Genomic DNA, 57,671 nt, shown 5'->3' with positions numbered 1-57,671 from the left:
TCAGCAGCGGCGAAGTGCGCGGTATCTGCCGCCCGCTGCATCTTGGCGCGCGTAATCAATGCTGGCAGATTGAGATTCGCAATGGACGCGATCAGTTGTGCTGTAGTACCCGCCTGACAGTGGCGGTGCTGGGTTAGAATATCGGTGAGCACCCTGGTGCTCACCTTTCATTATTTACCCGTGGCGGCAAACGACTTCTTCTTATATTTTGCTTTGCCTCTGAGCGTCAGCTTGCCAGTAAAACCGATATAGCGCACCAGCCGTCTTACCTGTATTCCCACTTGATCACAATATTCGGTGAACGCTTGCTGATTATATTCTTTGGTCGATTTTTTATATCCGTCAATGATATCCGTCGTAATCCTTTTAAAAGAATAGGGTTTTTCAGGTGCCCCACTCTGAGCAATTAAGGCATTAATTTCCTCTTTGGTTATCCCGCGCCCCAGTAAGAAAATCTTCCCATCATCTTTAAACACGTTTTTGACCATCACCTTTTGCCGGAAAGGTTCATAGCTTACTTTGTATTTACGGCTGAATTTTTCAATAGAGTTTCTTTCATTACGCTCTTCCTGGGTGAGTGCCGCCCACTTCCGCATTGCCGCTATCATCTCTTCGTTTTGTTGTTCGATTTTCATAATTTTTTCACCTGGTTTTTTTAGACCATTTGTGGTGGCATAAACCTGCAACGTATAACGGCTGATATTGTTTTTTTCACAAAAAGTGGTGGCCGTACCATAATTTTTTCGAACATTCCCCATATCTATCCACTCCCTGATAAGATCGGCGGTTATCCTGTCATCCTGACCAGGCTGCCGGTTAAGCACCATTCTGCCACGGGCGGTAAATTTATTATCGGCAAAAAAATAATGGAGCTTACTCTCGTCGAGATTATTTTTTAAGCAAAATGCCAGCAAGTTTTCCTGAGAGAGTTCAGAATTATTTTTCACTAACAGTTCTTTCAACGCCTTCATATGTTCGGGTTTAAAATAATTTTGTCCCTCTATCTGATTGCGGGCGTAATTTTCTATTCTTTGCAGACTTTTCATGCCACGAGCGTTAATCCCTGGTTTACGAAGTACAGAATCAAGCGTTTCAAAAAGGACATTATATTTTTTTGCTAACGCTTCTCTTGCTCCAGGTTTCGCGCGTTCTTCATCCGTTTTGCTCAGCCAATCATTAATGGCTTCTTTGGGGTTGGCGAACTTATGCCCTTCAGACAACTGAATGCGTTGTTGCGCGCGTAAGGTCAACTTACCGCCAAAGGTAATGTATTTCATGGCGGTAGCAGGCACCAGACGATGTTGTTTAATAAATTTATTTCTGCTTCTCTGTGATACGGGTATTTTTTTGAATTCCCTTAAAATATCAGCCGTGATTACACCTTTTTGTTGCGGGGGAAGCTGTGCCGTTACTGATGCATCTTCATTAGATTCTGTTTCTTTTTCAAAAGACTTTATACTTTGGATCCTTTTTTCTAAATCTTCCGCTAACTGTCTGTTGTTGTGTGGCAGGTTTTGAATAAGTTTTCTTATATCTTCCCGTAAATCATGACCATAAATACCCGTTATCATCGTATCCGTCAGCGGTTTACCCTGGAGGTTTTTATCCTTGCGTCCTTTGAATAACGCAAAAGCTGCAGCATCCGTCATACAAAAACCGGTTTTACCAATGAGTTGTACCCGGCTTTTTTTCGTATCCAGCCGGTAAACATCATCTGCCAGGGTAAAACGTACATTGCCCACGGGGGACCAAAGCGCATTATAATGATTTTCATACGGGACATATTGAATAACGGCCAGATTACGGCCTGAATGAATGATTTCTTTATGATCCACAACCTCACCATTTGAGGAATCAATAACCGAAACCACCATATCACCCTGACATTTTTCATCATCCTCTGGATCTCTTTTGGTAATAACCAGCAGGGCATTGAGTTTACGAAAACTGTCTGATAACGCGATCAACTGCGGTAACACTTCAAAGCTGGCATCGACCCAGCTGTCTGCATTGCCAATATTTTCCGCCAGCCATGATAATCCACGGGGAAGCTCCTCTGGTCGTCCTTCTCCAGCAGAGAAGTCCTCTGCTTCTGTCTTAATTACAGGTGGGTGGTGTTTGATTATTTTGTATCTGGGGCCATAATTGATCAGTAATGGTTCCTCTTTTTCGATATCACGAATGGCCATATAAACAATAATATTTTTTCCCGCCCGCATCGCCATCAGGTTATTTTTATCAGAAGGAATGACTCTATCATCCTGGACCTGGGCCGTATTCACAAAGGCCAGACTTGTGTTTTTCAGATGCCCTGCAATGCCACTAAATACATTTACCGGCTTTCGTCGAAAGCCACTTTTAGATCTGGGTCTGTGGCCCTGAGTCTCAAAAAAATACGTTGGACAATGGCTGTCGCCGCTGGCATACATTTCACCACATTGCGCGCTATTCCTGAGAATAAATCCACCATACAAATCCGGTAAAACCTCACCTAACCTGATAGTTCTGGCAGCCTTTAAGCCGAAACCCAATTCAGGGTGTTGTTCATCACTAAATAGATGGTAACAACCCGCACCAGCCTTTCCTGCCCTCCCTTCCTGAATATCCTTAACGAGGCTACGTATCTGCCGTGTCGCGGAAGCTATGATTTTTTTCGACAGGAGTTTTTTATCAGCAACATTAATTTCTAAATTGTCTGCATCAATATGTATTAATTCCTCCCGCAATGGCCCCTGCCTGATCCCTAATGCTTCCAGCTCATCATCTTTATGTAACAAGACTGGCATTTCTCCGGGACGAGGCTGATGGTAAAGATTCACAGCATCCTCTTCACCGGGCTCCTGTTTTATATTGAGGGGGTTATTCATATCCGGAACGTCGGATATATTCGCCTGGTCAACAAAAGATATTTTTTTAGCTAGCGTTGATGTGAATGCTGGCATATTCGCGGGTGCAGAAATTGAAGAAGGAGCGGAAGGCGTTAATCTTTCGACAGGTTGCATTTAGGTTCCTTTTAAATACACGGGCGTGATTGCCGAAGCGTCCTTATCCTGGTCGCTGGTGCTGGCTGTGCTGATCAATGGCGATCCTGGCACAATACCTCGTTGCGAAACGGTGCCTGATGCACAAAATGCAAATGAAGGGAAAGGTGGAGCAGCGCGACTGGATATCTTGCCTGCTGGCACTCACATCCGACGCAAAAAAAATCTGGCAGTGACCGAAGTCACTGCCAGATCAGATCTTAACTTATACCGCTGAGATAACGCAGATTAACGCTGATAGATGATTTCGACGCCTTCGTCGTCATCCTCGTCCCAGTCATCATCCCAGTCGTCGTCTTCTTCCACTTCCTGGGCGTTTTCCATGGCTTCACGGTGATAATCATCCCACATGAAGGCCACTTTCTCCGGCTGCTTCTCTTCTGTTTCCGCTTCTTTCGGATTGGCGATGATGAAGCTCATCACGTCCCAGCACAGCTCATTGACACCATCACGGCTGGCAGCAGAAATCAGATAGTATTTCTCTTCCCAACCTAACGCGTCTGCAATGGCTTTAGCGCGGCTTTCCGCTTCTTCACGGCTCAGCAGGTCAGTTTTGTTAAACACCAGCCAGCGCGGCTTCTGATACAGTTTATCGCTGTATTTTTCCAGCTCGCCAAGGATAATGCGCGCGTTTTCAACCGGATCCGACTCATCAATCGGTGCGATGTCGATCAGGTGCAGCAGGACGCGGCAGCGTTCAAGGTGTTTCAGGAAGCGAATACCGAGGCCCGCACCTTCCGCAGCACCTTCAATCAGGCCTGGGATGTCGGCAACCACGAAGCTTTTTTCGCTATCCATACGCACCACGCCAAGGCTCGGCACCAGGGTGGTAAACGGATAATCTGCGACTTTCGGCTTAGCTGCAGAAACCGCGCGAATAAAGGTCGATTTACCGGCATTCGGCAAGCCAAGCATGCCGACGTCAGCCAGCAGCATCAGCTCCAGCTGCAGGTCACGTTTTTCACCTGGTGTACCCATGGTTTTCTGGCGTGGTGAACGGTTAACCGAAGATTTAAAACGGCTGTTACCCAGGCCATGCCAGCCACCTTTGGCAACCATCAGTTGCTGTTCGTGGCGGGTCATATCGCCCAGCGTTTCGCCGGTGCCCTGGTCAATAACACGCGTACCTACCGGGACTTTAACGATGATATCTTTACCGCGTTTGCCGGTGCAGTCACGGCTCTGGCCATTCTGACCACGTTCAGCACGGAAAGATTTTTCGAAACGATAATCGATCAGGGTATTGAGGTTTTCATCCGCCAGCAGGTAGACATCGCCGCCATCGCCGCCATCGCCGCCGTCCGGGCCGCCTTTCGGAATGTATTTTTCGCGGCGGAAGCTAACGCAACCATTACCGCCATCACCCGCGACCACCAGGATCGTCGCTTCATCAACAAACTTCATTTTCTATCTCCGTCACACTGTCGTTCGCGGCAGATCTCTGACGACGAACGGGTCCGCCAGGGTCTTCTGCGCTGACCGGCGGCGGATAATACAGGATTGGCAATGCCATGTGTACATAAATTGTACAGCAATCTGCGCGAGGATGCAGGGCTTACACGCACTCCGCAACAGAATGTAAAAAGCCCCGCAAAGCTGCGGGGCCTTTCATTCGTTCGTTCAGACGTTAACCGTCTGCGTCACGACAACCTTACTCAGCAACGATGCTGATGTATTTACGGTTGTTCGGACCTTTAACTTCGAATTTCACTTTGCCGTCTGCGGTAGCAAACAGGGTGTGGTCACGACCACAGCCTACGTTGGTACCGGCGTGGAATTTAGTACCACGCTGACGAACGATGATGCTACCTGCCAGAACAGATTCACCACCGAAACGTTTTACACCCAGACGTTTTGCATTGGAGTCACGACCGTTACGAGTCGAGCCACCAGCCTTTTTATGTGCCATTTGTCAGATCTCCTCTTAGGCGCTGATGCCAGTGATTTTCACATCAGTGAACCACTGACGGTGGCCTTGCTGCTTACGGTAGTGCTTACGACGACGAAACTTAACGATCTTAATTTTCTCGCCACGACCGTGAGCAACCACTTCTGCTTTGATCACACCGCCTGAAACCAGTGGCGCGCCGATTTTCACGTCTTCGCCATTTGCAATCATCAGAACCTGGTCAAACTCGATGGTTTCACCGGTTGCGATGTCCAGCTTTTCCAGGCGAACGGTCTGACCTTCGCTTACTCGGTGTTGTTTACCACCACTTTGGAAAACCGCGTACATATAAAACTCCGCTTCTGCGCATGCCTTTCTGTTAATCAGGCGGCGCTATAAATATTCACAATAGGGCGCGAATTCTACGCAAATCTCCGGCAGAAGACAAGTGCACTTTGCACTCTCTTGCAGAAAAAAAGCGCAGGATGAATGCAAACGTTTATCAACCCGATTTTTCAAGTACAATCAGTAACAGATTACCTGAACTCACGCTGGGTAAAAGCGCTTACCATGCCGAAAACGAGTCATAGCTGAACAGACGAATGAACTTAGAACAGATTAACGAATTAACCGCGCAGGACATGGCGGCCGTCAACCAGACCATCCTCGACCAGCTGAATTCAGATGTCTCGCTGATTAACCAGTTGGGCCATTACATCATTGGCGGCGGTGGAAAACGCATTCGCCCGATGATAGCCGTGTTGTCTGCACGTGCACTGAATTACCAGGGTTCGCAACATATCACCAATGCGGCGCTGATCGAATTTATCCACACCGCCACGCTGCTGCATGACGATGTCGTGGATGAATCCGATATGCGCCGTGGTAAAGCCACGGCCAATGCGGCATTTGGCAATGCCGCCAGTGTGCTGGTAGGTGATTTTATCTACACCCGTGCTTTCCAGATGATGACCAGCATGGGATCCCTGAAGATCCTCGCGCTGATGTCTGAAGCGGTGAATGTCATCTCCGAAGGCGAAGTGTTGCAGTTGATGAACGTCAACGATCCGGACATCACTGAAGAAAATTACATGCGGGTGATCTACAGCAAAACCGCACGCCTGTTTGAAGCCGCTTCACAGGCATCGGCGGTGCTGGCCGAGGCCACCCCAGCGCAGGAAAAAGCCTTGCAGGATTATGGACGTTATATTGGCACCGCTTTCCAGTTAATTGACGATTTACTGGATTACGGTGCTGATGGCGAGACGCTGGGCAAAAACACCGGCGATGACCTGAGCGAAGGCAAACCCACCCTGCCCCTGCTGCATGCGATGCGTAACGGTTCACCCGAACAGGCACAGATGATCCGCCATGCGATTGAAGAAGGTAACGGTCGCCATTTACTGGAGCCGGTACTGGAAACCATGCGGCAATGTGGTTCGCTGGAATGGACGCGTCAGCGCGCGGAAGAAGAAGCCGACAAAGCGATTGCTGCCCTGAAAGTGCTGCCAGAAACCCCATGGCGTAGTGCACTTGAAGCTTTAGCCCACATGTCTGTACAACGCGATTATTAATCCCTGTGGGGCCAACCCTGGCCCCTTGCCTGCCTGCTCCCACTTCCCTCGTTCGCCATTTGCATCGTTTGCAGTTCTTTTGCGAAACACTTCTCAGCTACAAGCAATAGTTACGATTTTACTGGAAACTTATGGAATGTATTTGCTATATAGTTCCATATCTTTCCAGATGTACCTGCCCTGGGAAGAATCATTCATCCACAGGATGAGAAGATGACATGGACATGGAGAAGAACGTTTATGCATGCATGGAAACAAGACTGGCACCCGGCAGACATCATTGCACAGCTGCGTAAGAAAGGAACCACAATGGCGGCGTTATCACGTAAGTCAGGCCTGAGTTCATCGACGCTGGCGAATGCTATTTCCCGTTCCTGGCCCAAGGGAGAATGGTTGATCGCCAACGCGTTGAATGTCCACCCTGCGGAGATCTGGCCAAGCCGTTATTTTGATCCTAAGACTCAGCGTCTGCGGAAACGCAAAGGACGTCCGAAGCAAAAAAAAGCGCCCAAATACGCAGAATGATGCTCGTGTAGCCCAAAAAAAACCAGCCGCAGGATGGGCTGGTTTTCTTATTGGAGCCGGGAAGAAGAGGATTATTCGCCGCTGATACGCTCGATATTTGCGCCCATGGCTTTCAGCTTATCTTCAATGTGCTCGTAACCACGATCGATGTGGTAAATACGATCGACCAGCGTGGTGCCTTCCGCAATACAACCCGCCAGAACCAGGCTGGCTGATGCGCGTAAATCGGTCGCCATGACCTGCGCTCCCGATAACTTGTCCACACCGTGACAAATTGCGGTGTTGCTTTCGATCTCCGCATGCGCTCCCATACGAATCAGCTCAGGGATATGCATAAAGCGGTTTTCGAAGATAGTTTCGGTGATGACGCCAGTGCCTTCGGCCACCAGGTTAAGCAGCGTGAATTGCGCCTGCATATCGGTCGGGAAGCCCGGATGCGGAGCCGTGCGCACGTTGACCGCTTTTGGCCGCTTGCCGTGCATATCAAGGCTAATCCAGTCTTCACCGGTTTCAATATCTGCACCCGCATCACGCAGTTTCGCCAGTACCGCATCCAGGGTATCAGGCTGAGTATTGCGGCAGACCACTTTGCCACGCGAAATCGCGGCAGCAACGAGGAAAGTACCGGTTTCGATACGGTCTGGCAGGACACGATAGACACCGCCACCCAGACGTTCTACGCCTTCGATGGTGATTTTGTCGGTACCGGCACCGCTGATTTTTGCACCCAGGGTGTTGAGGAAGTTCGCTGTATCAACGATTTCCGGCTCACGCGCTGCGTTTTCAATAATGGTGGTGCCGGTCGCCAGCGTTGCCGCACTCATGATGGTCACCGTGGCACCTACGCTCACTTTGTCCATCACGATATGCGCGCCTTTCAGACGGCCATCAACCGAGGCTTTGACATAACCCTCTTCCAGTTTGATCTCCGCACCCAGCTGCTCAAGGCCGGTGATGTGCAGATCAACCGGACGCGCGCCAATGGCACAACCACCCGGCAGCGAAACCTGCCCCTGACCAAAACGCGCAACCAGTGGCCCCAGCGCCCAGATCGAAGCACGCATGGTTTTCACCAGGTCATAAGGCGCGCAGAAGACATTAACTTCGCGCGCATCAACATGCACCGAACCATTACGCTCAACCTGCGCACCCAGCTGGCTCAGCAGCTTCATGGTGGTGTCGATGTCACGCAGTTTCGGCACATTCTGAATCTCTACCGGCTCTTCTGCCAGCAATGCTGCAAACAGAATAGGCAGCGCAGCGTTCTTCGCCCCGGAAATGGTCACTTCACCACTTAAACGGGTGGGGCCTTGCACACGAAATTTGTCCATTAACACGGTTCTCAATTATCAATCAAACAAGCCCGCCTGCGCGGGAGCACCACAGCAGTGCGCTTAGAAACCGTTAAGTTTACGATCGCGCGCCCACTCGGCAGGAGTATAAGTCTTTATGGAAACCGCATGAATGCGATTATCCGCAATGTATTCCATCAGTGGCGCATACACAGCCTGCTGCTTTTTAACCCGGCTCAGCTCACCGAACATCTCACCGACCGCAATCACCTGAAAGTGGCTACCGTCGTTGCTGAGAACATGCACTTCTTCTAATGGCAACGCCTGCATCAGCACCGCCTGAACTTCACTATTTTCCATCGCTCTTTGCTTCAAGTTGATAATAATAAGGCAGACATCTTAGAGGAAAGCGCCTGACTCTTAAATACGCAAAAGCCCCTGAATAAATCAGGGGCTTTATCATTAAGGGCAATGATCAGGCTATTTTTTCCGCAGAAACAATAATCTGCTGCAGGTTATACAGCGTAATCAGTGACTGAAGTTTATCCGTGATGCCGCTAAAGAGCGGCGTGCTGCCCTGCGCCCGGGCAATCTCACGCAAATGAACCAGCAACGCCAGTCCTGCCGAGTCCACCCTGTCGAGGGCTGCCACATCAATGGTATCAATATCAACCATTGCCGTTTCCCGCTCATGCCACAAGGACAACAAGGTATCACGGTCCAGCTTGCCGCTCAGGGCCAGCGTGCTGGCAGTACGCTGCCAGCGTAACGGTTCGCTCATTATTGCTGCTTATCCAGAGAGATTGGCTGAGCCGCTGATGCTTTCAGCTGAGCAGTCAGACCATCGATACCTTTGGTGCGCAGCAAATCGCCCCACTCATTCTGTTTGGTGGTGATCATGCTGATGCCTTCGGCCACCATGTCGTAGGCTTGCCAGTTACCGGTACGGCTGTTTTTACGCCACTGGAAATCAAGGCGCACCGGCGGGCGACCGTTCGGATCGAGGATGGTGACACGGATGGCCACAATATCGGCATCGCCGATCGGCTGTTCGGGCTGAATTTGATAAGTCTGACCGTGGTAAAGAGCCAGCGCCTGGCCGTATGCCTGGGCCAGATAATCGCCAAATGCCGCGAAGTAAGCATCACGCTGTGCCGGTGTCGCATCACGGTAGTAGCGACCTAACACCAGCGCACCCGCATATTTGATCTGCACGTAGGGCAGCAGTTCCTGACGCACGATATCGCGCAAATAGTCAGGATTCTGCTTGATCTTAGGTTGCTCGTTCTTCAGTCGGGTGAAGGTTTTTGCCGCGGCTTCATCCATCAGTTTATAAGGATTGCTCTGGTCCGCTGCCGTAGCGGCCAGTGGAACGATGGCCAGCATGGCAATCATCAGTAAACGTTTAAACATCGTGTTTTACCTCTGGGGTTATTCAGTTGCTGCAGGCGCGCTCTCCGCACCCTGTTGTTTGTTATCGTTTTTGTTGTCGCCGCTCTTGTAAAGGAACTGGCCAATCAAATCTTCCAGCACCATCGCTGATTTGGTATCACGCAGCGTACCGCCATCTTTCAGCATAGACGAACCCAAATCCGGGTCATCAAAGCCAAGATTGAGCGCCAGGAACTGTTCACCCAGTAATCCCTGGGTACGAATCGCCAGTGAGCTGGTGTCCGGTATTTTGTTTGCGTATTGGTCGCTGATGTCCATGGTGACACGTGGCGACAGGGTTTTGTCATCCAGCGAAATATCGGTCACCCGGCCAATCACTACGCCGCCAATCTTGACCGGCGAGCTCACTTTCAGGCCGCCGATGTTATCGAAAGTGGCATACAGCTTCCATGTGGGTTCAGTACCCAGCGATTTCAGGTCAGCAACACGCAGGCTGAGAAACAGCAGCGCCAGCAGAGCCAGCAGCATGAAGACGCCTACCCAAATTTCGTTTTTCTTGCTTTGCATTGCATCATTTCCCAAACATCAGTGCTGTCAGCACAAAATCCAAACCGAGTACCGCCAGTGAAGCATGTACCACGGTACGCGTCGTCGCCCGGCTGATCCCCTCCGACGTGGGGATAGCATCATAACCGTTGAACAGCGCAATCCATGTCACCGTAATGGCGAAGACTGCGCTTTTGATAATGCAGTTGAGGACATCAGTACGGAAATCCACCGCGTTCTGCATCGCTGACCAGAAGAAGCCAGGATCGATGCCTTTCCAGCTCACCCCAACCAGCGCGCCACCGGCAATCCCCACCGCTGTAAAAATCAGCGCCAGCAGCGGCATACTGATGAAACCGGCCCAGAAGCGTGGTGACACCACGCGTCGCAAGGGGTCAACCGCCATCATTTCCATGCTGGAAAGTTGCTCTGTGGCTTTCATCAGGCCAATTTCTGCGGTCAGCGCCGAACCGGCACGCCCGGCAAACAACAGCGCGGTGACCACCGGGCCAAGTTCGCGCAGCAGTGACAGCGCCACTAACATGCCGAGGCTGGTTTCCGCGCTGTAGGTGGTCAGGACCAGATAGCCCTGCAACCCAAGCACCATACCGATAAACAACCCGGAGACCATAATGATCAGCAGGGACATCACGCCCACGCTGTAGAGTTGCTTGATCAGCAACGGCGCATGTTTGCGAAACGCCGGTTTACCCACCAGCGCATGAAACAGCATCATCCCTGCCCGGCCAAATGCCGCACAGGTGTTAATCCCCTGACGTCCAAGTGACGCCAGCGCCTTTAACAACATCAGCTTAGGTTCTCCCTGCGTGGGTCAGATCGGCCAGATAATCCCCGGCCGGAAAGCGGAACGGCACCGGGCCATCCGCATGACCCTCAATAAACTGGCGCACGCGTGGATCGGGGTTAGTCCGCAATTCAGGCGCGCTACCCTGAGCAATAATTTTTTGCCCGGCAACAATATAGGCATGATCGGCAATGCTCAAGACCTCTGGCACATCGTGCGAAACCACGATGCAGGTGACCCCCAGCGCGTGATTCAACTCGTCGATCAATTTTACCAGCACGCCCATGGTAATCGGATCCTGGCCGACAAAGGGTTCGTCAAACATGATCAGGTCTGGTTCCAGCGCGATGGCACGCGCCAGCGCCGCACGGCGCGCCATACCACCGGAGAGTTCCGCAGGTTTGAGTTGTGCAGCACCACGCAACCCAACCGCTTCCAGCTTCATCATCACCGTACTGTGCAACAGCGCTGGCGGGAGTTGCGTATGTTCCCGTAGCGGCCAGGCCACGTTATCAAAGACGCTAAGATCGGTAAAAAGTGCACCGGACTGGAACAACATGCTCATTTTTTTACGCACTTCATACAATCTGCGGCGCGAAAGTGAGGGAATATTTTCGTCCCGGAACCAGATTTCACCTTTATCGGGTTGCAGCTGGCCGCCAATCAGGCGCAATAACGTGGTTTTACCAATGCCAGAAGGCCCCATAATGGCGGTCACTTTACCGGCAGGCACAGTTAATGAAATGTCGTCGAAGATGGTGCGATCTCCGCGCGAAAAGCTTACGCCACGAACCTCAACCAGATTCGTTTGCTGCTGGATCATCTTTACCTCTTAATGGGGATCGGGCGTTATCGTATCCCGGGATGGTAGCCTGTAAGTCCACGATGCACGAGAGTTTTACAGAAACTTACCCACCTGGTTTGGCGAAAATAGCCTTAAAATTTACTTTTGCCTCTCAGACAGTCAAAATCAGCGCCTGTTTCAATGCGCTAATGTTTATACCCGTCGGGCAAGGCGTGCCGACACATCTGGCCATCAAGGATTTTTCATGTTCGTAGCCACTGCCCTGCTGTTCATTGGATTGATTTTACTGGCTTACGGCGCTGACCGATTAGTATTCAGTGCCGCGATCCTCAGTCGATCCTTTGGCATACCGCCATTAATCATTGGCATGACTGTGGTCAGCATCGGCACTTCGCTTCCTGAATTGATCGTTTCTTTCTCAGCAGCGCAGCACGGACAGATGGACCTGGCAGTCGGCACCGCGCTGGGTTCGAACATCACCAATATTCTGTTAATCCTCGGCGGAGCGGCCCTGCTGCATCCTTTAACCGTCCATTCCAGGCTGATTCGCCGCGAACTCCCGTTAATGCTGCTGGTCTCATTGCTGAGCGGTATTATGTTGTTTGATAATTATCTCAGTCGCCTCGATGGCGTGGCATGGCTGCTGATTGCACTGGGCTATCTGCTGATAGCGATCCGCATCGCACGCCGGGCCGAGCGTGAAAATAACGACACCTTAACGCGCGAACAATTGGCGGAACTGCCACGTGACGAGAGCGGCAACACCGTGGCCTTCCTGTGGCTCGCCGTTGCACTGCTGATCCTGCCGATGTCGACCCGCATGGTGATTGATAACGCGACCGTATTTGCCGATTACTTCGGCGTGAGTGAACTGGTGATGGGGCTGACGTTAATCGCCGTAGGCACCAGCCTGCCAGAATTGGCCACCGTTATCGCTGGCGCGATGAAAGGCGAGGATGATATCGCCATCGGCAATCTGATCGGTGCCAATATTTTTAACCTGGCCATTGTGCTGGGCCTGCCCGCGTTAGTTCATCCGGGCAGCATTGATCCCCATGCTTTTGCCCGTGATTACTGGGTGATGTTGGGGGTTAGCGTGCTGTTCGCCCTGTTGTGCCTGCAACGCAGACGCCGAATTGGCCGGGCGGCGGGTACGTTGTTGTTAGCAGGATTTATCGTGTGGGTGTGCTGGCTGTGGCTTAGCCCCATGTTTATCACAGGTTAATAAAGGACAGACTGAGTATGTCACATCAGCAACCGGATTTTGACTTTCAACAGGCAGGCAGAGCGGTGCTGCGTATTGAGCGTGAAGGCCTGGAACAACTCGATCAATATATTAATGACGACTTCTCACGCGCCTGCAAAATGATCTTTGCCTGTCGGGGTAAAGTCGTGGTGATGGGGATGGGCAAGTCAGGCCATATTGGCAAAAAGATGGCCGCGACCTTCGCCAGCACCGGGACACCCGCATTCTTTGTTCATCCTGCTGAAGCCAGCCACGGTGACCTCGGCATGGTCAGCACCAACGATGTGGTGATTGCCATTTCGAACAGCGGTGAATCCAACGAGATCCTCGCGCTGGTACCGGTGCTGAAACGCCAGAAAGTTCAGCTGATTTGCATCACCAGCCGTGCCGACAGCGCGATGGGCCGGGCCGCCGATGTACATCTTTGCGTGAAGGTCCCTCAGGAAGCCTGCCCGCTCGGTCTGGCACCCACCACCAGCACCACAGCCACTCTGGTGATGGGGGATGCGCTGGCAGTGGCGCTACTGGAAGCGCGCGGCTTTACGCCGGAAGATTTTGCGTTGTCCCATCCAGGTGGCGCATTGGGACGTAAACTGTTACTGCATGTCAGTGACATCATGCACAGCGGCGACGAGATCCCTCATGTCACACGGGATGCCTCTTTACGCGATGCGTTACTGGAGATCACGCGGAAAAATCTCGGTCTGACGGTGATCGTCGATGACCTGATGAAAATTGAAGGTATCTTCACCGACGGTGACTTACGTCGGGTGTTTGATATGGGTATCGATTTCCAGTCAGCCCGCATTCAGGATGTGATGACCCGTGGTGGTATCCGTGTTCGCCCCAATCTGCTGGCGGTGGATGCCCTTAACCTGATGCAAAACAAAAACATCACTGCATTGCTGGTGGCCGATGACGATCGCCTGCTCGGTGTGGTACATATGCATGACATGCTGCGCGCCGGCGTGGTCTGAACAGGAAAAGAACATGAGTGTTGAAACACCCGCAGTGGAAACCTGCTATGGTCCGGTGAGCGCAGAAGTCATGGCGCGGGCGGCGCAAATCCGCCTGCTGATTTGTGACGTTGATGGTGTGATGTCAGACGGCCTGATTTACATGGGCAACAGCGGCGAAGAATTGAAAGCCTTTAATGTACGCGATGGTTATGGCATTCGTTGCCTGCTGACCTCAGGCATCGAAGTGGCTATTATTACCGGCCGCAATGCCAGACTGATGGCAGATCGCTGCAAAACCCTCGGCATTACGCATCTTTACCAGGGACAATCGGATAAGCTTTTGGCCTGGCGCGAACTCCTGGATAAACTGTCATTATCTGCCGAACAGGTTGCGTATATCGGTGATGACCTGATCGACTGGCCGGTTATGGCGCGAGTCGGTCTCAGTGTCGCTGTCGCCGATGCGCACCCGATTCTGCTGCCGCGCGCGCATTACGTCACCCGCATTGCCGGTGGCCGCGGTGCAGTACGTGAACTTTGCGATCTGATCTTAATGGCGCAGAATAAATTTGAGGATGCCAAAGGGCAATCAGTATGAGTAAAAGCAGGCGTTGGATAACGCTGATTCTGGCCTTAATCGCTCTGGTGCTGATCGGCTGGAATCTTACCAACCAGGATGAGAGCAAAACACCGGTTGCCACCAACGATCAGGAGCCGACCTATACCAGTTCGACTTCCCACACCGTGGTATACAATCCCGATGGTGCGCTGGCCTACAAGCTGATTTCGGATAAAGTTACCTACTTTGATGCCGATCAACTGAGCTGGTTCGATAATCCGGTGATGACCACCTATGACGTGAACAAAATTCCAACCTGGTCTGTTCGCTCGGATAAGGCAAAGCTCACCAAAGATCGTATGCTTTATCTATACGGCCACGTTGAAGTCAACACCCTGACGCAGGATTCCGAGTTACAGCGCATCAAAACGGATAATGCGGTAGTCAATCTGGTTACCCAGGATGTTACTTCGGACGATCAGGTCACCCTTTATGGCCGCAGTTTTAACTCTACTGGCATGAAGATGCGCGGCAACTTACGGACAAAAAATGCCGAGTTGATTGAAAAGGTCAAATCCTCCTATGAAATCCAAAATGAACAAAAACAGCCTTAAGTTACTGTTGGTCAGCGCTCTGTTAGCCACCAGTCTGCCCGCTCTGGCATTAACAGGAGACTCGGACAAGCCCGTTAATATCGTTTCAGAAAACCAGGCGCTGGATCTGCAAGGCAATGTCGCCACCTTCACCGGCAATGTGATCGTGACCCAGGGGTCGATTAAAATCACCGCTGATAAAGTGGTGGTAACGCGTCCGGGCGGCGACAGCAAAAAAACCATCGTTGATGCCTGGGGCAATCCCGCCACTTTCTATCAAATGCAGGATAGCGGTAAGCCGGTACAAGGCCATGCTGCCAAGCTGCACTACGAACTGGCCAATGACTTTGTTGAGCTGACCGGCAATGCTTACATTGAGCAGCTGGATAGCAACATCAAAGGCGATCGCATCACCTATCTGGTGAAAGAGCAGAAAATGCAGGCCTTCAGTCAGGGCCAGAGCAAACGCGTGACCACCGTGCTGGTGCCGTCGCAGTTGCAGGATAAAAACGGTTCATCTCAGAGCCAAAAGAAGAGTAACTAATTTCTATGGCCACACTGATCGCTGAAAACCTGGCGAAAGCCTATAAAGGCCGCCGCGTGGTAGAAGACGTTAGCCTGCAGGTGAAATCCGGCGAAATCGTCGGTCTGCTGGGTCCCAACGGAGCGGGTAAAACCACCACCTTCTACATGGTGGTGGGTATTGTCCCACGTGATGCCGGTCGCATCGTGATTGATGATGAAGACATCAGTCTCCTGCCACTGCATGCACGTGCACGCCGTGGCATTGGTTATCTGCCGCAGGAAGCATCGATTTTCCGTCGCCTGAGCGTTTACGACAATCTGATGGCGGTATTGCAGGTCCGTGAAGATCTCAGCGAAGAACAGCGCCAGGATCGTGCTAATGAATTGATGGAAGAGTTCCACATTGAGCATCTGCGTGACAGCATGGGCCAGGCACTCTCCGGTGGTGAACGCCGCCGTGTGGAGATTGCCCGAGCGCTGGCCGCCAACCCTAAATTCATTCTGCTGGATGAACCTTTTGCCGGTGTCGATCCCATTTCCGTTATTGATATCAAGAAGATCATTGAACATTTGCGCGATAGCGGGCTGGGCGTGTTGATCACCGACCACAACGTGCGCGAAACCCTTGCCGTTTGTGAACGCGCTTACATCGTCAGCCAGGGGCATTTGATTGCCCACGGTACTCCCGATGAAATACTTGCAGATGAGCAGGTTAAGCGTGTTTATTTGGGCGAAGAGTTCAGACTCTGATAAGGTGTCGTAACCTCCGACGTTTGCTTAGGAAATTCAATCCGGATTATGAAGCAAGGTTTGCAACTCAGGCTCAGCCAACAGCTGGCGATGACACCACAGTTGCAGCAGGCAATTCGCTTGCTGCAACTCTCTACGCTTGAACTCCAGCAGGAATTACAACTGGCGCTGGAAAGCAATCCATTGCTTGAACAATCAGAAGTCCATGAAGAAGTAGACGCGCGCGAATATCAGGAGAGCGAAGCGCTCGACACACGCGAAGCGCTTGAGCAGAAGGACATGCCGGAAGAGTTGCCGCTCGATGCCACCTGGGATGAGATCTACACCGCCGGTACACCTTCAGGCACCGGGACCGATTATCAGGATGATGAATTGCCGGTGTACCAGGGGGAGACGACGCAGTCATTGCAGGACTACCTGATGTGGCAGGTCGAGCTAACGCCTTTCACCGATACCGATCGCGCCATTGCTACCTCGATTGTCGATGCCATTGACGATACCGGTTATCTCACCGTGACGTTGCAGGATATCTGCGACAGCATTGGCGATGATGAGCTGACGCTGGACGAAGTGGAAGCGGTGCTGAAACGCGTGCAGCGTTTTGACCCGGTTGGTGTCGGTGCACGCGATTTACGTGATTGTTTGCTGGTCCAGCTGTCACAATATGCCAGCGACACACCGATGCTGGCAGAAGCGCGGCTTATCGTTAGCGAACATCTCGACCTGCTGGCCAATCATGATTTCCGCAGTCTGATGCGGGTGACGCGTCTGAAAGAAGATGTGCTGAAAGACGCCATGGTATTGATTCAGTCGCTCGATCCGCGTCCGGGCCAGTCAGTGAACACCAGCGAACCGGAGTATGTCATCCCTGATGTGCTGGTGCGCAAAACCGGCACACGCTGGACGGTCGAGCTGAATGCCGACAGCGTGCCGCGTCTTAAAATCAACCAGCATTATGCCGCGATGGGCGGCGCCGCGCGTAACGACAGCGACAGCCAGTTTATCCGCAGCAACTTACAGGAAGCCAGGTGGCTGATTAAGAGCCTGGAGAGCCGAAATGACACGCTGCTGAAAGTAACGCGTTGTATTGTCGAGCAGCAGCAAGCGTTCTTTGAGCAAGGCGAGGAGTATATGCGCCCGATGGTGCTGGCGGATATCGCCCAGGCCGTTGATATGCATGAATCGACAATCTCCCGCGTGACCACGCAGAAGTATTTACATAGCCCGCGTGGCATCTTTGAACTTAAATATTTTTTCTCCAGCCATGTGAACACCGAAGGCGGTGGCGAAGCCTCTTCCACGGCGATACGTGCACTGGTGAAAAAATTGATCTCTGCGGAAAACCCCGCAAAACCCTTGAGCGACAGCAAACTGACCTCCATGTTATCTGAACAGGGCATCATGGTGGCCCGCCGTACGGTTGCTAAGTATCGCGAGTCTTTGTCCATCCCGCCCTCGAACCAGCGTAAGCAGCTGGTTTGAATGTATTGAGAAGGAAGACCTATGCAGATAAACCTTACCGGACTGAATGTAGAGATTACCGAACCGCTGCGCGAGTTTGTAAATAGCAAATTTGCCAAACTGGAACACTATTTTGATCGTATCAATCAGGTCTATATTGTTCTGAAAGTGGAGAAGGTAACGCAGATTGCTGATGCGACCTTGCATGTGAACGGCGGGGAGTTGCACGCGACATCGGAAGCGGAAGATATGTACGCGGCCATTGACGGATTGATCGACAAGCTTTCCCGTCAGTTGACCAAACATAAAGACAAACTGAAAAAACACTAACCTTCACGCTTGCAGAGTGCTGGCTGGTTCAGCACTCAGAGCACAGAATGGGGCGGGCTGACCGCCCCGTTTTGTCATCTGCGCAAGCGCCAACAGGAGAACCTGCATTTTCCCCGTTAACGGGTTAAAGTGGGTACTCGTCGCGGCTATGTGAACTCGCAAGTGAAACGATGATGAACAACGATCTGACACTGGAATTGAGCTCGGTCCTCACGCTGGACTGCACCCGCAGCGGCGTACACTGCCAGAGTAAAAAACGTGCGCTGGAAATTATCAGCGAGCTGGCAGCTAAGCAGCTCAATCTGCCTCACCAGACGCTTTTCGAAGCAATCCTCACCCGTGAACGTATGGGGAGTACCGGTATTGGCAACGGCATTGCTATTCCACATGGCAAGCTGGAGGAGGACACCCTGCGCGCTGTAGGCGTGTTTATCAGCCTCGATCAGCCGATCGCCTTTGATGCCGTCGACAATCAGCCGGTAGACCTGCTGTTTGCGCTACTGGTGCCGGCAGACCAGTGTAAAACCCATCTGCATACGCTGTCGCTGGTCGCAAAACGCCTGGCAGATAAAACCGTCTGTCGTCGCCTGCGCGCGGCACAAAGCGATGAAGAACTCTATGCCATTATCACAGAAGCGCAGGACGACCATCCTTAAGCGACAGACACTTTTACCGGCCAGGGTGCCGGTTTAAAACGGGAGAAATGTGATGGTGCTGATGATCGTTAGCGGTCGGTCAGGCTCAGGAAAATCAGTCGCGTTACGTGCACTTGAGGACATGGGGTTTTACTGTGTCGATAATCTGCCGGTGGTGCTGCTACCCGAACTGGCAAATACGTTAACCGAACGCAATATCTCAGCCGCCGTCAGTATTGACGTGCGGAACATGCCCGAATCGCCGGAAATTTTTGAAACAGCCCTCAATAATCTGCCGGACTCCTTTGCGCCGCAGCTGTTGTTTCTCGACGCCGATCGCAACACGCTGATTCGTCGCTACAGCGATACCCGCCGCCTGCATCCGCTTTCCAGTAAGAACCTGTCACTGGAGAGCGCCATTGATGAGGAGAGCGATCTGCTGGAGCCGCTGCGTTCACGCGCCGATCTGATCATCGACACCTCAGAGATGTCGGTGCATGAGCTGGCAGAGATGCTGCGTACCCGTCTGCTGGGTAAACGTGAACGCGAACTGACCATGGTGTTTGAGTCCTTTGGCTTCAAACATGGCATTCCAATCGATGCCGATTATGTCTTTGATGTGCGTTTTCTGCCTAACCCGCACTGGGATCCGAAACTGCGTCCGATGACCGGCCTGGATCGCCCGGTGGCAGCGTTTCTCGATCGCCATACTGAAGTGCATAACTTTATCTACCAAACGCGCAGCTACCTTGAGCTGTGGCTGCCGATGCTGGAAACCAATAATCGCAGTTACCTCACCGTCGCCATTGGCTGTACCGGTGGTAAGCATCGCTCGGTCTACATTGCCGAACAGCTGGCCGATTATTTCCGCTCGCGTGGTAAAAATGTGCAGTCCCGTCATCGCACCCTGGAAAAACGCAAATCATGACCGTGAAGCAGACCGTTGAGATTCGTAATAAGCTGGGAATGCACGCCCGCCCGGCCATGAAGTTGTTCGAGCTGGTGCAGAGTTTCGACGCTGAAGTGTTGCTACGCAATGAGGCCGGAACGGAAGCCGAAGCCAGCAGTGTCATCGCGCTGCTGATGCTGGATTCCGCCAAAGGGGGTCATATTGAGATCGAAGCCAGCGGCCCGGAAGAGACTCAGGCACTGGCTGCGGTGATCGAATTGTTCGAAGCGGGTTTCGACGAAGATTAATCGCCTTAGTGCAATTTGTAGCGATTAAGAAAACCTTCCCCACCCAGCTGGCGCATCTGTCGCATAATCCATTGCTGGCGCTGACGAATATAACCTGAGGGCGCGTCGGCGCGGAAACGAATCGGATTGGGCAGAACGGCGGCCAGCAGGGCAGCTTCCGACATCGTCAGACGGCTGGCCGGTTTGTGAAAATAACGCTGTGACGCCTCCTCCACACCGAATACCCCATTGCCCAACTCGGCGATATTCAGATAGACCGTCAGAATACGGCGCTTGGTCCATACGGTTTCAATCCCCACCGTTAGCCCGGCTTCCAGACCTTTTCGCACCCAGCTGCGCCCATCCCACAGGAACAGGTTTTTTGCCGTCTGCTGTGAAAGTGTAGATGCCCCTCGCATGCGTTCATCCCCTTCGTTATCGAGTACCGACTGGATCGCTTGCACATCAAATCCCCAGTGAACCGGGAATTTTTGGTCTTCAGAGGCAATAACCGCCAGCGCCATCCACGGAGAGATCTCATCCATGCTGACCCAATCAGAATGCGCCACATAGTCAAAATTGCCGCTCAGCCAGGCGCCGATCTGTCGTTGCACCATCACAGCGGAGAAAGGTACCGGCAAAAAGGAAAACAACAAAATGGCCGCCAGCCAAATACCTAACCAGGCGAGCAGGAATTTTGCCATTATCACTTTAATACGTTGCCAAAGTTTCCCTTGATTCTTACTCATCAAATTTACTCTTACCTGTTCCCTGTATTAATCAATCACTCAGGTCTTGATGACACTCAGCGACACACGGGTGCTAAAAATTACTCAGTGGCCAGTTGATTTATCAAACAAAGTCATTACTTGCGTGACCATCGTTCCTTTAATAGAGCCAAATACATCAATCACTTCCGCTATTAAGGAATCGGTTCCATGCGTAAAATCTTATCGGAAGAGTTCGTTATGGACAATTAACCGAATGTGATACAAGTCACGCCGAATGATTCAACCTTCTTAACATTAGGCTTTCATAGCGTTTGAACATGTGCATTGATTAACGAAAGCATTATGCGAAAAATGTGTAAATTCGCAGCAGATACCCTGTGACTTCCACTCTTTGTGGTAAAGCATTCTGTGTGACATTTGGTTTACATTCATCGCTAAATCCATAAACCGGAACTTTCTGTTGATGGTTTCCAAAACGTTTTGGATAACCCGGTCACTCTTCCCACATTTGGACCATATTTCAGTTGGTTAACCTTAAAAAAAGCAAATTTTTTGCTACCAGCTGACTTTCGCTGCGCTTACGAGGTTTTTCTGCCGCTTCAGCACGTTAAAACCACAGCAAAAATAGAACATTTGGTCAAAAATAACACAATAAGGCAAAGAAATTGATTCCTTGCTTGACTGTGTCACCAAATTAATGTTTTCTGTATTTAAACGCTGCTCAACATCACACAATTTAATGAATCTTGTCACAACTGATGATGAATTTGCTAAGGTGATTTGGAAGCGTTAACCAATACCACGCTGTTGCTCAGGATAGACCTCAAATAATAGCAGCAGCGACAATTTCCCTGGTGTTGGCGCAGTATTCGCGCACCCCAGTTTCGACTGGGGTCATTTTTTTCTACGGTTTGTCACTTTCCCGCGATGCCACCCATTCACGTAATACGTTAACGTCGTGCCGCCATTCCTGTTTTAACTCATCAATCCATTCCTGCACATTATCCCACCATGCCGGCAGTTCCGGTGACTGAATTTGCTTCGCCAGTTTTTGCAGATGTAACAAACCCACTGACCCCGCAGCCCCTTTGATTTTGTGCCCTTCTTCAGCAATGCCTTTCTGATCACGCGCCATCATGTTGGAATCCAGCACATCAAGATAACCTGGCATCATCTTTTCAAACATCGTCAGACTTTGGGTGATCAATCCAGGTCCAACCAGCTCGATATATTGCTCCAGCATGGGGACATCGAGCAGCGCACGGGTTTTCTCTTCCACCTGAGGTGCGACTACCGGCGTATCTGCTTCAGCCTGATAATCCCAGAACTTCTTAATCATCGCTGTCAGCGCAGGCACTGCCAGCGGTTTGCTCAGCACCTCATCCATGCCAGCATCCAGATACTCTTTCTTGTCTTTCAGCACATTGGCGGTCAGCGCCACCAGTGGCGGCAATATCTCACCAGCATGTCGCTGATGAATGGCGCGCGACACGTCAAGGCCGGTCATGTCCGGCAGCTGAATATCCAGCAGCACCAGATCGAACTCCTGCGGATCGAACATCTCCAGAGCCGCAGTGCCGGTCATCGCCACTTCAACACTGCAACCCAGTTTCTCCAGCACCGAACGCGCCACGATCACGTTCAGTTCAATATCTTCCACCAACAGGACATGCAGCGCGGGCAACGGCATGCTGTCGTCGAGGTTGTCATCCTCAACCTCTTCAGCGACGCGTGGTGCCTTGATCTCGACAATAAAGCAGGAACCCTGTCCCTGCACGCTACGCACGCTGATATCGCCGCCCATCGCCTGTGCCAGGCGGCGGGACACCGCCAGCCCGATACCGGTGCCCGTGGCCGGTTTACCGCCATGCTGGTCTTTCACCTGATAATACATGGCGAAGATCTTGTCCTGCTCCTCCTGCGGGATACCCATACCGGAGTCTTCCACCTCAAACCGCAGGGTTTCATCCTGGTGATAAGCGACACGCACCACGATTTCACCCTGCTGGGTGAATTTCACCGCATTACCAATCAGGTTCCACAGGATCTGTCGCAGGCGCGTGCCATCAGCACAGATTTTGTGCGGCAGCGGCAGTTCAGGTGACATCACGAACTTCAGCCCTTTCGGCTGTGCCAGCAGGCCGGAGAGGTTTTCCAGATCGGACAGGAAACCGGTGAAATCGAGCGGCTGGTTATCCAGCTGCACTTTACGTCGCTCAATCTTGTCCACCTCGATCACATCATTGAAAATGTTACCGAGGGTGATGGCCGACACATGGATGGTTTTCAGATACTTAAGCTGCTCCTGATTAAGATCGGTATCCAGCAGAATGCGGCTCAGCCCCACAATCCCGTTCAGCGGGGTACGCAGCTCGTGGCTGATGGTAGAAATAAAGGTGGTCTTTTCACGGCTGGCATTCTCCAGCGCGTCCTGATAACGCTTACGCTCGGTAATATCGCGGCCAAAGCCCATCAGGCCACTGCGTTTACCAACACGATCGTAATAAGGGACTTTACGGATTTCGAAGCAGGCTTTGCGTCCATCGGGATATTGCAGCCATTGTTCGTAAGTCAGCGACACATTATGGCGGAACACCTTCTCATCCGTTTCCAGTACCTTGGTAGCGGCATCTTCATCATAAATATCACGCGGCGTCAGACCAATTAACTGCTTTTCACTCAATCCAGTGAGCAGCTCCATCGCGCGGTTACAGCCAGAGAATTGCTTATCGATATTGCGGTAAAACACCAGATCCGGCGAAGCATCAAGGAAAGAGCGCAGGAAGGAGGATTGCTGCTCAAGTTCAATTTGTGCCTGCTCGCGGCGAGCCATTTCTTCACGCAGCTTATCCATCACCTGCTCACGCGCCTGCTCGGCTTTAATACGGTCGGCAATTTCCTGGTTGAGCTGCGTAATGGTTTCTTTCATCTGCTGATTCAGCTCAAGATCGCGCGTTCGCATCTCTTCCAGCTTATCCACCAGCCGTGAGAGGCGCTGACGTGACTCTTCCAGTTGATCAACCACCACCGAGAGAAAGTAGACTGCCCAGGGGGTAATCAGCAGACCAAAGAAAATCGACCGCACCACATCGATGCTCTCAACGTGGCCACGCAGCACCATAGTGACGGCCATCTGTACCACCATCGCCAGCACCACCAGCGCCGAAGCCAGCAGCAGCGAAAAGCGCACCAGCCCCAGTTTGACCATCAAATCAACGTAGTATTGCGCTAAAAGACGAATCTGTTTCATTACCCACTCCCTGAACGAAATCTGGCTCATGATAGCGCAATTATCGGGGAGGCGCGCTTACTGGCCGCGCCGTATCGCTGTGGTTATGCCCCGTTATGGTGCATTGCAGCATGATTTCGCCGACGTTCCCGTGTTTATGCGTAAAGCGCTTGACTAATTCTGCCAACTGAATAATCTGGAGGGCCGCGCTTTTGCGGCCATTTCTCAGCACGCCGTGCTAATCAGTACTCTGGCAGCCATATTGTCCAATGGTTGCTGTTCCTTTTTGCATATCCATTCAACTTAAGCGATGTTTTAATCACGCGCAGCATGATTAATTTTACTAATGACACCCCCCTTCCTGATTCAAATATGACGCCATAAGAAAAACAGATACATGCTGTGCACGAAGTGGCCTGAACAGCATTTTATGCTGAAAACACCCCAGGCCCCAGCATGGTGCACAGATTTGGAGGCTGCACCACAGTGAGACGGCTCACACTTCTTACGGGATTGCCAACAGGCACATTGACAACTTTTTCATTAATTTAATGATTAAAATCATCATCTTAAATCACAAAAAAGCATATTACCCTCAATAAGACTGGCTATTTGACCTGAGTACGCTTTCCCGATAAGTTGGAACTCCGCTGGATGCTTTCCTGTCGGGCCAGTGTCTCGGCATATCTATGCAGCAAGAAGACTCCCTCTAGATGCAAGTTATCTCCAGTTAAGAGACCCGGATTTAAGAGCAACTCATCAAGGACGTCCATACTATGTCTTGAGAGGAATTGTTCGGTGTTGCGACGCCCGCTCATTGCCGGGCGGGGTAGAAATTGATACAGCGCCTGTGAGCTGACTCAGCAGTGCTCTGTGCTTGAAATAATGCAGGTAATGTCACAGCAGTTTGTTTAAGGAGACCCTCAATGTCCACTCAAAAACCTTATCCCTATGGCTTGTATGATCCAACAGCGGGCAGTGATAGCTGTGGTGTAGGTTTCATTACCCGTAAGGACGGCGAGCAGACTCATGAGATCCTGCAAATGGCGCACAGCGCACTATGCACAGTGCCGCACCGTGGCGGGATGTCGGCAGAAGGCGTGGGCGATGGTGCTGGCGTAAACGTCGACCTTTCTCTGCACTTCTTCCGTAAAGTCACTGGTCAGCCGCTGGAAACTGGCCGCTTTGGCGTAGGCAACTTCTTTGTCCCTAAAGATGCCGAACTGCGCGCCAATGCCGAACGCCTGGTGGAAGAAACCCTGGCAGCCTATAACTTGCCGGTGCTGGTGAAACGCGACATGCCGCTGGACGGCAGCGTAACGCGCCCGGCTGCCCTGCAATTCCAGCTGCCGATTGTGCAGTGGGTGTTTGCTGCTCCGCAGGACATCGCCAGCCAGAACGAATTTGAGCAACGCATTTATCGTGCGTTGCTGGACATTGAAGCGCAGGCCTTTACTGAGAGCGAATTTGGTGGTCTCTACCCCCTGTCGCTTTCCTCGCGCACCCAGGTATTCAAAGCGCGCCTGAACTCCAATGAAGTGATTCCGTACTTTAAAGATTTGACCGACCCGGACCACCATGTTCGCGGTCTGTTTTTCCATACCCGTTTTTCGACCAACACCGACCCGCACACCACCATGGCGCAGCCGTTCCGCCTGATGGCCCATAACGGGGAACTGAACACTGACCGTAAAAACCGCATCGCCGAATCTGCACTGGCGCTGGCGCGTGGTAAAAAGATTGTGCGTCCGAACGGCCAGTCAGACAGCTCACGTCTGGACCAGAGCATCCATAGCCGCCTGATGGAAGACAATCTTGATCTGATCAACGCCGTGGTCTCGATGATGCCGCCAGCCTGGGAGAACGACACGTCGCTCTCAACCGAAGTGCGCGCCATGCTGGAATATTTCTCTCTGTATGAAGAGAAAAACGATGGTCCGGCAGCGCTGATTTTTGGTAACGGCGAAGTGATTGGTGCGCGTCTGGACCGTCTCGGTCTGCGCCCACTGCGTTCCGTCGAGACCGCAGAATATATCGGTGCCATGTCTGAAGCGGGCCAGATTGCCTTCCCGCCAGAAAGCGTCCTGCGCCGTGGCCGTATCGAAGCGGGCGGTATGCTGTATTACGATCACCGTGAAAAACGCTCCTTCACCACCGTTGAAGCGCTGGAAAAACTGGCTGCTGAAAAAGATTACCCAGCCCTGCTGAGTGCGGCCCGTATTGACCTGCAAGATCTGCCGGAGATCCCGGCGGAGAAACTCGGCTCGCCGTTGCGTTATAGTGGTGACCTCAAAACCTATCAGCGTTTTGTCGCCTACTACTACAACCAGGAAAGCTTCAAATTCATGATGGACCCGATGCTGCAAACCGGCGCTGAGAAAATTTCAGCGATGGGTTACGGCAACGCCATCAATGGTTTGTCCGATCATGAAGGCGGCATGGCGCACTACTTCTCACAGCGCTTTGCCCAGGTCACTAACCCGCCGCTCGACTCCATCCGTGAAGCGGACGGTATGACGCTGCGCGTAGCGCTGGGTGCCAAGCCGCATCTGGGCCGCAGCAAAGGTCAGCAGATTGTGGTACCAACCCCGATCCTGACCCACCTTGATATGCTGCGTCTGCGCGAGCAGAAAGTGGCTCCATACCAGCGCTTTGAGATGCTGTATCAGCCGGTAATCGGCAAAGATATCGTCAGCCGTGCGGCCAATGCTGCTGCACTGGAAAAAGCCATTGATGACCTGGCGCAGCAGGTGGTGGATTTCGCTCGCCAGCAGGGTGGTATCGCGGTCCTGACTGACCGCCATATCTCCTCTACCCATGCCGCAATTCCGATGCTGCTGATGGTCTCTGCCATCAACCAGCGTCTGGTGCAGGAAGGTCTGCGTCTCGATGTCTCACTGGTCGTGGAAAGCGGCCAGAGCATCTCTTCACACCATATCGCCGCTACGCTGGGCTTCGGTGCCTCTGCGGTTTATCCGCTGGGCGTGCAGATGCGTGCCGAGGAGAAATTTGGTGAGGGCGAAGAAGGCAACAAAGCCTTTAAACGCTATGCCAAAGCCGCAGAAAAAGCACTGATGAAAACCATGGGTAAAGTGGGTCTGTGTACGGTGGAAAGCTACAGCTGCGGTGAGTTCTTCGAACCGAACTTCCTCGATACCAATGACCCGGTACTGAAAAAATACTTCCCGAATATCAAAACGCCGGTCGGTGGCGCGGGCTTCCCGGCTATCGCCCAGATGGCGGTTGACTGGCATCAAAGCTCGCTGAAAATTCAGGGTGAGGCAGAAGTGCCGTTGCTCGGCCTGTTTAAAGAACGTGCCGAAGGCGCTGGTCACTCTTACGGCACCATCGCCGTGCGTACCTTTATTGATATGACGGAGCAGCCGATTCGCTTTGCTGACAAAGCACGCGAAGAGGATAACTTTATTCGCCTGATGACGCTGGCGAAGCTGGATAATGCCTTCAACATCAAAGCTGAGTCCTTTAAAGACAGCAGCTTCGAACGCATCCCGAACGATGTCATCGATAACTTTGCCATCACGCCGGATTATCGTCAGTTCTCCAGCCTGATGTATGCCGAACGTAAACGTCGTCCGGCGGCACTGCGCGATATCCTTGCGCTGCCATGCGACCTGACCCACGTTGATAGCGAAGCCGAATTTGGCCGCAAGCTGGGTCGCTACTCGCTGGTGAACAATGGCTTCGCGACGCGTGGCCTGCAATGTGAAGCGGTTAACGGCAGCCTGAACCAGTTTACTCTGCGTCTGGTTGACGCCATCGCTGGCCTGAAACCGGAAAGCGAGCGTCTGGCAGCACTGGCGCGTGCGCTGAAAACCCGTTTCTCCGACGAGATCGAAAGCAGCGAAGTGGTGAATGGCGCATTGCACATCACCGCTTACGGTAAAGCCGCTGACTACCTGTCACGCTTGTTTACTGCCCTGCCTTCGCTGCCGCTGGAAGAAATTCAGCCTGCACACGAAATCACCCGTACCTTTGCCTCTGGTGCGATGAGCCACGGTGCGCTGGTGGCACCGGCCCATGAAGCGGTGGCCCACGGCACCAACATGGTCGGCGGCATGAGTAACTGTGGTGAAGGTGGCGAACACTATTCGCGCCACGGCACCATCCGTGCCTCGCGCATCAAACAGCTGGCATCCGGTCGCTTTGGCGTCTGGGCCGCCTACCTTGCCGATCCGATGCTGGAAGAGCTGGAAATTAAAATCGGTCAGGGAGCGAAACCGGGCGAAGGCGGCCAGTTACCGGCACCGAAAGTGACGGTAGAAATCGCGGCCGCCCGTGGCGGTACACCGGGTGTGGAGCTGGTTTCACCACCGCCACATCACGATACCTATTCCATCGAAGACCTGGCGCAGCTGATTCACGACTGTAAAGCAGCACGCGTGCGCGTCATCGTGAAGCTGGTGTCCTCCGAAGGTATCGGCACCATCGCGGTTGGCGTTGCCAAAGCGGGTGCGGATGTCATCAACGTCGCCGGTAACACCGGTGGTACGGGTGCAGCATCCGTTACCAGCCTGAAATACACCGGTCGTGTGGCTGAAATCGGCATCGCGGAAGTCCATCAGGCGCTGTGTGCCAATGGCCTGCGCGATAAAGTTCAGCTGCGTTGCTCCGGCGCACAGCAGACCGGTAGCGACGTGATCAAATCCGCCCTGCTCGGCGGCGACAGCTTCGAGTTTGGTACCACAGCGCTGATGATGCTGAAATGCGTGATGGCGAAAAACTGTAACGTCAAATGCCCGGCCGGTCTGACCACCAATGCCGAAGCCTTTGACGGTGACCCGCGCCAGCTGGCGCAGTACTTCATCAACGTGGCACAGGAAGTGCGTGAGTTCCTCGCACGCCTGGGTCTGCGCTCACTGCGTGAAGCACGTGGCCGTTCTGACCTGCTGCACCTGATGGATCATCCGCTGGAAGTGGGCAAGCTGGACCTGCGCGCCATGCTGACCGTGGTGCCAGAGCAGAAGATCGCCAAGCCGGTCTACCTGGAAAAAGATTTCACCCTGGATGATGGCTGGGTGGCAGAACTGCAAGACCAGCTGGTTGCCAAAGGTAGCCGTGCTATCGAACTGGGCGCAGGCATCACCCTCAACAACCGTAACAAGAGCGTGGGCGGCCAGCTGGCGATCGATATCGAGCGCATGCTGAACCATGAACTGTCAGCGCAACAATTAGCAGCCATCCCGGCGGTGTTCAAAGATGACCGTGGTCGTCATTATCTGGCACCGGCCACGGTACAGATCCATACCTCCGGTTCTGCCGGTCAGTCATTTGGTGCCTTCTGCAACGATGGTATGCAGATGAAGCACTACGGCACCTGTAACGACGGCGTCGGTAAAGGCCAGTGCGGCGGCGAACTGGTGGTGATGTCACCGGGCGGCGGCGCACAGGACAGCGACGGCAACGTGCTGATCGGTAACTTCGCGCTGTTTGGTGCCACCGGTGGCCGACTGTTTGTACAGGGCCAGGCGGGCGACCGCTTCGCGGTACGTAACTCAGGCGCTACCGCCGTGGTTGAAGGCGTCGGTGACTTCTGCTGTGAATACATGACCAACGGTGCCATTCTCAACCTCGGTACCTTCGGTAAAGGCTTTGGCAACGGCATGAGCGGCGGCTTTGCTTATCAGTACGACCCGTATGGTTCGCTGGCCGCGCACGCCGCCGGAGACTCCGTGTTGTTTGGCTCCATCGCCGATGAAGACGAAATGGCGAAAGTGCACAAACAAGCGGTGCTGACCATGCTGAACTGGCATCTGGAAGCGACCAACTCGCCGCGTGCCGCATGGCTGCTGGCGAACTGGGAAACCGAGTGTCACCACTTCGTCTACGTCATGCCACGTTCACTGTTGCTCTATCAGGATGGCGGTGAGATTCTGAAGGCGAAGTCACGTAAGGATTTGCTGGAAGAACTGTCAACGTCGCTGGCGGCGCATCAGGTGGCGAAATTTAAAGCGGCCTGGCGTGCCGGTAAAACCATCGCCAATGGTGCGGTTCCGGCTTATGGTGCCACTGATACGCTGGAAATGTTCGTGTTGCTGAACAACTACACCGTGCTGAGCTTTGCGCAGCAGCTGGCTCTGAGCAAGCTGCCCAAAGGGACATCGGTGGAAGATCCGGCCGTTGAGAAGGCGGTGCGTAACCTGCTGATGACAGAAGATTTCTCTCTGGTAAGCAAGCTGCAACGTCATGCGCGTTCCGCTATCGAGAACTACAACGATGACGAACTGGCAAGCCTGATCGCCTCCAAACGAATGTCGGATTACAAAGCGGCGCTGACGCAACGTAACATCCGCTCAATGGATAGCCTGGCGACCTATGGCTGGATCATCTATCAGGACGCGCGCAACCGTGATGTGCTGGGTCATCTGCCTGATTTTGAAGAGCTGTTTGCCCGTGCGGCATTGCCGGAAATTGCCGCAGCTGTCGGAAAATTATCCTGATAGCTGTACTAACAATTTGTGAATAATCGACTGAATATATACCCTAAATAATTCAGGTTGCAGGAAGGCGGCAAGAAAGTGAATCCCCGGGAGCTTACATAAGTAAGTGACTGGGGTGAACGAGCGCAGCCAACGCACCTGCAACTTGAAATATGACGGGGATAACGGGATTGAGTAAAAGTACCCATGAAGATTCCTTACATTCCTGAAGATGCACCTTTCAATGGTGATCAAAAATACTGGCTGGCGGGTTTTCTCGCCGGTCTCCACTCGCGCCTGTTGGTGTTAGAGGACAAGCAGCAGACCGCACCGGCTGCGGGCGCGGCGACCACGACCCAGCTTCATATCCTGTTCGGTTCGCAGACCGGCAACGCCGAAGCGCTGGCCCAGACGGCAGCGAAAGCGGCACGCGCCAAAGGCCTGGTGCCGGTAGTGCAGGCGCTGGGTGAAGTGGACATTGATGTCTTCGCGACCATGCGTCATGTGTTGATCGTCACTTCTACCTATGGTGAAGGCGAAATGCCGGACAACGCACAGCTGTTCTGGCAGGCCATTTCTGCCAGCACTGCGCCACGCATGGAGCAGATGCACTTCGCCGTACTGGCGATTGGTGATACCGGTTATGACGGCTTCTGCCAGGCCGGTAAATTTATCGATATGCGCCTGGAGCAACTGGGTGCTAAACGCGTCGTTGACCGTATCGACTGCGACATTGATTACGAAGAGCCATCCAGCGCATGGCTTGGCAGCACCATGCCACAGTTTGCCGCCAGTGCCGGCAGCAGCGGCACCGTGCTGGAGAGCGCGCCGGAAGCACCGGTTATTCCGGGTAGCAACAAGCAGAACCCGTATGCCGCTGCGCTGGTGACCAATAAACGCCTTTCTGGCGAACAGTCGGGCAAAGATATCCGTCACTTTGAGTTTGATCTGACGGACAGCGGACTAAAGTACGAAGCGGGCGATGCACTGGGTGTGATCCCAGTCAATGACCCTGCGCTGGTGACGCTGCTGCTGACCCAGCTGAACGCTGATTATGAAACGCCGGTGCCGGGCTTTGACCGTAACCTCGGCGATTTGCTGACGTACCAGTTCGAAATCTCCGAGCCGTCACGCAAACTGATTGAGTGGGTAGGCCAGAACACCACTAACCAGGAATTGCGTCATGTATTGCAGCACGACGACAAAGATACCCTCGGCGTGTGGCTGTGGGGCAAAGACACGCTGGATCTGCTGCAACTGGAGCTGACGCGTAGCCTGTCAGTGCCGGAATTTGTTGCGATGCTGCGTCCGCTGCAACACCGTGCTTACTCCATCTCATCCAGCTCGAAAGCGCACCCGAATCAGGTACATCTCACCATCGCCTCTGTGCGTTATCACAGTGGTGGCCGCGCCCGTAACGGTGTTTGCTCCACCTACCTGGCTGAACGTGTGCGTCGCGGCGAGAAACCGGCAATCTTTATTTCGCCAAATAAAGCCTTCCGCGTGCCCGCTAACAACAAGGCACCGCTGATCATGGTCGGTCCTGGGACCGGTATCGCACCGTTCCGCGCCTTCCTGCAGGAGCGTAAAGTCAGCGGAGCTGAAGGCAAAAACTGGTTGTTCTTTGGTGACCAGCATCAGGAACACGATTACATCTACCAGGATGAGCTGAATGAGTGGCAGCAAAGCGGCCTGCTGACGCACCTGGATCTGGCGTTCTCACGCGATCAGGAAGAGAAGATTTACGTGCAGAACCGTATGCTGGAGAAAGGCGCTGAGCTGTACGCCTGGCTGCAGGAAGGGGCTTATTTCTACGTGTGTGGCGATGCATCGCGCATGGCGAAAGATGTCGACTCCGCACTGTACGAAGTGGTACGCCAGTTCGGTGGCTTGTCCAGCGAGCGTGCCGCTGCCTATATCGACCAATTGAAGAAAGACAAACGCTATCTGCGTGACGTCTACTAAGACCTCGATATAAAACGGTTCGTGTCATCGAATGCCAGTCAGTGAATGCTGACTGGCATTTTTCTTTGGCGTTAAGAAAATTCTTCCTCTCACCAGCCATACCGCCAATCAGAAAAAGACGCTTCGTTTTTATTCAGGGATAGACCCTAAATAGCCACCCCTGCTTTTTAAATACACTACGGGAGATAATTTCGCTTATTTAAAGGGTTTTATTCTTCATGAAGAAAAGTTTTAAACAACAATGTCTGGCCGCCGCTGTTTTAGTGGGCATGGGTTTAACCAGCCAGGCGGGCTTTGCTGCGGATGGCGCATCATTGATGCCGGACATCAGCCAAAAACCGATTCTGATCGGATTCTGGCACAACTGGGCCAGTAAATCAGACGGTTATCAACAAGGCACCGCACCTTATATTAAATTATCAGAGGTCCCGGCAGAATATGACGTCGTGACAGTCGCGTTTATGACCGATAACGGTATCCCGACTTTCCAACCTTATAACATGACGGACGAAGCGTTCCGTAAAGAAGTCGACACGCTGAATGCACGCGGTCAGGCGGTAATGCTGTCACTCGGGGGAGCCGATGCGCGTGATATCGCCCTGAAACCGGGTGATGGGCAGAAGTTTGCCGCCGAAATTATTCGACTGATCGATCTTTATGGTATCGACGGTATCGATATTGATTTGGAAGGTCACTCAATTACTGCGGCTTCCAATCAGACAGAAATTCCTGCTGCATTGAAAATCGTTAAAAATCAGTATCCCAAATTTATTATCAGTATGGCCCCTGAATTCCCCTACCTGGCAACATACGGTGCTTATGGACCGATCATTAAGTCATTAGAGGGTTATTATGATTTTATCGCCCCACAATATTATAACCAGGCGGGCGATGGAATCTGGGCATCGGATATTCCCGGCGGTTCGGTGACTCAGGGGGATGAATCACGTAAAGCAGATTTCCTGTATTATCTGACTGACTCACTGATCCACGGCACACGCGGATTTATTCAGATCCCAGCGAATAAACTGGCAATTGGCCTGCCGAGCAACCCGGATGCAGCCGCTAACGGTTATGCACGTAACGAAGCCGATGTCCGCGCTGCCTGGCAAAAACTGAATGCGCAGGGCACGCCAATTAAAGGACTGATGACCTGGTCAATTAACTGGGATGCGGGCACCAGTGCCAATGGCAATCCCTATGGTAACGAGTTTGTGCGACGTTATGCCGGACTGGTACATGAAAATACCCTTCCTGATATTGATCATGAAGCGCCAGGCCAGCCAGGTAATCCAACCGCTCATGAGGTTGCGGCCAATAAGATCACCCTTTCCTGGACAGCCTCCACGGATAACCAGGGTGTGAGCCAGTATCAGGTTTGGCGTGATGACATAAATATCGCCTCAACACCTATCCCTTCCTATGTGGATAATAATGTTAAGCCAGAGACAAGGTACGACTATTTCGTCACTGCCCAGGATAAGCAGGGCAATGTTTCATTACCCAGCCAGACCACCTCAGTAACCACGCCGGGTATTGGCTGCGAAGATTGTACTCCCGCCGCGCCTCAGGGATTAAAAGCGGAAGCTATCACTAAAGACAGTGCGACGCTGAGCTGGGAAGCCGTGAGTAATGTGGCGATCAAACACTACGTTATTTATCGTAACGGCGTGCAGATTAAAGAAACGACGCAGACGCGTCTCACTGATAGCGGATTATCTGCCGCAACAAAATATCAGTATCAGGTTGCTGCTGTCAGCGTGACCAACAGTGTTTCTGACAAGAGCCAAACGCTGGAAGTGACGACACTGGCCGGTGACTCGATCCCATCTGAGTATCCCGCTTATAAAGAAGGCACCAACTACCAGGCTGGCGATGTGGTGTCCAATAAAGGCGGTCTTTATCAGTGTAAACCCTGGCCATATACCAGTTGGTGTGGCGGTGTAGCATGGGCTTACGAGCCTGATGCAGGCCAGCATTGGTCACAGGCCTGGGAGCCTTATAAAGGCTAATCTTCAGGTCGCATAAAAAAAATCCGGAAACGCACTGTTCCCGGATTTTTTTCATTGTGACCTCATCGGCCAGCTGGCGTTTATTTCACTACGCGCAGCGAAGGACGCCCACCACGCGGCGGCGGCTCATCATCTGGCGGAGTTTCATCGTCAGCGGAGTCATCGGGACGATCGCCATCAATCACCGACATCATGGTTTCTTCCTGGCCTTCCAGCTCGTCCTGGGCTGCCAGCTCATAAGCTGGTTCCGGTTCGAACATGGTGCCGGCACCGTTCTCACGAGCATAAATAGCCAGAATCGCCGCCATCGGTACTGAAACCTGACGCGGCACCCCACCGAAGCGTGCGTTGAACTCAACACGCTCGTTACCCAGTTCAAGGTTGCCGACGGCACGCGGTGCAATGTTCAGCACAATCTGACCATCACGCGCATATTCCAGCGGAACCTGTACACCAGGCAGATTGATGTCGACCACCAGATGCGGCGTCAGCTGGTTATCAAGTAACCAGTCATAAAACGCACGCAACAGATAAGGGCGACGGGCCGTTAATTGCGACATTTCCATAGGTTAGCCCCGGGCTTGAAGGCGCATTTCACGTTCTGCTTCAGTCAGTGAAGCGAGGAAAGAGTCACGCTCAAATACGCGGGTCATGTAGCCTTTCAGCTCTTTCGATCCGGCTCCGGCCAGCTCAACACCCATAGACGGCAAACGCCACAGCAGCGGTGCCAGATAGCAATCAACCAGGCTGAACTCTTCGCTCATAAAGAACGGCGTGCGTGAGAACAGCGGAGCAATTGCCAGCAGCTCTTCACGCAGTTGTTTACGCGCGGCATCGGCTTCTGCACCGGTGCGGGTTTCAATGATGCGCATCAGGCTATACCAGTCCTGCTCAATACGGTGCATCATCAGACGGCTTTCGCCACGAGCAACCGGATAGACAGGCATCAGCGGCGGATGCGGGAAACGCTCATCAAGATATTCCATGATGATGCGGGATTCATACAGCGTCAGTTCACGATCTACCAGCGTTGGCACTGTGCGGTACGGGTTGAGGTCAATCAGATCCTGCGGCAGGTTATCCGTTTCAACCTGCTCGATCTCCACGCTGACGCCCTTCTCAGCCAGTACAATACGTACCTGATGGCTGAAAATGTCAGTCGGACCAGAAAACAGCGTCATTACCGAACGTTTGTTGGCAGCGACAGCCATGAAAACCTCCAAGTTTGTTCACAAAAAATTACTGCGAATAGCCAACCACACGGCGACTCACCTGCTTATCAGATTCGCACACAGCCAGCGTTTGCGGCATTTTTCGCCCATCCTGGCGGAAATAGCACGCAATACGCTCCGGCTCGCGGGCGCAAAGTGACAGTCAGTTTACCAGATTTTAAGCAGCTTGTGGGGCGAGGAAAGTGATTTGCAGGCAAAATGCGGGTAAAGCTCGCGTTTTTGTGGCAACAATCCCTATCCAGCAAAAGCAAAAAACCCGCCGAAGCGGGTTTTTTGTGCCAACTGTGACTGCCGAAGCAGCAACAATTAACGTTTGGAGAACTGCGGACGACGGCGTGCTTTACGCAGACCGACTTTCTTACGTTCAACCTGACGTGCATCACGGGTAACGAAGCCCGCTTTACGCAGTTCAGAACGCAGAGACTCGTCGTACTCCATCAGAGCGCGGGTGATACCATGACGGATCGCGCCGGCCTGACCAGAGATACCACCACCTTTAACGGTGATGTACAGGTCCAGTTTACCAACCAGATCAACCAGCTCCAGCGGCTGACGCACGACCATGCGTGCAGTCTCGCGACCGAAGTACTGCTCCAGAGAGCGCTGGTTAATTACGATGTTACCGCTACCCGGCTTGATAAAGACGCGAGCGGATGAGCTTTTGCGGCGACCAGTGCCGTAGTTTTGAGTTTCAGCCATTGCCTGTAATCCCGATTAAATGTCAAGAACTTGCGGTTGCTGCGCCGCATGGTTGTGCTCGTTACCTGCGTAAACTTTCAGTTTACGGTACATAGCACGACCCAGCGGGCCTTTCGGCAGCATGCCTTTAACCGCGATTTCAATCACACGCTCAGGACGGCGGGCAATCATCTCTTCGAAGGTCGCCTGCTTGATACCACCGATGTGACCAGTGTGGTGATAGTAAATCTTGTCGCTACGCTTGTTGCCAGTTACAGCAACTTTTTCTGCGTTCAGAACGATGATGTAATCACCGGTATCAACGTGCGGAGTGTATTCCGCTTTGTGCTTACCACGCAGACGGCGCGCCAGTTCAGTCGCCAGGCGACCAAGGGTTTTGCCAGTTGCGTCAACAACATACCAGTCACGTTGGACGGTTTCTGGTTTAGCTGTAAAAGTTTTCATTGAAAAGCTTACCCAAATAAAGTTACACGTTGGTGAAATCCCAAACGCTAAGTTAACGATTGAGGCTCACACGACCATTTCGCCCAGCAAGCCCACCCCCTCAGGTAGAGTTACCGGATCACAAAGGTTCCTGGGAAGAAAAACCTTTGCCGTAACGTGGGGTCGCAAGATTATAGAGAAGTCGCCCGTAAAGATCGAACTTTTTTACGCCCCCACGTTAGTTTTTTGCGCCGAATCAGGGCAGATGCGGTAAACGCAGATACTCCTCGCTCTGCATCTCCTGCAGGCGCGACAGGCAGCGTTGATATTCAAACTTCAGACGCGAACCCTGATAAATCTCAAACAACGACGTCTCAGCAGCCACCACCAGTTTCACATGGCGTTCGTAGAATTCATCCACCAGCGCGAGGAAGCGGCGCGCCTGATCTTCCGTCTTGTAAATCATCACCGGCACATCATACAACAGCACGCTGTGGAAACGACGTGACAGCTCAATATAGTCATGCTGGCTGCGCCCTTCGCCGCACAGCGTCAGAAAATCTATCGCCAGCACGCCGTCCTGCACGCCCAGCGTCGGCATATTGCGATGGTTAATTTCCAGCACCGGTGCCTCATGGCGGGCTTTACCGGATAAGGCGCGGAACATGCGCTCCATTTCCGCATGCGTGGCGTCATTGAGCGGGAAGCTCCACAAGTGCGCCGACGTCAGGGTACGCAGACGGTAATCAATACCCGCATCCACATTCATCACATCGCAATGACGCTTAATCTGCTCGATGGCGGGCAAAAAGCGCGCGCGTTGCAAACCGTTGCGGTAGAGGTCATCCGGCGGGATGTTTGAGGTCGCCACCAGCGTAATGCCGCGATCAAACAGCGCCTCCATCAGCGTACCAAGCAACATGGCATCGGTGATATCGGAGACAAAAAACTCATCGAAACAGAGAATATCGGTTTCGGCTTTAAAGCGGTCCGCAACGATTAACAACGGGTCACTGTGCCCCTGCAGTTGCGTCAGTTCTTCGTGGACACGCAGCATAAAGCGGTGAAAATGCAGGCGTAATTTACGCTCGCCAGGAATAGACTGAAAAAACAGGTCCATCACCCAGGTTTTTCCACGCCCCACGCCACCCCACATATACAGGCCACGCACCGGCGCTTCTTTACTGCTTTTCTCTTTATTCATCAGCTTAGAAAGACGGCCAAATAAGCCTTTGCTGGCTGGGGCCGTTGCTGGCTGACGCGCTATCAGCCCTTGCTGAATAGCATCTAAGCGGGTGATGGCTTCCCGTTGTACGTCATCCGGGCGAAATTCGCCCTGCGACAGCGCTTGCTCATAGCGCGCAAGCGGAGATGAGGTTTGCATTGTTCTCTCAGAGTCCCTGAAAAAGTCCGATTCACATGTCGGTTGTCGAAAATTAGGCCGCTCTACACTAAGCGATGCCGCTCCAGAGTTCCACTTCCAATAGATTAACGGGTATAGTGGCTACTATTGAAGTTGAAACAGAAGCAATGCCCTACGAAGCAACGGAAATTACACGGGAGTCATTATGACCTGGGAATACGGGCTGATTGGTTTAGTGATTGGCATTATTGTCGGCGCAGTCGCTGTGCGTTTTGGCAACAAAAAACTGCGCGAACAGCGCACCATGCAGTACGAACTGGAGAAATCCAAAGCTGAGCTGGCGGATTATCGCGAAGAACTCACCAACCACTTTGCGCGCAGTGCAGAATTGCTGGATAACATGGCGCGTGATTACCGCCAGCTTTATCAGCATATGGCGAAAGGTTCTAACGACCTGCTGCCGAATCTGCCGGGCGAGAAAAATCCGTTTGCCTACCAGCTGACGGAAGCGGAAGCGGATAACGATCAGGCGCCGGTGCAAATCCCGCGCGACTATTCTGATGGCGCATCCGGCCTGTTACGTGGCGGCGACCGCGCACCGCGTAATTAATCTTTTTGGGGCACAGCGACGCTGTGCCCTTTTTGTTTATCGAACCCTTACCCCAAACAGCTGTCACACTTTTTTAATCCCCTTTTCGCAGCGAGAGCCTTGTAGCAATGAAAAAACAAGCACGACTGTTAAGCGCATTAGCCTTGAGCATTGGGATGAGTTTGGCCGCCGCGCCGAACGCACTGGCGACTCTCCCGGCGCAAATCCAGGGGCAGGCACTGCCGAGCCTGGCACCGATGCTGGAAAAAGTGTTACCTGCCGTGGTCAGCGTGCATGTGGAAGGCACCGAAACCGCTGCACAAGGACAGGATTTACCTGAGCCACTGAAACGCTTTTTTGGCCAGATGCCGGGACAAAACCAGCAACCTCAGCCGTTTGAAGGGCTTGGCTCCGGCGTCATTATTGATGCCGCTAAAGGCTATGTGCTGACCAACAATCATGTGGTGAATGGCGCGGACAAAATCAGCGTTCAGCTGAGCGATGGCAACGAGTATGACGCCAAACTGATTGGCCATGATGAGCAGACCGATATCGCGCTGATTCAGATCGAAGGAGCGAAAAACCTGACCCAGGTGAAAATCGCCGATTCCGATACCCTCAGAGTGGGCGACTTCGCCGTCGCCATTGGTAACCCATTTGGCCTCGGCCAGACTGCCACCTCCGGCATTATCTCGGCGCTGGGCCGCAGCGGCCTCAATCTCGAAGGTCTGGAAAACTTTATCCAGACTGATGCCGCCATTAACCGTGGCAACTCCGGTGGCGCGCTGGTCAATCTCAATGGCGAGCTGATCGGCATCAATACCGCGATTCTGGCCTCCAGCGGCGGCAATATCGGCATTGGCTTTGCGATCCCGAGCAATATGGCGATGAATCTGGCGCAGCAGCTGATTCAATTTGGCGAAGTACGACGTGGGCAGTTGGGCATCAAAGGGACAGAAATGACCGCCGATATGGCGAAGGCATTTAATGTCGATGCGCAGCGTGGTGCCTTCGTTTCTGAAGTGCTGCCGAAATCCGCAGCCGAAAAAGCGGGCATTAAAGCCGGTGATATCATCACTTCTGTGAATGATAAAGCCATCACCAGCTTTGCCGAACTGCGCGTGAAAATCGGCACCACTCCGCCGGGCCAGCAGGTGAAACTGGGTCTGTTGCGCGATGGCAAACCGATCACCGTGAACGTCACGCTGGATCAAAGTGCGCAAACCACCGCCAGTGCGCAGTTGCTGTCACCGGCATTGCAGGGTGCAACCCTGAGCGATGGCACGACCAAAGCGGGCGATAAAGGGGTGAAAGTCGATACCATCGAGAAAGGTACCCCGGCTGAACAGGTGGGGCTGCAGAAAGATGATGTGATCGTCGGCGTGAACCGCAACCGGGTTGAAAGCCTGGCGGAAATGCGCAAAGTGCTGGATACAAAACCGCCGGTGCTGGCACTGAATGTGATGCGTGGCGAAGACAGCATTTACCTGCTCTTACGATAATCATCACAACTGGCGGACAAGCAGGTGTTTGTCCGCCTTTCTCATGCTATCCTGCCCTGCGATCTTATCCGGCTTAAACTAACACCATGTTTCTTAAACTTTTGCGTTCTGTGGTGATGGGCCTGATCGTTGCGGGCATTTTGCTGGCAGCGATCCCAACACTCCGCATGGGCACCAGTGCCCTGATTGCACATGACGACAGCAATGATGAGGCACCCTTCAGCTTTAATCCGGGTGTGCGTCGTGCTGTGCCTGCGGTCGTCAACGTCTATAACCGTAGCGCGAATGGTAATAACAATCGCGGCATTACCACGCTGGGTTCCGGCGTGATCATGAACGGCAAAGGCTACATCCTTACCAACAAACATGTCATCAATAATGCCGACCAGATTATCGTCGCATTGCAGGATGGCCGTTTCTTTGAAGCGACGCTGGTCGGTTCCGACGCCATGACCGATCTGGCCGTACTGAAAATCAGCGCATCGAATCTGCCGGTGATTCCGATCAACCCTAAACGCGTACCGCATATCGGCGATGTGGTGATGGCCATCGGTAACCCTTACAACCTCGGCCAGACGGTTACCCAGGGCATTATCAGCGCCACGGGTCGCGTCGGTCTTAGCTCCTCTGGTCGTCAGAACTTCCTGCAAACCGATGCTTCTATCAACCAGGGCAACTCCGGTGGCGCACTGATTAACTCGCTGGGCGAGCTGATGGGCATCAATACCCTGACATTTGATAAAAGTAACGATGGCGAGACGCCAGAAGGGATTGGCTTTGCCATTCCTACCGTACTGGCAACCAAAATCATGGATAAACTGATTCGTGATGGCCGGGTGATCCGCGGTTATATCGGCATCACCGGACGTGAAATGCCACCGCTACACGGCCAGGGCAGCACCCTCGATCGTGTGCAGGGCATTATTGTCAGCGAAGTCACGCCAGGCGGCCCCGCCGACCATGCCGGGATTCAGGCCAACGATGTACTGCTGAGCGTCAATGGCAAACCCGCCGTTTCCGCGCAGGAGACCATGGATCAGGTCGCCGAGATCCGCCCCGGCTCGGTGATTGATGTGCAGATTTTGCGTAATGAGCAAAAAATGAAACTGCCAGTGACGATCGAAGAGTTCCCGCAGAGCGGAAACTGACCGGGCAGAACCCCCGTCTCATCCCCTAAATAATTCACGCTACAGGAAGGCGGCAAGGGTGAGAATCCCCAGGAGCTTACTCAGGTAAGTGACTGGGGTGAGCACACGTAGCCAACGCACCTGTAGCGTGAAGTATGACGGGGATTAGCTGCGATCAACCGGGAAAGCGATAACTTCACTCAATGAGTCGGCCTTCAGCGCCAGCATAATCAGACGATCCACGCCCAGCGCCACGCCAGAACAGGCAGGCATACCGTGCGCCAGTGCATCCAGCAGGTTGGTGTCGATTGGGTGCTGCGGCAGGCCACGGGCCGCACGGCGGCGGTTGTCCTGCTCAAAGCGCTGACGTTGCTCGCGACTGTCGGTTAACTCACGGAAACCGTTCGCCAGCTCTACCCCTTTGTAATACACCTCGAAACGCTCCGCGACGCGGTGATCTTCGGTGCTGATCTCAGCCAATGCCGCCTGGCTGGCCGGGAAATGGTAGACAAACGTTGGCTTATCGATACCAATTTTCGGCTCTACGCCCAGCATAAACAGCAGCTGCAACAGCGTGTCGCGATCCTCTTCATCACGTGCCAGTTCACCATCACCGAGCTTCTCGGCCGCTTCACGCAGCTGTGCTTTATCCGCGGATAACGGATCCAGCTCCAGATGACGAATAAATGCCTGCTGGTATGACAGGGACTCTGCGCTATCGCACTCCAGTACCTGTTGCAGCAAATCATCGACTTCATTCATCAGGCGATACATGTCGTAGTGCGGGCGATACCACTCCAGCATGGTGAATTCAGGGTTATGGTGACGTCCGGCTTCCTCATTACGGAAGCAGCGCCCCATCTGGTAAATCGGGCCGCTACCCGCCGCCAGCAGGCGCTTCATATGGTATTCCGGGCTGGTCATCAGCCAGAGATCACGACCTTCGCTGGCACCCGGGCCAACAAAACGCGTCTGGAAAGGCACCAGATGGATATCAGTAATGGTCGCCTGGCTCATCGCCGGGGTATCGACCTCCAGCACGCCGCGATCGGCAAAGAAACGTCGGATTTCCGCCATGATAGCGGCACGTTTCAACAAATTGGCAATGGGTGCGCTCGGCTGCCAGCTTGCCGTTTCGCTCATGTTGATGACTCCTTATACAGATAAGGGGTGGAAGTCTACCCGTAATGGCGAGGGCAAACAACGCCGTAGCGCTTACCGGTCACGAGAACTTTCCATATCACCACAGGGTCAGGAGGTTTAAAAGGGAGGAGAAGGCATTTGAGACAAAGGGATGGAAAGCCGGTACGAAAGCGTGTTCCGCACCGGTAAAACCTTACTGTGCGGTGCGCTGAATCGCCTTGCCGCCCGCTTCTACATCTTCCCCTACACCACGGGTGGTGTTGCAGGCAGAAAGCAGGGAGGAAAGTACCAGTACCGAGAAAATCGCGACAATACTTTTCTTTAACATAACAATATCCTTTTTGATTGCAGTAAAAGTACAGCTTTTAAAGCATAGTCCTTATACGCAACGCTGCGGTGTCAACCACGGAAAAAGGTATTGTTCTGGCGATTACTTAGCAGCCCGTGAGATAGCGCCACCCAAATGGGAGACATCTTCACCAAAGCCGTGAAAGGTGTTGCAGGCACTTAATGCCGAGGAGACCAGCAACGCAAAGGCGACGAATTTAGCCAGCTTTTTCATTATTCTGAACTCACTTAAAAAAAAGGCGCATCGAAGGATGCGCCTGATGTGACGATTATTTTACGCGAGAAACGTATTCGCCAGAGCGGGTGTCCACTTTAACCACTTCGCCAATCTGTACGAACAACGGCACTTTAACCACTGCGCCAGTTGCCAGAGTAGCCGGCTTGCCGCCAGTACCTGCGGTATCACCTTTCAGGCCAGGGTCGGTTTCGATAACTTCAGCTTCGATAAAGTTCGGCGGCTGAACAGCAATGGCTTTGTTGTTCCACAGGGTAACGATACAATCTGCGTTGTCCTGCAGCCACTTCTGCACATCTTCCAGTACCTTAGATTCAACCTGATACTGTTCGAAGCTTTCCGGGTGCATGAAGTAGAAGAAGTCACCGTCGTTGTATGAGTACTGCAGGGTCATATCAACAACGTCTGCGCCTTCGGCAGAGTCGGTTGATTTGAAGGTTTTCTCAACGCGAGAACCGGTCAGCAGACGACGCATTTTTACGCGTGCGAATGCCTGGCCTTTACCCGGCTTAACGAACTCACTGGATTCGATGGAATACGGCTCGCCTTCGAACATGATTTTAAGACCGGAACGAAAATCGTTGCTAAGATAAGTCGCCATAAAGGCCCTCTGTAAATATTGAACTGGTAATAGCCAAAAAAATGGCACACATTGTAACCCTAAATCCCCCCTCCAGAGAAGATTGGTTGCAGCAACTTGCTGATGTTGTCACCGATCCTGCTGAATTACTGCAACTTTTAGCTCTCGGCAGCCATGCTGAACTGGCCGAAGGCGCTGATGCACGGCGACTTTTTGCCCTGCGCGTGCCACGTGCGTTTATTCAGCGCATGAAAACAGGCGATGCCAGGGACCCGCTTCTGCTGCAAGTGTTAACCAGCCGTCAGGAATTCAATGATGCGCCAGGTTACAGCACCGACCCGCTTGATGAGCAGAGCAGCGTGGTGCCGGGTTTACTGCATAAGTATAGAAACCGCGCGCTATTGTTGGTAAAAGGCGGCTGTGCGGTTAACTGTCGCTACTGCTTCCGCCGCCATTTCCCTTATCAGGATAATCAGGGCAACAAACGTAACTGGCAGGCGGCGATTGATTATATTGCGGACCACCCAGAGCTGGATGAAATCATCTTCTCGGGTGGCGATCCCTTGATGGCAAAAGATCACGAACTGGCGTGGCTGGTTGATGCGCTGGAAAAAATCCCGCATCTGAAGCGCTTACGTATTCACAGCCGTCTGCCGGTGGTCATCCCGGCGCGCATCACCGAAAGATTGTGCCAGTTGCTGGCCAATACGCGCCTGCAGGTGCTGCTGGTGAGCCATATCAATCATGCGCAGGAAATTGATGATGAGCTGCGCTATGGCATGCAGATGCTGAAACGGGCGGGCGTGACTCTGCTGAATCAGAGTGTGCTGCTGCGTGGCATCAACGATAATGCGCGCAGCCTGGCCGATCTCAGCAATGCGCTGTTCGATGCCGGTATCCTGCCTTATTACCTGCATGTGCTGGACAAGGTGCAGGGAGCCGCACATTTCTTTGTGCCGGACGATGAAGCCCGCGCGCTGGTGCGCGAGCTGCTGACCATGGTGTCGGGTTATATGGTGCCAAAGCTGGCCCGCGAGATCGGTGGCGAACCGAGCAAAACCCCGCTGGATTTGCAGTTACGCCAGGAATAAATCCGCCAATAAAAAAAGCCGCATCAGCGGCTTTTTTTACAACGATACCCTTATGGGCACTTGTAAACCTGGCCCGTCATTTTGCTGTCGAGCGGGGCAAAAGCAGACAGCAGATTCTGCGTTGGGCTGGTTGCGCCGTAAATGGTGTTGCCACCCATTTCAGCGGCACGGTTGCGCAGGTCATTAGCGGCACCGCGCAGTGAACTGCCCTCACCGCCAGAACCGCTCAGCCAGTTACTCTGTGAACCGGTGACATTTCCCAGAAGCTGACATTGGCTGCCCGGCTGCTGATCGACGAAGGTCACGCGCTCGCCGCCAGCACTCAGTTGATTTGAGCTGCTGCAGCCCGCCAGCAGTAAGCTACCGACTGCCAGTCCGAGCAAGAGGTTAATCCGCATTGTAATCCCCATTTATTATCATCTGTATCGGGCGGCAGCGTAGCAGAAAAGCGCATATTTTTTCTGAACATTCATTGCCCTAACCCGGAAAGCCGAAGTATTGCGCCCTTACTTATACCCTTTCGCCAGCAAAAGAAAAACCCCTGACCGTTTCCGATCAGGGGTTCTCAGATAACAAAGGCTGCCAACGGCAATTACATCATGCCGCCCATACCGCCCATGCCACCCATACCACCAGCGCCGCCGCCTAAGTCAGGTGCGTCACCTTTCGGCAGGTCAGTGACCATGCACTCGGTAGTGATCATCAGACCCGCTACAGAAGCCGCGTACTGCAGAGCAGAACGGGTTACTTTGGTCGGATCCAGGATACCGAAGTCGATCATGTTGCCGTATTCTTCGGTCTGCGCGTTGTAACCGTAGTTACCGTCACCCGCTTTCACGTTGTTGGCAACAACAGACGGCTCTTCACCGGCGTTAGAAACGATCTGACGCAGCGGAGCTTCCATGGCGCGCAGCGCAACTTTGATACCGACATTCTGGTCTTCGTTCTGACCAGTCAGATCGGTCAGCTCAGCAGCAACGCGCACCAGGGCTACGCCACCACCAGCAACCACGCCTTCTTCTACCGCAGCACGGGTGGCGTGCAGGGCATCTTCAACGCGCGCTTTCTTCTCTTTCATTTCAACTTCAGTTGCGGCACCCACTTTCAGAACGGCTACGCCGCCTGCCAGTTTCGCTACGCGCTCCTGCAGTTTTTCTTTGTCGTAATCAGAAGTGGCTTCTTCGATCTGCTGACGAATCTGCGTCACGCGACCAGAGATAGCACCTTCGTCGCCCACACCATCGATGATGGTGGTGGTGTCTTTGTTGATCACGACGCGTTTTGCCTGGCCCAGATCTTCCAGTGCTGCTTTTTCCAGCTCCATACCGATCTCTTCAGAGATAACGGTACCGCCAGTCAGGATGGCGATATCCTGCAGCATAGCTTTACGACGATCGCCGAAGCCCGGTGCTTTCACCGCAGCGACTTTCACGATGCCGCGCATGGTGTTAACCACCAGCGTTGCCAGCGCTTCGCCTTCCACGTCTTCAGCGATGATCAGCAGCGGTTTGCCAGCTTTGGCAACCGCTTCCAGCACCGGCAGCATTTCGCGGATGTTAGAGATTTTCTTGTCAGCCAGCAGAATGAACGGGCTTTCCAGTTCAACAGCACCGGTTTCCGGCTTGTTGATGAAGTACGGAGACAGGTAACCACGGTCGAACTGCATACCTTCAACCACGTCCAGCTCGTCCTGCAGGCCGGTGCCTTCTTCAACGGTGATAACGCCTTCTTTACCCACTTTTTCCATCGCCTGAGCGATCAGGGTACCGACGCTTTCATCGGAGTTAGCAGAAATGGTACCCACCTGAGCAATCGCTTTGGAATCAGAGCACGGAACAGACAGCGCTTTCAGCTGCTCAACAGCCGCGATAACCGCTTTGTCGATACCACGCTTCAGGTCCATCGGGTTCATGCCAGCCGCAACAGCTTTCAGGCCTTCGTTAACGATAGCCTGTGCCAGTACGGTTGCGGTGGTGGTGCCGTCGCCTGCTGCGTCGTTCGCTTTAGAGGCAACTTCTTTCACCATCTGCGCACCCATGTTTTCGAACTTGTCTTCCAGCTCGATTTCACGTGCGACAGAAACACCATCTTTAGTGATGGTCGGTGCACCAAAAGATTTATCCAGAACCACGTTACGGCCTTTCGGGCCCAGGGTAACTTTTACTGCATCTGCCAGTACGTTCACGCCACGTAGCATTTTTACGCGTGCGTCATTACCGAATTTTACGTCTTTAGCTGCCATTTCAAATATCCCTTAAATTCGTTTCGTTCAGTGAATTACGCGTAAAAATTACGCTTCAACAATTGCCAGAATGTCGTTTTCAGAGATGATCAGGACTTCTTCGTTGTCGATTTTCTCGGTTTTTGCACCGTAACCTTCGTTGAAAATCACCACGTCGCCCACTTTGACATCCAGTGGCAGGATGTTGCCGTTTTCCAGGATACGGCCTTTACCTACCGCAACCACTTCACCGCGGGTTGATTTGCCTGCCGCAGAACCGGTCAGAACGATGCCGCCAGCCGATTTTGCTTCAACTTCTTTACGCTTGACGATCACGCGGTCGTGTAACGGACGAATTGACATGTGATAGCTCTCCTTTAGAAAGTCCAATCATTCAGTTTTAGGGTTGAACGCCGGGCTACATGGCTTCCGGCCTCGTGGTGGAAGAGATTAGGGTGACTTCGAAGCGTTTCAAGGGGGAAAATCGAAAAAATTTTCGTTTTTGTAACCTATGGCGAAAAATGCAGCAAAAAGGCGGCTTACGCCGCCTTCCGTTACTTATCTTTGTCATGACCGATTTGATTGTTCTCTTTGCGCTCATATTCACCATCAACGGTGAATCCGCTATCTGGCCCCGCTCCCGGCCCACGCCATACGCGCAAATGCGGCATCAGCTTGAGCGTCAGGTGTTTTTGTACCGGCGGCAATAGCAGCAGCAAGCCGAGAAAATCGGTGAAAAAGCCGGGCAACAGCAACAGAAAGCCGGAAATAATCAGCGAGACGCTTTTCACCATCTCAGCCGCCGGGCTTTCGTTACGCGCCAGCTTCTCCTGCATCAGCATGAAGTTTTTCACGCCCTGATTTTTGACCAGCGACACCCCGATACAAGAGGTGAAAATCACCAGCAGCATGGTGAGCAGCACACCCAGCACATGCGCGACCTTGATGAAAAGCGTGATTTCAATCCAGGCCAGAACAAAAAAAATCACTAACGGTAACCAGCGCACCGATATCTCCTGTGAGTTGGGGCTACCTCGCTTCATGCCAGGCAGCAGAATGGGATGGTCAAAGGGACCGTATAGAAAGAGATGGTCATCCGGACCGCTGTTTTCAACCGATCCTGCCGAATTTTTCCAGCCGGGTTAAAATTGTGATAAACATCACGTATCGTTATTACCGGTACGTCTGCAAAACCCCGTAAAGTGATCTGTGCACGGGCTTTTCTGGAATGACAGAATATGATCGTGCTCGCCAGACCGAAGATGGATAAAATGTCGGCGCTGGTATTCCACGACAATATAATTGCATCACCTGCACGTGACTCGCCGCCCGAATCTGATCGCCTCAGAGTACGCCCGGCAGCCACTCAGCAGCAATAATAAGAAGGTAATCATGGCGAACAACATTCGTATCGAAGAAGACCTGCTAGGCATGCGTGAAGTACCTGCCGACGCCTACTACGGTGTTCATACTCTGCGTGCGATTGAAAATTTCTATATCAGTAACAGTAAAATCAGTGACATACCCGAATTCGTTCGCGGTATGGTGATGGTAAAGAAAGCCGCCGCCCTTGCTAATAAAGAGCTGCAAACCATCCCGCGCAACATCGCCAATACCATTATTCAGGCCTGCGATGAGGTTCTGAACAATGGCAAATGCATGGACCAGTTCCCGGTTGACGTCTACCAGGGCGGTGCCGGCACCTCAGTCAACATGAACACCAACGAAGTGCTGGCCAACATCGGTCTGGAACTGATGGGACACCACAAAGGTGACTACCAGTATCTGAACCCTAACGATCACGTGAATAAGTGTCAGTCTACCAACGATGCTTACCCCACGGGTTTCCGTATTGCCGTTTACACCTCCATCCTGAAACTGATTGATGCTATCAATCAGCTGGGCGAAGGCTTCCAGCGCAAAGCGGTCGAGTTCGAAAACATCCTGAAGATGGGCCGCACCCAGTTGCAGGATGCCGTGCCGATGACTCTCGGTCAGGAGTTCCATGCCTTCAACGTGCTGCTGAATGAAGAGACGCGCAGCGTCCTGCGCACCGCGGAACTGCTGCTGGAAGTGAACCTTGGCGCGACCGCCATCGGTACACGTCTGAACACCCCTGATGGCTATCAGCAGCTGGCTGTGCAGCGTCTGGCGGAAGTCAGCAACCTGCCGGTGGTCCCGGCGGAAGATCTGATTGAAGCCACCTCAGACTGCGGCGCTTACGTCATGGTGCATTCATCGCTGAAGCGTCTGGCGGTGAAACTGTCGAAAATCTGTAACGACCTGCGCCTGCTGTCATCGGGTCCGCGCGCTGGCCTGAACGAGATCAACCTGCCTGAATTGCAGGCCGGTTCCTCCATCATGCCTGCCAAAGTGAACCCGGTGGTGCCGGAAGTGGTTAACCAGGTGTGCTTCAAAGTGATTGGCAACGACACCACGGTGACGATGGCAGCTGAAGCCGGTCAGTTGCAGCTCAACGTGATGGAGCCGGTCATCGGCCAGGCGCTGTTTGAATCTATCAGCATCCTGACCAACGCCTGCTACAACCTGCTGGAAAAATGCGTGAACGGTATCACCGCCAACAAAGCGGTGTGCGAAGCCTACGTGTTCAACTCAATCGGTATCGTGACTTACCTCAACCCGTACATCGGCCACCACAACGGTGACATCGTCGGGAAGATCTGTGCCGAAACCGGTAAAAGCGTGCGGGAAGTGGTGCTGGAACGTGGCCTGCTCACCGAAGCCGAACTGGACGATATTTTCTCCATTCAGAACCTGATGTTCCCGGCCTACAAAGCCCGACGCTACACCGACGAAAACGAACAATAATCCATTCTGGATCACGTTGTCGTAAGCACGCCCGTATAAAATGCGGGCGTGCTTTTTTTTGGCGACTACAACTAACGGATGACGCGTTTCAGGGAGTGATAAAGATGGTGATAGTGGAGTTATTGATTGTCCTGCTGGCGATCTGGCTGGGTGCCCGTCTCGGCGGTATCGGCATTGGTTTCGCTGGGGGTTTCGGCGTGCTGGTATTGACGTTGTTTTTCGGTATGAAACCCGGCGCCATCCCTTTCGATGTCATTGAAATCATCATGGCGGTGATCGCCGCGATTGCCGCTATGCAGGTGGCAGGCGGCATGGATTATCTGGTGAGTCTGGCCGAGCGCCTGCTGCGTCGCCATCCCCGCTATGTCACTCTGCTGGCACCGCTGGTGACTTATCTGATGACCTTGCTGGCGGGTACCGGGCACACCGCCTTTTCAACGTTGCCGGTGATCGCGGAAGTGGCGAAAGAACAAGGCGTGCGTCCTTCGCGCCCGCTGGCTATCGCCGTGGTGGCATCACAAATCGCCATTACCGCGTCGCCGATTTCTGCCGCCGTGGTGTTTTTTGCCTCGCTGCTGGAACCGCGCGGCGTCAGCTATCTGGCGCTGCTCGGCGTTGCGATACCTTCCACCATGGTGGCGATCTTCTGCGCCGCCATCGTGACCAATTTCCTTGGTAAGGAACTCAAAGACGATGAGATCTACCAGGCCCGGCTGGCGAAGGGGGAAGTGACATTACGCGGTGCGCAGGTGTTTGACCTCAAACCCGGTGCGAAACGTTCCGTCCTGCTATTCCTGATTGGCATTGCTGCCGTGGTGCTGTACGCCACCGCCATCAGCGACAGCGTTGGGCTGATCGCCAACCCGGTGCTGCCGCGCAACGAAGCCATCGTGGTATTTATGCTGACCATAGCGACGCTGATTTGCCTGACCTGTAAAATCGATACCGGTGAGATCCTCAGCGCCAGCACGTTCAAATCCGGCATGAGTGCCTGTATCTGCGTGATGGGCGTCGCCTGGCTGGGCGATACCTTTGTCAAAGCGCATCTCAATGCTATTCAGACCCTGGCGGGCGATATGCTGCAAAGCTACCCGTGGATGCTGGCGCTGGTACTGTTCTTTGCTGCCACCCTGCTGTATTCACAGGCCGCCACCACCAAGGCGCTGATGCCCGCCGCGCTTCTGCTGGGCGTCTCTCCCCATGCGGCCATTGCCTCATTCGCTGCGGTCTCTGCCCTGTTTGTGCTACCCACTTACCCCACCCTGCTGGCAGCCGTGGAAATGGACGACACCGGTTCCACACGCATTGGCAAGTATGTGTTCAATCACTCCTTTATCGTGCCGGGGGTACTGGCTATCGCCCTCTCGGTGCTGTTTGGCTTCCTGTTTGGCAGCCTGATCCTGTAAAGCGGTTACATCCTGTAAACCTTGTGTTTAGCAGGCCGTGTTATCATCCCCCCTTTCGCCACCGGAGCCAGCTGATGAGTATAAATTCTGCGGTCGTCGTGCTGTGTACGGCCCCGAACCAGGCCATTGCGGAACAACTGGCTGCCAGCGCGCTCGCCGCGAACCTGGCAGCCTGTGTCACGCTATTGCCAGGTGCCACCTCGTTTTATGTCTGGGAAGGCAAACTGGAGCAGGCCAGCGAAGTTCAGATGTTGCTGAAGTGCGACACCCAACATCAGCAGGCGCTGATGGATTTGCTCAAAGCGGCCCATCCTTACGATGTGCCGGAACTACTGGCGCTGCCGGTACAACATGGAGACAGTGAATACTTGTCATGGTTGCACGCATCTCTCGCCTGATCGGCATCTGCCTGGCGCTGTTTATTAGCCTGTCAGCGCAGGCATCTATTTTTTCGCCCAATAACAACAGCCGCTTTGTGCCGGTTGACCAGGCCTTCGGCTTTGATTTCAGCCAGCAAGGCAATCAACTGACGCTCAGCTGGAAAGTAAAATCCGGCTATTACCTTTATCGTCAGCAAATCCACATCACGCCGCAAAAAGCCCAGCTGGCACCGCTGGTGCTGCCGCAGGGACAACCTCATGAAGATGAGTTCTATGGCAAAAGTGAGATCTACCCGCAGGATTTGCAGCTGCCGATAACCCTTCATCAGGCCAGCGCGGGTGCCACCCTGACGGTCACTTATCAGGGCTGCGCAGCCGCTGGCTTCTGTTATCCACCTGAAACACGTTCCGTACCGCTGAACGCGGTGGCCGCCAATAACGCCGCCCCGGCAGTCAGCGCCCAACCGGGCCACCAAAGTACGCCGCTACCGTTCTCGCCGTTGTGGGCATTGCTGATCGGCATTGGCGTCGCCTTTACGCCCTGCGTACTGCCGATGTATCCGCTTATCTCCAGCATTATTCTTGGCGGGCCGCGTCGCTTCTCGCTGGGACGATTGTTTGCCCTGGCGATGGTGTATGTGCAGGGCATGGCGCTGACTTACACCCTGCTCGGGGTGGTGGTTGCGGCTGCGGGTTTACGCTTCCAGGCGGCGTTGCAGCATCCTTATGTGTTGATTGCGCTCTCGCTGCTGTTTATCGTGCTGGCGCTGTCGATGTTTGGCCTGTTTACCCTGCAATTGCCCGCCAGCCTGCAAACGCGTCTGACACTGTGGAGCAACCGCCACCAGGGTGGATCGCTGCCAGGGGTATTTATGATGGGCGCGCTGGCGGGGCTGATTTGTTCCCCCTGCACCACCGCACCGCTTAGCGCCATCCTGCTGTATATCGCGCAAAGCGGCAATCTGCTGGCCGGTGCCGGTACCTTGTGGCTGTACGCCTTCGGTATGGGTCTGCCGCTGATTGCCGTTACGCTGTTCGGCAATAAATTGCTGCCGAAAAGCGGTCCCTGGATGCAAAGCGTCAAAGAAGGTTTTGGTTTTGTCATCCTCGCGCTGCCAGTCTTCCTGCTGGAACGCGTGGTGGGTGATGTGTGGGGCATGCGTTTGTGGAGCCTGCTCGGCGTGGCGTTCTTTGCCTGGGCGTTCCGCCTGAGCCTGGGTTTACAGGGAAAATGGCGCATTGCTCAAATTGTGCTGCTGGCCGCGGCGCTGGTGTCGGTCCGTCCCATACAGGATTGGGCGTTCGGCAGCAGCAGCCAGGTACAAACTGTGGCGCACCTGCCATTCCAGCCGATTGCCAGCAGCCAGCAACTGGATAGCGCGCTCCAGCAAGCCCAGGGCCGCGTGACCATGGTCGATCTCTATGCGGACTGGTGCGTGGCCTGCAAAGAGTTTGAGAAATATACCTTTAGCGACGACAAAGTTCGCAGCGCCCTGAGTCAGGTGCAGTTGTTACAGGCTAACGTCACCGCCAATAGCGCGCAGGACAACGCCCTGTTGCAGCATTTGCAGGTGCTGGGCTTGCCCACGATTTTGTTCTTCGATGCACAAGGCAAAGAGATCCCCAACTCCCGCGTGACCGGCTTCCTGAGCGCCGATGAGTTTCGCGCGCATTTGCACAATCTGCCGCGTTAAACGACACTGGGCATGACACCGCCCGTTCGGTAACCGAACGGGCCGCATACCAGAGGAGAGTCACTTGCAACGTGAACAGATACTCGAGCATGCGTTAAATGTGCTTGAACAGAGCGGACTTGCCGCAACCACCTCCCTGCAACAACTGGCCGGAGACACCGATCTGTCACCCCAGCAGCTGGCACGCTACTGGCCGGATCGTGACGCCCTGCTGTATGACGCTTTGCGCTACCATGCGCAACAGATTGATAGCTGGCGACGCCAGATTCAGCTTAACGAACACCTGAGTGGTGCCGAAAAACTGCTGGCGCGTTATGAAGTGCTGGCGGAGCACGTCAACAAAGGGCGTTTCCCCGGTTGCCTGTTTATTGCCGCCTGTAGCTTCTATCCGCAGCCCGATCAACCGGTTCATCAGCTGGCAGAACAGCAGAAACGCGCCTCCTGGCAGTTTACCCACGAGATTCTGGTCAATCTGGAACTGGATAACCCGCCAATGGTTGCCGATCAGATGGAGTTGATTCTCGAAGGCTGCCTGAGCAAGCTGCTGGTAAAACGTAACGTGCACGATGTCGCGATGGCGCGCCGTCTGGCTGAAGACGTGCTCAGCATCGCGCTGTGCCGCAAGAATGGCGCGCTATCCTGACGATTTTGGCCGTTCTGCCTGAAAAGCAGGCAATCAATCACGTTTCCTCCGGTTTTTTCGCAAAAGCCGTTGACGATCGTAAGCCATTAGGGTTTAATGCGCCCCGTTGCCCGAATAGCTCAGTCGGTAGAGCAGGGGATTGAAAATCCCCGTGTCCCTGGTTCGATTCCGGGTTCGGGCACCAAAATTCAGAAAACCCAGCCTTATGGCTGGGTTTTTGCTTTTGAGCTCCGGCCACTTGTCAGCGAACATTCGACGGTTTTACATTAGCTAACGCTTTGTAAATAAAAAGTCGCGACTTTCAGTACCAATATCTTAGAAATTTTTATAGCATAATTCTTACATCCGTGATGTTCGCTACTCAAAAATCCGCCGGGAATTATCCTGAATCCGCGAATTGAAATAACGATGAACTCGATTACTTTCTGGAAATAGCGTATTTCATATCAGATAACTTAACCGGTTTGGGAAAAGTTCAAAACACCTGCCGATACTCTTTCTATAGAAACCGACTGATAAAAATATTGTTTTTTCTTCCATCCATTTTATAAATTTTGATAATTTCACAGGGGGTTATATGGACAAGATGACAAACTCGAAAACCCGTCGCAAACACATTCGCTTTTCGCACGCGTTGCTTGATCAGATTGAAGAAAGCATGGGAAGCGAGAACAGCCAGAACTTCTCAGCCTGGGTCGTGGATGCCTGCCGTCTTAAGGTGCGGGAAGTGCAGAAGAATCTGAAAAAGGATTAGGCTTTCTTTATTCTTTAACATTCATCCAGCTTTGCAGCAGAAAAAGGGAAGATTCAGGATGAAACATGGGTTGGATATAACGAATTCTTTGCGATCAGCAATATTTAATCTGAATTAAAGGCCTGTCCGGATAATAACTCAATCCGTAACAGGCTTTTTATTTTATTAGCCTTCGAGCACCAGTCGACTATCGGCGAGCATTAATGGTTGAATTTGATGCGTCACCAACAATGTCGTTTTACCTTTCACCAATACCTTCAGCGCATTCAGCACCATTTCCGTATTGGTGGCATCTAAACCTTCCGTCGGCTCATCCAGTAAAATAATCGGCGCATGCGACAGGAATGCACGGGCAATGGAAATTCTGCGTGCCTGCCCACCGGAAAGACGCGCCCCTAATTCCCCGACCAGCGTATCCAGCCCATGTGGGAAAGCCCGCACTTCTTCTGCCAGTGAAGCCTGGCTGAGTGCCTGCCATAACGCGTCATCATCCGCATCCGGCGCGACCAGTCGCAGGTTGTCACGAATCGAGGCATTAAACAGATAGGTTTTTTGCCCGACGACGGAAATCACCTGGCGTAAGACATCATCCGCCAGGTTGGTGACCTCATGGCCGCCAATCGCCACGCTGCCCTTATCACAACGCCAGAAACCCTGAACCAGGCTGAGAATCGTGGTTTTACCCGCCCCGCTCGGGCCGAGAATGGCAAGGCAATGCCCTTGTGGCACATGGAAACTGAGCGAGTCGAACACCGTCGGATGTTCTGGCCCATAACGCATGGTCACCGCGGAAAACGACAGGTCGAAACTGTCAGGCATCGGGCTGGTCTCGGGCAACGCAACGGCAGGTGTCAGCTCTGCCAGAGAAAAAATACGGCGGGCGGCTTCGCGCGTCACACCCAGCGCGGCAAAGGCGGTCGGCAATGCTGCCACGGCTTCCGCGCTGGCGAGCACCGCAAATAACAGCATCACGATGTCGTTACCGGCCAGACCACCTGCATGCCCACCGACCAGCAGGATAAAGGCGCAAAACATACCGATCTGCCCCGCCAGGGCTGACAGTACGCTACCTAACGCGCCGGTCCACGCCTGCTGACGCTGCGCGGCTATCAGCTTATGCGAAAGCTGCGACAGATGCCGGGCCTGGCGGCTGACGGCACCCGCAATCTGTAACTCACCCAGACCGCGGATAAGATCGGTCGAGGCGACCTGGATCGATGCACGTAAACCCGCAACGGCGTGGCCACTGCTCCGGGTACGCGCCACCACGGCGAGGGGAACAATCACCCCGGCGAGCAACAACATCACGGCATCAATGGCCGCGACACCAGGAGAAAACCAGAACAGAACGCACAGAATCACCACCGATGAGATCAGCCCGGCAAGGGCGGGGGCGAAGATTCTGAGATAAAAGTTGTCGAGGCTATCAATATCCGCCCGCAGTCGAGCCAGTACATCACCGTCACGGAATGCCAGCAACCGCGCCGGAGCCAGAGGCTCAAGATGCTGATAGAACCAGACACGCAAAACCGACAACAACCGTAATGTCGCATCGTGCGTGACCAGGCGCTCAAGATAGCGTGCGAAGGTGCGCAGCACCGCTAAACCACGAATGGCCGCAGCAGGCGCGAAGAACTCCAGCGTCATCGCGCCCATCCCCGCCAGCGCCATCGACGTGATAAACCAGCCAGACAATGCCAGCAGCGTCACGTTAGACAGAATGACGATCACGGACAAACCAATGCCGAGCGCCATGCGAAATCGCCAGGGACGCGCCAGCTGCAATAACTGTCGAAGATCATTCATGTTTATGCTCCCTTCTGTAGCCGTTCGAGCTCGGCGAACACGCCACCACTCTGCAACAGCTCCCCGGGTTTGCCCGACTCGATCACCCTGCCGTTTGCCAGCACCAATACCCGGTCTGCCATCGCCGCCATTTCGGTGTCATGGGTAATCACTAAGCGTGCCGCATCCGGCAGAGCCTCAGCCAGCGCGGTCATCATCTGCCGTGCGGTTTTGCCGTCCAGCGCCGCCGTCGGTTCATCAAGAATCAGCAGCGGTGGCGCAGTCAGCACCGCGCGCGCCATCGCCACGCGCTGGATTTGCCCGCCAGATAACCCCTGGCCGCCATCCCCCACCTGGGAGGCATAACCGTTCGGTAGCGCCTCAATGAAGCTGGCGGCCTGAGCCAGTTTTGCTGCGGCATGCAATGCTTCGTTTCCGGCGTCAGGACGCGCCAGACAAATGTTGTCCGCTATCGATCCGGCAAACAACGTTGGGCGTTGCGGCAGCCAGCCAATGTGCTTTTGCCACTCAGGCAGATCCAGCGCGGCCAAATCATGCCCATCAACCAGAATCCGTCCTGAAGCCGGTGTGATAAATCTCAGTAACAGCCTGGCGAGCGTGGTCTTGCCTGCGCCGCTGGTGCCGACGATAGCCAGCGTCTCACCCCGGCGCAGCGTAAAGGAAATGTCTTCAATACCGCCGCCTTCCGGGTGGCGATATCCCACGCCTTCCAGCTGAATTTCCTGCGGCACGGCACAAGGCAGCGGCTTGCTGTCTGGCTGTGCCGGTGGCTCAGTATGCAGAATCGCCAGCAAGCCTTCGGTGGCGCCAATGGCATCCATACGCGCGTGGTAATGCGCACCCAAATCGCGCAGCGGACGAAAGAATTCCGGCGCGAGCAGCAGGGCAAACAGGCCCGGCAGGAAGGCCATTTCACCGTAATACAGGCGGAAGCCGACATACACCGCCACCATGGCGGTGCTGATGGTGGCAAAGAACTCCAGCACCAGCGAAGAAAGAAAGGCAACACGCAGAACTTTCATCGTCGTATGACGATAGTTTTCGGAGATCGCGGCAATGATCGCCGCCTGTCTGCGGGCCGCATTGGACTGACGCAGGGTCGTCAGGCCGGAAATAACATCAAAGAAATG

55 protein-coding genes and 1 tRNA gene (2 of these 56 running past the window's edge) are annotated in these 57,671 nt (G+C 53.4%); 28 read left to right on the top strand and 28 right to left on the bottom strand.

Translation table 11 applies throughout. The features are described from left to right. Positions 1–137 carry the final stretch of a hotdog fold thioesterase gene (locus tag CUN67_RS02300; protein WP_208713836.1) on the top strand. Its footprint begins 280 nt before the window's first position, so 137 of the gene's 417 nt are visible here — the last part of the coding sequence; the start codon falls outside the window, past its left edge; the stop codon is at positions 135–137. 33 nt (positions 138–170) lie between these two features. On the opposite strand, the gene CUN67_RS02295 is transcribed toward CUN67_RS02300, so the two are convergent. The 4 genes from CUN67_RS02295 to rplU form a co-directional block, all read right to left on the bottom strand. Then, a complete protein-coding gene (locus CUN67_RS02295; protein WP_208713835.1) occupies positions 171–3,002 on the bottom strand; it encodes an SET domain-containing protein-lysine N-methyltransferase in 2,832 nt (943 codons plus the stop codon). Positions 3,003–3,269: 267 nt separating this feature from the next. Then, positions 3,270–4,445, bottom strand: a complete 1,176-nt coding sequence (gene cgtA, locus CUN67_RS02290) for an Obg family GTPase CgtA (protein WP_208713834.1) — start codon at positions 4,443–4,445, stop codon at positions 3,270–3,272. Between the two features lie 247 nt (positions 4,446–4,692). After that, positions 4,693–4,950, bottom strand: coding sequence for a 50S ribosomal protein L27 (gene rpmA / locus CUN67_RS02285; RefSeq protein WP_017349604.1), 258 nt, complete (start codon positions 4,948–4,950; stop codon positions 4,693–4,695). A 15-nt stretch (positions 4,951–4,965) separates the two neighbouring features. Beyond that, positions 4,966–5,277, bottom strand: a complete 312-nt coding sequence (gene rplU / locus CUN67_RS02280) for a 50S ribosomal protein L21 (protein ID WP_013507673.1) — start codon at positions 5,275–5,277, stop codon at positions 4,966–4,968. Between the two features lie 254 nt (positions 5,278–5,531). Here rplU and ispB point away from each other — a divergent pair, with 254 nt between their 5' ends. Further along, complete coding sequence (gene ispB, locus CUN67_RS02275) at positions 5,532–6,503, top strand: octaprenyl diphosphate synthase (protein ID WP_208713833.1); 972 nt, start codon at positions 5,532–5,534, stop codon at positions 6,501–6,503. Between the two features lie 240 nt (positions 6,504–6,743). Further along, on the top strand, positions 6,744–7,028 hold the full coding sequence (locus CUN67_RS02270) for a helix-turn-helix domain-containing protein (RefSeq protein ID WP_208717051.1): 285 nt from the start codon (positions 6,744–6,746) through the stop codon (positions 7,026–7,028). A gap of 71 nt (positions 7,029–7,099) precedes the next feature. Here CUN67_RS02270 and murA read toward each other — a convergent pair whose 3' ends face one another. The 7 genes from murA to mlaF form a co-directional block, all read right to left on the bottom strand. Then, positions 7,100–8,359 (bottom strand): UDP-N-acetylglucosamine 1-carboxyvinyltransferase, encoded by a 1,260-nt coding sequence (gene murA, locus CUN67_RS02265; RefSeq protein ID WP_208713832.1) that lies wholly within the window; start codon positions 8,357–8,359, stop codon positions 7,100–7,102. 63 nt (positions 8,360–8,422) lie between these two features. Beyond that, positions 8,423–8,680, bottom strand: a complete 258-nt coding sequence (gene ibaG, locus CUN67_RS02260) for a BolA family iron metabolism protein IbaG (RefSeq protein ID WP_007886637.1) — start codon at positions 8,678–8,680, stop codon at positions 8,423–8,425. A 115-nt stretch (positions 8,681–8,795) separates the two neighbouring features. Next, on the bottom strand, positions 8,796–9,101 hold the full coding sequence (gene mlaB, locus CUN67_RS02255) for a lipid asymmetry maintenance protein MlaB (protein WP_208713831.1): 306 nt from the start codon (positions 9,099–9,101) through the stop codon (positions 8,796–8,798). After that, positions 9,101–9,733 carry a phospholipid-binding protein MlaC gene (gene mlaC / locus CUN67_RS02250; protein WP_208713830.1) on the bottom strand — a complete coding sequence of 211 codons (633 nt, stop codon included), beginning with the start codon at positions 9,731–9,733 and terminating at the stop codon, positions 9,101–9,103. The genes mlaB and mlaC overlap by 1 nt, the downstream gene beginning before the upstream one ends. Before the next feature lie 18 nt (positions 9,734–9,751). After that, complete coding sequence (gene mlaD, locus CUN67_RS02245) at positions 9,752–10,279, bottom strand: outer membrane lipid asymmetry maintenance protein MlaD (RefSeq protein WP_084872179.1); 528 nt, start codon at positions 10,277–10,279, stop codon at positions 9,752–9,754. A gap of 4 nt (positions 10,280–10,283) precedes the next feature. Further along, positions 10,284–11,066 carry a lipid asymmetry maintenance ABC transporter permease subunit MlaE gene (mlaE, locus tag CUN67_RS02240; protein ID WP_208713829.1) on the bottom strand — a complete coding sequence of 261 codons (783 nt, stop codon included), beginning with the start codon at positions 11,064–11,066 and terminating at the stop codon, positions 10,284–10,286. 4 nt (positions 11,067–11,070) lie between these two features. Next, positions 11,071–11,886, bottom strand: coding sequence for a phospholipid ABC transporter ATP-binding protein MlaF (gene mlaF / locus CUN67_RS02235; RefSeq protein WP_208713828.1), 816 nt, complete (start codon positions 11,884–11,886; stop codon positions 11,071–11,073). A gap of 226 nt (positions 11,887–12,112) precedes the next feature. On the opposite strand from mlaF, the gene CUN67_RS02230 reads away from it, so the two are divergent. The 11 genes from CUN67_RS02230 (at position 12,113) to npr (ending at position 20,123) form a co-directional block, all read left to right on the top strand. Then, complete coding sequence (locus CUN67_RS02230; RefSeq protein ID WP_208713827.1) at positions 12,113–13,093, top strand: calcium/sodium antiporter; 981 nt, start codon at positions 12,113–12,115, stop codon at positions 13,091–13,093. 17 nt (positions 13,094–13,110) lie between these two features. Next, positions 13,111–14,091 carry an arabinose-5-phosphate isomerase KdsD gene (gene kdsD / locus CUN67_RS02225; protein ID WP_208713826.1) on the top strand — a complete coding sequence of 327 codons (981 nt, stop codon included), beginning with the start codon at positions 13,111–13,113 and terminating at the stop codon, positions 14,089–14,091. A gap of 13 nt (positions 14,092–14,104) precedes the next feature. Further along, a complete protein-coding gene (gene kdsC, locus CUN67_RS02220) occupies positions 14,105–14,671 on the top strand; it encodes a 3-deoxy-manno-octulosonate-8-phosphatase KdsC (RefSeq protein ID WP_208713825.1) in 567 nt (188 codons plus the stop codon). Continuing rightward, complete coding sequence (lptC, locus tag CUN67_RS02215) at positions 14,668–15,246, top strand: LPS export ABC transporter periplasmic protein LptC (protein WP_208713824.1); 579 nt, start codon at positions 14,668–14,670, stop codon at positions 15,244–15,246. Before kdsC ends, lptC begins: the two co-directional genes overlap by 4 nt. After that, positions 15,215–15,769 carry a lipopolysaccharide ABC transporter substrate-binding protein LptA gene (gene lptA / locus CUN67_RS02210; protein WP_084872162.1) on the top strand — a complete coding sequence of 185 codons (555 nt, stop codon included), beginning with the start codon at positions 15,215–15,217 and terminating at the stop codon, positions 15,767–15,769. The genes lptC and lptA overlap by 32 nt, the downstream gene beginning before the upstream one ends. Positions 15,770–15,774: 5 nt before the next feature. Continuing rightward, on the top strand, positions 15,775–16,500 hold the full coding sequence (gene lptB / locus CUN67_RS02205) for an LPS export ABC transporter ATP-binding protein (RefSeq protein ID WP_208713823.1): 726 nt from the start codon (positions 15,775–15,777) through the stop codon (positions 16,498–16,500). A gap of 48 nt (positions 16,501–16,548) precedes the next feature. After that, the gene (gene rpoN / locus CUN67_RS02200) at positions 16,549–17,982 is read left to right on the top strand and encodes an RNA polymerase factor sigma-54 (RefSeq protein WP_208713822.1); all 1,434 of its coding nucleotides are present in this window, start codon (positions 16,549–16,551) and stop codon (positions 17,980–17,982) included. A gap of 21 nt (positions 17,983–18,003) precedes the next feature. Beyond that, positions 18,004–18,291 carry a ribosome hibernation promoting factor gene (hpf, locus tag CUN67_RS02195; protein WP_013507656.1) on the top strand — a complete coding sequence of 96 codons (288 nt, stop codon included), beginning with the start codon at positions 18,004–18,006 and terminating at the stop codon, positions 18,289–18,291. A 173-nt stretch (positions 18,292–18,464) separates the two neighbouring features. Then, complete coding sequence (gene ptsN, locus CUN67_RS02190; RefSeq protein WP_208617305.1) at positions 18,465–18,947, top strand: PTS IIA-like nitrogen regulatory protein PtsN; 483 nt, start codon at positions 18,465–18,467, stop codon at positions 18,945–18,947. Between the two features lie 52 nt (positions 18,948–18,999). Continuing rightward, a complete protein-coding gene (rapZ, locus tag CUN67_RS02185) occupies positions 19,000–19,854 on the top strand; it encodes an RNase adapter RapZ (RefSeq protein WP_208713821.1) in 855 nt (284 codons plus the stop codon). Next, entirely contained in the window at positions 19,851–20,123 is a 273-nt protein-coding gene (gene npr / locus CUN67_RS02180; RefSeq protein ID WP_013507653.1) for a PTS phosphocarrier protein NPr, read from the top strand. The genes rapZ and npr overlap by 4 nt, the downstream gene beginning before the upstream one ends. Positions 20,124–20,128: 5 nt before the next feature. Here the strand turns inward: npr and mtgA are convergent, their stop codons facing one another. After that, positions 20,129–20,851 (bottom strand): monofunctional biosynthetic peptidoglycan transglycosylase, encoded by a 723-nt coding sequence (gene mtgA, locus CUN67_RS02175; RefSeq protein ID WP_208713820.1) that lies wholly within the window; start codon positions 20,849–20,851, stop codon positions 20,129–20,131. An 886-nt stretch (positions 20,852–21,737) separates the two neighbouring features. Then, positions 21,738–24,083: an aerobic respiration two-component sensor histidine kinase ArcB gene (gene arcB / locus CUN67_RS02170; RefSeq protein WP_208713819.1), complete on the bottom strand. Its 2,346-nt coding sequence runs from the start codon at positions 24,081–24,083 to the stop codon at positions 21,738–21,740. A 905-nt stretch (positions 24,084–24,988) separates the two neighbouring features. On the opposite strand from arcB, the gene CUN67_RS02165 reads away from it, so the two are divergent. The 3 genes from CUN67_RS02165 (at position 24,989) to CUN67_RS02155 (ending at position 34,476) form a co-directional block, all read left to right on the top strand. Then, on the top strand, positions 24,989–30,520 hold the full coding sequence (locus CUN67_RS02165) for a glutamate synthase-related protein (protein WP_208713818.1): 5,532 nt from the start codon (positions 24,989–24,991) through the stop codon (positions 30,518–30,520). Between the two features lie 186 nt (positions 30,521–30,706). After that, on the top strand, positions 30,707–32,464 hold the full coding sequence (locus tag CUN67_RS02160) for a sulfite reductase subunit alpha (protein ID WP_208713817.1): 1,758 nt from the start codon (positions 30,707–30,709) through the stop codon (positions 32,462–32,464). A gap of 218 nt (positions 32,465–32,682) precedes the next feature. Then, complete coding sequence (locus tag CUN67_RS02155; RefSeq protein WP_208713816.1) at positions 32,683–34,476, top strand: fibronectin type III domain-containing protein; 1,794 nt, start codon at positions 32,683–32,685, stop codon at positions 34,474–34,476. An 80-nt stretch (positions 34,477–34,556) separates the two neighbouring features. Here the strand turns inward: CUN67_RS02155 and sspB are convergent, their stop codons facing one another. The 5 genes from sspB to zapE all read right to left on the bottom strand — a co-directional run bounded on the left by sspB (position 34,557) and on the right by zapE (position 38,214). Further along, complete coding sequence (sspB, locus tag CUN67_RS02150) at positions 34,557–35,042, bottom strand: ClpXP protease specificity-enhancing factor (protein WP_084872135.1); 486 nt, start codon at positions 35,040–35,042, stop codon at positions 34,557–34,559. A gap of 3 nt (positions 35,043–35,045) precedes the next feature. After that, positions 35,046–35,687 carry a stringent starvation protein SspA gene (gene sspA / locus CUN67_RS02145; protein WP_021184232.1) on the bottom strand — a complete coding sequence of 214 codons (642 nt, stop codon included), beginning with the start codon at positions 35,685–35,687 and terminating at the stop codon, positions 35,046–35,048. Positions 35,688–36,014: 327 nt separating this feature from the next. Then, positions 36,015–36,407, bottom strand: coding sequence for a 30S ribosomal protein S9 (gene rpsI, locus CUN67_RS02140; RefSeq protein WP_013507645.1), 393 nt, complete (start codon positions 36,405–36,407; stop codon positions 36,015–36,017). Between the two features lie 15 nt (positions 36,408–36,422). Further along, positions 36,423–36,851 carry a 50S ribosomal protein L13 gene (gene rplM / locus CUN67_RS02135; protein ID WP_006121722.1) on the bottom strand — a complete coding sequence of 143 codons (429 nt, stop codon included), beginning with the start codon at positions 36,849–36,851 and terminating at the stop codon, positions 36,423–36,425. A 235-nt stretch (positions 36,852–37,086) separates the two neighbouring features. After that, a complete protein-coding gene (zapE, locus tag CUN67_RS02130; protein WP_208713815.1) occupies positions 37,087–38,214 on the bottom strand; it encodes a cell division protein ZapE in 1,128 nt (375 codons plus the stop codon). Between the two features lie 184 nt (positions 38,215–38,398). On the opposite strand from zapE, the gene zapG reads away from it, so the two are divergent. The 3 genes from zapG (at position 38,399) to degS (ending at position 41,432) form a co-directional block, all read left to right on the top strand. Continuing rightward, positions 38,399–38,803 carry a Z-ring associated protein ZapG gene (gene zapG / locus CUN67_RS02125; RefSeq protein ID WP_208713814.1) on the top strand — a complete coding sequence of 135 codons (405 nt, stop codon included), beginning with the start codon at positions 38,399–38,401 and terminating at the stop codon, positions 38,801–38,803. A 107-nt stretch (positions 38,804–38,910) separates the two neighbouring features. After that, the gene (degQ, locus tag CUN67_RS02120; protein ID WP_208713813.1) at positions 38,911–40,284 is read left to right on the top strand and encodes a serine endoprotease DegQ; all 1,374 of its coding nucleotides are present in this window, start codon (positions 38,911–38,913) and stop codon (positions 40,282–40,284) included. Positions 40,285–40,370: 86 nt separating this feature from the next. After that, positions 40,371–41,432, top strand: coding sequence for an outer membrane-stress sensor serine endopeptidase DegS (gene degS, locus CUN67_RS02115; RefSeq protein ID WP_208713812.1), 1,062 nt, complete (start codon positions 40,371–40,373; stop codon positions 41,430–41,432). 144 nt (positions 41,433–41,576) lie between these two features. On the opposite strand, the gene epmA is transcribed toward degS, so the two are convergent. The 4 genes from epmA to efp form a co-directional block, all read right to left on the bottom strand. After that, positions 41,577–42,554 (bottom strand): elongation factor P--(R)-beta-lysine ligase, encoded by a 978-nt coding sequence (gene epmA, locus CUN67_RS02110; RefSeq protein ID WP_208713811.1) that lies wholly within the window; start codon positions 42,552–42,554, stop codon positions 41,577–41,579. Positions 42,555–42,747: 193 nt separating this feature from the next. Beyond that, positions 42,748–42,882: an entericidin A/B family lipoprotein gene (locus CUN67_RS02105; RefSeq protein ID WP_013507638.1), complete on the bottom strand. Its 135-nt coding sequence runs from the start codon at positions 42,880–42,882 to the stop codon at positions 42,748–42,750. Positions 42,883–42,984: 102 nt separating this feature from the next. Beyond that, positions 42,985–43,116, bottom strand: a complete 132-nt coding sequence (locus CUN67_RS02100; protein ID WP_013507637.1) for an entericidin A/B family lipoprotein — start codon at positions 43,114–43,116, stop codon at positions 42,985–42,987. Positions 43,117–43,171: 55 nt separating this feature from the next. Further along, positions 43,172–43,738: an elongation factor P gene (gene efp, locus CUN67_RS02095; protein WP_084872120.1), complete on the bottom strand. Its 567-nt coding sequence runs from the start codon at positions 43,736–43,738 to the stop codon at positions 43,172–43,174. Positions 43,739–43,779: 41 nt separating this feature from the next. Between efp and epmB the strand changes: the two genes are divergently transcribed. Beyond that, positions 43,780–44,808, top strand: coding sequence for an EF-P beta-lysylation protein EpmB (gene epmB / locus CUN67_RS02090; protein WP_208713810.1), 1,029 nt, complete (start codon positions 43,780–43,782; stop codon positions 44,806–44,808). 50 nt (positions 44,809–44,858) lie between these two features. Here epmB and CUN67_RS02085 read toward each other — a convergent pair whose 3' ends face one another. From CUN67_RS02085 to CUN67_RS02070, 4 genes are all read right to left on the bottom strand, one after another. Further along, positions 44,859–45,206, bottom strand: coding sequence for a DUF4156 domain-containing protein (locus CUN67_RS02085; RefSeq protein WP_013507634.1), 348 nt, complete (start codon positions 45,204–45,206; stop codon positions 44,859–44,861). Between the two features lie 194 nt (positions 45,207–45,400). Then, complete coding sequence (gene groL / locus CUN67_RS02080; RefSeq protein ID WP_208713809.1) at positions 45,401–47,050, bottom strand: chaperonin GroEL; 1,650 nt, start codon at positions 47,048–47,050, stop codon at positions 45,401–45,403. A 48-nt stretch (positions 47,051–47,098) separates the two neighbouring features. Next, a complete protein-coding gene (locus tag CUN67_RS02075) occupies positions 47,099–47,392 on the bottom strand; it encodes a co-chaperone GroES (RefSeq protein WP_021184220.1) in 294 nt (97 codons plus the stop codon). Between the two features lie 191 nt (positions 47,393–47,583). Further along, complete coding sequence (locus tag CUN67_RS02070) at positions 47,584–48,036, bottom strand: FxsA family protein (protein ID WP_208713808.1); 453 nt, start codon at positions 48,034–48,036, stop codon at positions 47,584–47,586. A gap of 385 nt (positions 48,037–48,421) precedes the next feature. Between CUN67_RS02070 and aspA the strand changes: the two genes are divergently transcribed. The 7 genes from aspA to CUN67_RS02035 all read left to right on the top strand — a co-directional run bounded on the left by aspA (position 48,422) and on the right by CUN67_RS02035 (position 54,735). Beyond that, positions 48,422–49,858 carry an aspartate ammonia-lyase gene (aspA, locus tag CUN67_RS02065; protein WP_084872109.1) on the top strand — a complete coding sequence of 479 codons (1,437 nt, stop codon included), beginning with the start codon at positions 48,422–48,424 and terminating at the stop codon, positions 49,856–49,858. Between the two features lie 104 nt (positions 49,859–49,962). Then, positions 49,963–51,264 (top strand): anaerobic C4-dicarboxylate transporter, encoded by a 1,302-nt coding sequence (locus CUN67_RS02060; protein WP_208713807.1) that lies wholly within the window; start codon positions 49,963–49,965, stop codon positions 51,262–51,264. A 74-nt stretch (positions 51,265–51,338) separates the two neighbouring features. Then, positions 51,339–51,662, top strand: a complete 324-nt coding sequence (cutA, locus tag CUN67_RS02055) for a divalent cation tolerance protein CutA (protein ID WP_208713806.1) — start codon at positions 51,339–51,341, stop codon at positions 51,660–51,662. Then, positions 51,638–53,338, top strand: coding sequence for a protein-disulfide reductase DsbD (locus tag CUN67_RS02050; RefSeq protein ID WP_208713805.1), 1,701 nt, complete (start codon positions 51,638–51,640; stop codon positions 53,336–53,338). The genes cutA and CUN67_RS02050 overlap by 25 nt, the downstream gene beginning before the upstream one ends. A gap of 64 nt (positions 53,339–53,402) precedes the next feature. Further along, the gene (dicD, locus tag CUN67_RS02045) at positions 53,403–53,981 is read left to right on the top strand and encodes a division control transcriptional repressor DicD (protein WP_208713804.1); all 579 of its coding nucleotides are present in this window, start codon (positions 53,403–53,405) and stop codon (positions 53,979–53,981) included. A gap of 108 nt (positions 53,982–54,089) precedes the next feature. Further along, positions 54,090–54,165 (top strand) — tRNA-Phe (locus tag CUN67_RS02040). A gap of 393 nt (positions 54,166–54,558) precedes the next feature. Next, positions 54,559–54,735 (top strand): YlcI/YnfO family protein, encoded by a 177-nt coding sequence (locus CUN67_RS02035; RefSeq protein WP_208713803.1) that lies wholly within the window; start codon positions 54,559–54,561, stop codon positions 54,733–54,735. A gap of 165 nt (positions 54,736–54,900) precedes the next feature. On the opposite strand, the gene cydC is transcribed toward CUN67_RS02035, so the two are convergent. After that, the gene (gene cydC, locus CUN67_RS02030) at positions 54,901–56,541 is read right to left on the bottom strand and encodes a thiol reductant ABC exporter subunit CydC (RefSeq protein WP_208713802.1); all 1,641 of its coding nucleotides are present in this window, start codon (positions 56,539–56,541) and stop codon (positions 54,901–54,903) included. Between the two features lie 2 nt (positions 56,542–56,543). Further along, positions 56,544–57,671: the 3' portion of a thiol reductant ABC exporter subunit CydD gene (gene cydD, locus CUN67_RS02025; RefSeq protein WP_208713801.1), read on the bottom strand. 627 nt of this gene lie beyond the right edge of the window; only the last 1,128 of its 1,755 coding nucleotides appear in the window; its start codon lies beyond the right edge, outside the window; the stop codon is at positions 56,544–56,546.

Source organism: Pantoea cypripedii (genome assembly GCF_011395035.1).
GTDB lineage: Bacteria > Pseudomonadota > Gammaproteobacteria > Enterobacterales > Enterobacteriaceae > Pantoea > Pantoea cypripedii_A.
The sequence above is the reverse complement of the archived record's forward strand: the minus strand, read 5'-3'. Positions and strand labels throughout refer to the sequence as shown.

Coding starts and splice junctions, on each gene's coding strand:
- arcB (WP_208713819.1), bottom strand. CDS start 24,083: ATGAAACAGATTCGTCTTTTAGCGCAATACTACGTTGATTTGATGGTC.
- CUN67_RS02085 (WP_013507634.1), bottom strand. CDS start 45,206: ATGCGGATTAACCTCTTGCTCGGACTGGCAGTCGGTAGCTTACTGCTG.
- CUN67_RS02075 (WP_021184220.1), bottom strand. CDS start 47,392: ATGTCAATTCGTCCGTTACACGACCGCGTGATCGTCAAGCGTAAAGAA.
- aspA (WP_084872109.1), top strand. CDS start 48,422: ATGGCGAACAACATTCGTATCGAAGAAGACCTGCTAGGCATGCGTGAA.
- mlaD (WP_084872179.1), bottom strand. CDS start 10,279: ATGCAAAGCAAGAAAAACGAAATTTGGGTAGGCGTCTTCATGCTGCTG.
- CUN67_RS02155 (WP_208713816.1), top strand. CDS start 32,683: ATGAAGAAAAGTTTTAAACAACAATGTCTGGCCGCCGCTGTTTTAGTG.
- kdsD (WP_208713826.1), top strand. CDS start 13,111: ATGTCACATCAGCAACCGGATTTTGACTTTCAACAGGCAGGCAGAGCG.
- cgtA (WP_208713834.1), bottom strand. CDS start 4,445: ATGAAGTTTGTTGATGAAGCGACGATCCTGGTGGTCGCGGGTGATGGC.
- CUN67_RS02100 (WP_013507637.1), bottom strand. CDS start 43,116: ATGAAAAAGCTGGCTAAATTCGTCGCCTTTGCGTTGCTGGTCTCCTCG.
- efp (WP_084872120.1), bottom strand. CDS start 43,738: ATGGCGACTTATCTTAGCAACGATTTTCGTTCCGGTCTTAAAATCATG.
- lptA (WP_084872162.1), top strand. CDS start 15,215: ATGAAATCCAAAATGAACAAAAACAGCCTTAAGTTACTGTTGGTCAGC.
- ispB (WP_208713833.1), top strand. CDS start 5,532: ATGAACTTAGAACAGATTAACGAATTAACCGCGCAGGACATGGCGGCC.
- ptsN (WP_208617305.1), top strand. CDS start 18,465: ATGAACAACGATCTGACACTGGAATTGAGCTCGGTCCTCACGCTGGAC.
- rpmA (WP_017349604.1), bottom strand. CDS start 4,950: ATGGCACATAAAAAGGCTGGTGGCTCGACTCGTAACGGTCGTGACTCC.
- mlaE (WP_208713829.1), bottom strand. CDS start 11,066: ATGTTGTTAAAGGCGCTGGCGTCACTTGGACGTCAGGGGATTAACACC.
- CUN67_RS02165 (WP_208713818.1), top strand. CDS start 24,989: ATGTCCACTCAAAAACCTTATCCCTATGGCTTGTATGATCCAACAGCG.
- groL (WP_208713809.1), bottom strand. CDS start 47,050: ATGGCAGCTAAAGACGTAAAATTCGGTAATGACGCACGCGTAAAAATG.
- zapG (WP_208713814.1), top strand. CDS start 38,399: ATGACCTGGGAATACGGGCTGATTGGTTTAGTGATTGGCATTATTGTC.
- CUN67_RS02035 (WP_208713803.1), top strand. CDS start 54,559: ATGGACAAGATGACAAACTCGAAAACCCGTCGCAAACACATTCGCTTT.
- mtgA (WP_208713820.1), bottom strand. CDS start 20,851: ATGAGTAAGAATCAAGGGAAACTTTGGCAACGTATTAAAGTGATAATG.
- CUN67_RS02230 (WP_208713827.1), top strand. CDS start 12,113: ATGTTCGTAGCCACTGCCCTGCTGTTCATTGGATTGATTTTACTGGCT.
- rpoN (WP_208713822.1), top strand. CDS start 16,549: ATGAAGCAAGGTTTGCAACTCAGGCTCAGCCAACAGCTGGCGATGACA.
- rpsI (WP_013507645.1), bottom strand. CDS start 36,407: ATGGCTGAAACTCAAAACTACGGCACTGGTCGCCGCAAAAGCTCATCC.
- epmA (WP_208713811.1), bottom strand. CDS start 42,554: ATGAGCGAAACGGCAAGCTGGCAGCCGAGCGCACCCATTGCCAATTTG.
- CUN67_RS02270 (WP_208717051.1), top strand. CDS start 6,744: ATGCATGCATGGAAACAAGACTGGCACCCGGCAGACATCATTGCACAG.
- cutA (WP_208713806.1), top strand. CDS start 51,339: ATGAGTATAAATTCTGCGGTCGTCGTGCTGTGTACGGCCCCGAACCAG.
- mlaB (WP_208713831.1), bottom strand. CDS start 9,101: ATGAGCGAACCGTTACGCTGGCAGCGTACTGCCAGCACGCTGGCCCTG.
- rplM (WP_006121722.1), bottom strand. CDS start 36,851: ATGAAAACTTTTACAGCTAAACCAGAAACCGTCCAACGTGACTGGTAT.
- rplU (WP_013507673.1), bottom strand. CDS start 5,277: ATGTACGCGGTTTTCCAAAGTGGTGGTAAACAACACCGAGTAAGCGAA.
- murA (WP_208713832.1), bottom strand. CDS start 8,359: ATGGACAAATTTCGTGTGCAAGGCCCCACCCGTTTAAGTGGTGAAGTG.
- CUN67_RS02295 (WP_208713835.1), bottom strand. CDS start 3,002: ATGCAACCTGTCGAAAGATTAACGCCTTCCGCTCCTTCTTCAATTTCT.
- lptB (WP_208713823.1), top strand. CDS start 15,775: ATGGCCACACTGATCGCTGAAAACCTGGCGAAAGCCTATAAAGGCCGC.
- mlaC (WP_208713830.1), bottom strand. CDS start 9,733: ATGTTTAAACGTTTACTGATGATTGCCATGCTGGCCATCGTTCCACTG.
- mlaF (WP_208713828.1), bottom strand. CDS start 11,886: ATGATCCAGCAGCAAACGAATCTGGTTGAGGTTCGTGGCGTAAGCTTT.
- CUN67_RS02050 (WP_208713805.1), top strand. CDS start 51,638: ATGGTTGCACGCATCTCTCGCCTGATCGGCATCTGCCTGGCGCTGTTT.
- lptC (WP_208713824.1), top strand. CDS start 14,668: ATGAGTAAAAGCAGGCGTTGGATAACGCTGATTCTGGCCTTAATCGCT.
- CUN67_RS02060 (WP_208713807.1), top strand. CDS start 49,963: ATGGTGATAGTGGAGTTATTGATTGTCCTGCTGGCGATCTGGCTGGGT.
- epmB (WP_208713810.1), top strand. CDS start 43,780: ATGGCACACATTGTAACCCTAAATCCCCCCTCCAGAGAAGATTGGTTG.
- kdsC (WP_208713825.1), top strand. CDS start 14,105: ATGAGTGTTGAAACACCCGCAGTGGAAACCTGCTATGGTCCGGTGAGC.
- ibaG (WP_007886637.1), bottom strand. CDS start 8,680: ATGGAAAATAGTGAAGTTCAGGCGGTGCTGATGCAGGCGTTGCCATTA.
- rapZ (WP_208713821.1), top strand. CDS start 19,000: ATGGTGCTGATGATCGTTAGCGGTCGGTCAGGCTCAGGAAAATCAGTC.
- degS (WP_208713812.1), top strand. CDS start 40,371: ATGTTTCTTAAACTTTTGCGTTCTGTGGTGATGGGCCTGATCGTTGCG.
- CUN67_RS02105 (WP_013507638.1), bottom strand. CDS start 42,882: ATGTTAAAGAAAAGTATTGTCGCGATTTTCTCGGTACTGGTACTTTCC.
- zapE (WP_208713815.1), bottom strand. CDS start 38,214: ATGCAAACCTCATCTCCGCTTGCGCGCTATGAGCAAGCGCTGTCGCAG.
- hpf (WP_013507656.1), top strand. CDS start 18,004: ATGCAGATAAACCTTACCGGACTGAATGTAGAGATTACCGAACCGCTG.
- sspA (WP_021184232.1), bottom strand. CDS start 35,687: ATGGCTGTCGCTGCCAACAAACGTTCGGTAATGACGCTGTTTTCTGGT.
- degQ (WP_208713813.1), top strand. CDS start 38,911: ATGAAAAAACAAGCACGACTGTTAAGCGCATTAGCCTTGAGCATTGGG.
- sspB (WP_084872135.1), bottom strand. CDS start 35,042: ATGGAAATGTCGCAATTAACGGCCCGTCGCCCTTATCTGTTGCGTGCG.
- cydC (WP_208713802.1), bottom strand. CDS start 56,541: ATGAATGATCTTCGACAGTTATTGCAGCTGGCGCGTCCCTGGCGATTT.
- CUN67_RS02160 (WP_208713817.1), top strand. CDS start 30,707: ATGAAGATTCCTTACATTCCTGAAGATGCACCTTTCAATGGTGATCAA.
- npr (WP_013507653.1), top strand. CDS start 19,851: ATGACCGTGAAGCAGACCGTTGAGATTCGTAATAAGCTGGGAATGCAC.